This is a genomic window from Catenovulum sp. SX2 (assembly GCF_052056295.1).
Taxonomy (GTDB): domain Bacteria; phylum Pseudomonadota; class Gammaproteobacteria; order Enterobacterales; family Alteromonadaceae; genus Catenovulum.
This window is the reverse complement of record NZ_CP182493.1, coordinates 2,883,575-2,941,245: the sequence shown is the minus strand read 5'-3', so window position 1 is coordinate 2,941,245 and position 57,671 is coordinate 2,883,575. Positions and strand designations below refer to the sequence as shown.

The following is a 57,671-nucleotide window of genomic DNA, read 5'->3' as shown; positions in this document are numbered from 1 at the left end:
AAATCCAGCGCAAGGCATGTTAGGCGCAGGCGCTATGACCATGGCCATGCTAGATACACAAGACAATATGTATTTGTCATTAACAGCTATGTTATTGCCAACTAACGATGGTTTTGTTGGTTTAGATAGCTGGAAAATTCCATCAGAAGCTGGCACTTACACAGTTTGGTTAAATGCTTATGATGCAGGCACAGAAGCAAATGACGAAATTATTAACGGTGGTGGCGCTTCTGGCACACCTGGTATTCCAGTTGCTCCAAATAGTGATGGTGGCACAGGTGCATCGGGCGTTCGTAGCACTGAAAGCAACAACATGGTACACATTCACCCTGGTAACATTGGCGATACAGACGCTACAGGCGGTATTTCAGATGTGGATAGCCGAGTACACCGTTGGTTAAACCCAGTTGCAAAATTAGTGGTAACAGTTAAGTAAGGAGTCGGTTATGAAAACTCAATTTAAACCCGCTCATAGTCTTGTTTGGTTATCGTTAATTGCAGGTATGTCGGTATTAAGCGGCTGTAGCATAGACATTAACGGCGACGATGATGACGACAAAGATAAAGACATGCACGAAAGTTATCACTACCAAGTAACAGTGACTAACTTAACCCAAGCACAGCCTTTATCTCCGGTGAGTTTAACTTTGCACAATGCTTCAACCAAATTGTGGATGCCAGGTGAAATGGCCAGCAGCGCGATTGAAGTTATGGCTGAAGGTGGCGACAACAGCAAAATTGCCGAGTTATCTGCAGTAAAAATGGCCTACTCTGGTGATGGCATTTTAATGCCAGGCCATAGCCAAAGTTGGATGATAGAAAGCATGTATGAAAATTATATGCACCTGTCTGTTGCGACTATGCTGGTTAATACCAATGACGCCTTTACCGGTAAAACAGGTATTGATTTATCAAACCTTGAAGTTGGCATGAGTATGCATTACACCACTATGGCGTACGATGCAGGTACAGAAGCAAATGATGAAATTAATTTGCCTGGCCCAGCGGCAGGTGGTGAAGGTTATAACAGTACTCGTAACGACGTAGACCGAGTGCATATTCACCCTGGTGTATTGTCAAATGCAGAGCTAACTGGCTCAATGCTCAGCCCAGAGCACAAATTTGATAACCCTGTCACAAAAATAAGCATAACCCGCATGCAATAAATTTGTGGAAAACACGCTCTCTATCTAAACCTGCTTGGGTAGATGATAGGGAGCAACTATGTGTAAACATATTTTATTGGTGGAAGATAATCCAGATATCGCCAATATAGTGTCGATAAATTTGGGCATGTTAGATCATAAAATTACCGTATTTAGCGACGGTAATACTGCATATAAACAGCTAAATCAAAATTATGATCTGGCTATTTTTGACATTATGTTGCCCGGTACAGATGGGCTTAAGTTGTGTAAGCGTATGCGTCAATTACATCCAAATATTCCAATTATTATGCTAACGGCTAAATCGTCTGAGCTTGATTTAGTTGTCGGCCTTGAAAGTGGTGCGGACGATTATTTAACTAAACCTTTTTCTGTATTAGAGCTGCAAGCTAGAGTAAAAGCGCACTTACGCCGCTTGCAAAATTTAACTGGCGGCGATAACACTGAACATTTACAACAAGTGCTCACTTTTGAGCAGCTAGAAATAGACCCAAATCGCTATCAAATAAAACTCAATGGTGAATTTCAAGATATCAGCCATAAAGAGTTTGAACTGCTACATTTTTTAGCCCAACAGCCAAGCCGAGTATTTTCGCGCGAACACTTATTAGAACAAATTTGGGGTTATCAACATGCTAATTCAGCGCATACAGTTAACTCGACGGTTAATCGACTGCGCGCCAAATTAGAAGATGATCCAACTAATCCAAGATGGCTACAAACCGTATGGGGTGTCGGCTATAAATTTGTAGCGCCCAGCCAGCTGTCGCATTAGGACAAACTTATGTTTAACTCATTAGCCGCACGTTTAAGTTTATTATTTGGTTTATTATTTCTATTGTTTAGTGCTTTTGCTTTTAACTGGTATGTATCGAGCAGCCAGACCTTTAGCCACGAAGTTAAACAACAGCTACATCACGAACTAGCCCACCACCTGATTCATGACAGCCTAGATTTACAAAACGGCATAATTAACAAAGCTGATTTAAAACAAGTATTCCATACCCAAATGTTATTAGGGCCAGAATGGGAGTTCTATGCAACCGATGCAAACGGCAATATTCTTGCGTATTCAGCGCCTGACGATGTGGTTAAACTTAAGCAAATAGATTTAGCACCAATCAAGCTTTTTTTAGCTGGTCAGCAGTACCCTATTTATGGCAGTGATCCACGTACACCGGGGAAAAGCAAAATATTCTCAGCAGCACCAATATATACGCCTCAAGGTGACTTAACCGGCTATTTATATGTGGTTATTGGTGGGCAAAAATTCACAGGTTTAGTCGACATCTTGTCGGCCAGCCAAGTTTTACAGAATAGCTTAATTATTCTGCTGTTGAGCTTATTATTTGCAGCCATAGTATTAGCTCTAATTATTCATATTGTTAGCCGCCCTGTGCGCCAAGTTAGCCAACAATTACATAGTTTTGTTGATAGTCGCTTTAGCCAATTACCGCAACAGCAAAAACATTGGTTTAGCTCTGACGAAATTGTTTTGTTGCAACAAGATATTCAGCTTGCTGCGGCACATATTCAACAACAATTTAGCCAAATAAAATCAACTGAACAATTGCGTACAGAACTGCTTTCGCATATATCACATGATTTTAGAACGCCACTGACAGCACTCAATGGTTATTTAGAAACCTGGCTTATCGCCAAAGAGCAACAAAAAAGCCCACTACTTATTGAAAGTGCGCATAAAAATGCCCAACAGTTAGGTCAATTAGTTGAGGCATTATTTGAGCTAGCAAGGCTAGAAAATGGTGATATCAAAACCCATTTTGAAAACATTAATTTAGTAGAGTTGGCGTTAGATGTTGTGCAGCGTCTAAGCTTTCAAGCACAACAAGCTAAGGTAAAAATAAACGTTATAGCCGCGGATAATTCTTCACCTATGGTCATCGCTGACATAGCGAAACTTGAACGTATCTTGGTCAATTTAATCGAAAATGCCATTCGCCATACACCAGAAAACGGTAATATTGATGTGGTTATTCAGGTTAAATCAGAGCAATCCATTATTAAAATTATAGATTCTGGCGTGGGTATACCCGACCACGAGCTTGAGCATATTTTTCAAGCCAAATACAAAGCGAGCAATAGTAAAAGTCAGCAGCTTAATGCCGGATTAGGTTTAGCAATAGTCAATCATTTGCTTAAACTGCACAATAGCGAAATTAAAGTCGCATCTAAACCACAACACGGCAGCGAATTTAGTTTTGCGCTGCCGCTGGCTCAGTAATTAATTCGTCAATGGTGAAGATATATTTGCGATAGTTAGGATCTAACGTTTTGATAAAAGGATTTTCTAACTGAATAACTTTACGTTTCGCTAACTGTGCTTGCTCTAGGCTAGCTAAATGGTTTTGTCGCCACAAGGCAACAAAACTGCCATCTTGCCATGCTCTTTGTAAACCCAATTCAACTCGTCTGGCGTTGCTGATATTGTCTTTCGACGTCATAAAAAATCTTGGTAGTGGATAAACTAATAACAAGTTTGGTTCGATAACTAAATTCTTGTGGGACTGAGAAAAGTCAGTAAATTCATTGGCAATTTCATTAACCCCACGAAAAAATAAATCAACCCGTTTGCGCTCAACCATAGCAAACATACTTGTGTAGTTGCTCACTTGAAACACACTCAGCTTGTTGTATTGCATAATTGAAGTGTCTAACCAACCAATGCCTTGCACAATTGAATATTTAGCTAGCGAGCTTATGTCTGAAACTTGATTAAAAGCTTGGCTATTTTGCTGATGAACAAAAGCAACTCGATAACCAACTACACCACGATCTGCCGGTATTTGGATAGCTAAAAACTTTTCTAGCATCTCGTCGGTTGCGGAAAATTTGAAAAAGAAATTTGGATAATGTTTAGCTTCGGCGAGTTTAATTAAGCGACTTAAACTTAAACCCTCGCCACTTGGCTGCATGGTATAAGGGCCGTATTCAGCAACGGTTTTTTCTAAGGCTAATTCCAGCAGGCTTTTATCATATGAGTTGCGCTCATCCAACGACGACTCGTTGCCCATATAGGTAAATACTGTACCAAAAGCTAAAGCAGGAACCTGTATCCATACGGCTACAATTAATACGCCCAACTTATTTAACAAGCTTTTCATACCCGCCACTAAATAACTGAAGTTGCTATAAGCATAGCCAGCTATTAACTAAAACACAAAAAGCTATTTAAAGTTAGGCGACCTTTTGTTGGCTCTGAATTAAGGAGCTGTGGATTTATCACACCTGAATGCAATAAATTAGCGGGATAAATAACAGCGCGATTGTATTTATGTGATATTTGGCCTATTTGCTCAAACATTTGCCAATGCGGCGCGGACTTTGGCATAGCAGATATATAACCCGGTGTTTGATGTAGTTGTGCCTGTATCGCTTGTTGTTTTAACACTTTCGCATAATTGGCTAAATCGTTTTGCCTGATACGCTCTAAACCTGTACAGATATGTCGATAAAATGCTGTGCCACCTGGCTCGCTAGTTGGCGTATTTAAGCCACCAGCCGCTAGATAATGCACAACAGCAAATTGATTATTTGCGGCGTTGTCAAAATGCGGCAGCATTTGAATGGGTTTTAACTTATCAATTGGGGTGGTTGTTAGTGAATACGCCGAAAGCAAACAGCTGAGCTTATCACCCATATCAGCAAAGTGCGTCGATAACATTGGCTGAAGTAACTCAACTAAATTGTGCTGATATGCTTGAGGCGCAATGCAACGTTTACCTGGGTAATAATCGTTACCATGGTCCACAAATTGCCCTTGCTCAATAGCATATTGCTGTATGTCTTGTGGATTAGCAGCAAAGTCATCAATCACTAACACGGGCGTATTTAGCTGCCCCACCCGCATTAGCTGAACATTCGCCGAACCATTTAAGCCAAAATCAACCACTGCGGTTTCAGCCTAAATTGTCTGCTATGCTTTGGTTTTTCTTTTGAATCAAAGCGTAAATTTGCGCAACTGAATGAGCTATCGCAAAACAAGCCCCCAAATAGCCTTTGTCGTTCAACATAGCTAATTCAGTGGCTTTTAACATGCTTAAACGCTCATTCGAAATTGTATATAAACCATTCACTTGCAGTTTTTGTTGGTTATCCAATACTATATCTAAGCTCATAGGTTCAATTAAATCTAGCTCAACTAAACTCTGGACAAAATCTTGCGTAATTGGCTCGTCTTTTAAAATATCACTGATCACTTGATAACTTTGTTTAAAAACTTCAGTTTGTTCGCCGTTTTCATCAAACAAAGCTTCGCCTTGCTCAAAACTAAGCGCTGGGCTGTTTTCATCAATACACAAAACATATTTAGTTTTGCCCGGCTCATCTACTGACGGTTCTTGACCAACAAAAAATGGCTGGCGGCGCACTTGCATAGGTACATACACAGCTTGCCATTGTTTGTCTTGCCAAAAGAGGTTTTCATTTTTTTCTAAACCTAACAATACGCTAGTAGCAAATTGGCCTGTTTGTTCATTTTTGCTAACAACAATTGGGTAACACACAGCTAAACGAACATATTCTGAAAACATAGCAGGGACTAAATGCTGTGCAGCTGCGTGTTGTTCAATTTTGTCCTGCAGTAAACGCAATTCTCTGTGCTCTGCTGGATTTAGCGCAACAAGGTTTGGGGTTTGCTCTGAAGAAAACTCAATCATAATAACTCTCTTAAATTTTGTTTAAGCCGTATTGAGCAATTTTATTTAATAACTCACGGTTTTTCGGTAATTGCTGGCAGCTTTGTTTAATCATTTGCTGGTTACGTTGAAATAAATGTGCTGCTTGCTGCGATTGCTGATGTAAATAATCTGATTGACTAAAATCCGTTTTAAAACCCATACCATACAACACATACAAATAACTTGCTGCAGGAAATACTTCATTGTTGCTGGTAAAGTCGTAATCCGCTGGCGCGCGAGTTGCCCACAAAGACAATAAATCAACCAACTCTTGCGGGCAAGATGATAAGTCTTGGTTATCGCGCCAAAATTGACTGTCTTGACGTTTGCTCAGCACATAATGCAATTTTAAAAAGTCGATAATACGCGCCCAACGATACTGAAAAGTTTGATTAAAACGTTTGGCGACAATATCCATATTGCTGCGATTATGCGGCAGCTGCTCGGCAATCATAGTTGCCGACAACTCAACTAAAACAATCGCCGATGCTTCTAACGGCTCTAAAAAGCCTGCCGCTAAACCGACCGCAACACAGTTGTTGTGCCAAAAGCGTTGCCTGTGACCACTTTGAATTGGAATTTTTCTATAGTTGAAATCTTTCGCGGCCGCTGGATTGAGTTTTTGTACATATTGATACAACTCATCGGCAGCATTTTGTTCATTGGTATGTTTACTCGAATACACATGGCCAACACCACGGCGGCTCGGCAAACCTATATCCCAAATCCACCCAGCACTTTGTGCGGTAGAAACCGTATGCGAAACAATATCTTCATCTTCTGATTGATAAGGCACGTGCAGCGCCAACGCATTATCAATAAACAACACATCACTTTGATCAACAAAAGGCACTTGGTAATGTTGGCCAAGCAATAAAGATTGGAAACCAGAACAGTCGACAAATAAATCACCAGCAATTTCGCCATGCGCTTTAGTGGTTAAAGTTGCAATATCACCAGCAACTGAGTTATTAACCTTAACCACATGATCGACTATATGGCGCACACCTAATTTATTGATACTGTGTTTTTTCAACAAGCTGGCAAATTTACCTGCATCTAAGTGATAAGCGTAATTAGCCACATGAGAAAACTCAGCTGTGGTAATAAGTTTCGGCGCTAACCCTTGCTCGCATAAAGCTTCTTGAAAACACACTGCATTGGAATATGAAATATCCATTCCGTCATCATTGGCTTGTTGCCAATATGGCGTTAAATCGAATTTTGGAAAACCTTGCGGCAACATTAACGGATGATAATAAAAATCGACCTCTGCACCTGTTGTCCATTTAGCAAACTTGGCCCCTTGTTTAAAACTTGCATCACATTCGCGTAAAAACTCGGTTTCACTAATGCCAACCGCTTGCAACGTCGCGCGCATAGTTGGCCAAGTACCTTCGCCCACCCCAACAGGTGGTACGTCACTTGATTCAATCAAGGTCACTTGTACTTTAGCATTAGCTTGCTGGCATTTATGGTAAGCGGCTATACGGGCTGCAGTTAACCATCCGGCAGTACCACCACCAACAATGACCACTTGTGTGAGTGAATGTGACATTTTTCACCTCAATATTTTAAAACTTGCGTTGGTTAACCAACACCTCAAACCGCTGGAGACACATAGGCAATAAAACACAAACACGCATAAATCCATCCTTGGAGCTCCGCCGAGCCATCCATGGCTCAGAGGGTTTGTTTTTTTATTGCCTATGCATCTCCGCTATCAGAGTGGCTGAGAGATCCGGTGAACTGGAGTAAGTAGAGCAATATGTTTTAAGCAAAATGTACTTTTCATGGGCGAATCAAGACCGAAGCACCGCTTCGCAGCTTGATGAGGTGGAGCCATGGACGGCGACAGGGCCTGTCATTCATGGACGAATTCCAACTCTTAATTTCCCATAATGTACCGTTTTTGCGTAAACATATGCTCTGCTTGCTCCATCGACGACTCCGAACTAAAACCAACAACTCAGCTGGCTAATTAGAACGAACCTCGAACACCAACGGCAAAACGTCGACCACTATCTTCAACCAACAATAAATGGTTATCAAAACGACCGCGTTTGTGTACGTATGACTCAGTTAAATTAATCCCTTCAAAGAAGATAGAAATATCATCTGAGATATCATAACTACCACTGAGATCCCACTGGTCATAATCTTCAACTATCGTTGGGCCATTACCTTGAACCTGCGTTAGCGATTGAACGAACTGATCACGCCAGTTCCAGGCTAAACGAATTTGTAGCGGCCCGTCTTCGTAAAAACCAACTAAGTTTAACGAATCACTTAAACCAGTTAATGCAAATACTTGGCTTACATTGGTCGGATCAAGCTGTGCGTTACTATCCACTAAAGTTGCATTAGCCATAGCACCAAAACCAGAGTCAAAGGTGTGCTGGAAAGCAATTTCCCAACCATCAACAGTCGCATCTTCACCATTGATAGGTAAAGTGTTGGTAAAGCTTGCAATGCTGTCGCTAGCGTCAGGATTATTAGTATCAGAACCAGTAGAAGGATCGGTTAGTTGACCACCATCAGGCAAATCAAACGTGATAGTGTCTTTAGTATTAACAATAAAGTTAGCAACGTTTTTACGGAAATAACCAACCGACGCGTAACTTGCATCACCAAAATAATATTCGAGTGATAAATCAAAGTTATCTGACTCAAACGGCTCCAATTCAGGGTTACCTGAAGTTGAGGTTAAATTACCACCTTGACGAGTTGTAGTTATTACCGTTGCTGGCGACATACTCTGTAAAGTTGGACGAGTTAAGGTGCGTGATAAGCCCATACGAGCAACTAAGTCATCAGTAATTTCTAATTTAGCGCTGAAGTTAGGCAATATCGAATCATAAGATTTAGATTCACTGATAGGTTTTGCACTACCGTATTCTGCTAACATCTCTGTTTTATCGAGAATTTTTAAGTTAACAACCTGCTCCTGAGTTCCGTCAACGGTAATATCTGTTGACTCAACTCTAAGACCGGCGTTAGCAGTAAAGTACATACCTGAAAACTCAGTTTCTAAATCAACCTCTGCATAAGCAGAAACAGTTTCTTCTTCTACAGTGAAAGAGTTATTGCGACGCACAGCATCAAAATTAGAACCACTTTGTTGCTCTAAAAATGCAAAGTTTGCTTCACCATCATGCGCTAGCCAACTAGTTGGCATACGGCCACTACCGCTAACATCAGACAAAAAGTCACTACCGGCATCAAAAACATACTGAGCACTTTCTAAAATTACCGGATTATCAGGGTAACCACAGTAGGTACAATGAATACCAACACCTTCGTTATCCCAACGAACTAAATCTTTAGTTTCAGAAGAATGCTGCACACCAAATTTCACTGCAGTAATAAAGTCAGAAGCTAATTTATAATCACCATCAATTCTAAATTGCGTCACTTCATCTTCAACAGCCCAACCACGGCGCAACATTACGTGTGCACGGCTGTTACTTTTATCTAAATGATCAGATACACCCGCTGCAGCCCACTCAGGGTTATATGCAGGGAAGCCATCAGCATCAAAATAAGATTCATCACCTACATTGTCAGGAGTACCAGTATTTAACGCTCCATCCAACTCTTGCTGACCACTATAAATTCCGCTATCAGCGCTAGCAAACATGCTGGCTAATGGCAAAATATTGTCGTCTACTTGGAAACGCACACGGTTGGCATAGCCAATAAGCGATAATTGATTACCACGGCCATTGTTTGCAGCACGCTCAGCAGTTGAATGGCTAACATCAAATTCTAAATTTAAACTGTCAGTTACTTGCCAGTCTGCATTAAAACCAATTGCAACGGTTTCCGTTAAACGGTCGAATTTTTTCGCATGCATATCGGTCGCTAAACCAACTTCTTGGTACAAATCAATTACAGTACCGTTGGCATCAACTGTTGGACGAACGCGATCGCCGTTTGCATCAAACAAATCACCATCGTCTTCCACACCTTGAATATTTGGTGCAGTAAACCAGTGACCATAGGAAGTAGCATCAGTTTCAATGTCAAAATCTGAATACAAAACATCTGCGGTTAAAGTTAAATCACTCGATGGACGATACTGTAAAACTAAATTCGCATTGGTACGTTTGCGCTCTTCAAAAGTAACTTTATGGTCGTAATTACGCGGAGAAAAAATTGTTTGTCCGGTGAAATCAGCACCTGACTCGGTTTGTGGATTATGAATACCACCTTCTTGATCAACCGCAAACTCTAACCAACCATCCATTTGTGCTTGGTTTAAACGGGTTTTACGTTGTTGATGAGACAAGGCAAACAACACACCAACAGAATCATCTGCGAATGTATTGCTGATTAAGGCAGACACTTGTGGTGAAGTTTCTTCGCTATTTTCATCGTAAACCGCTTTAGCGCTGGCGGCTAACTTAAAGCCTGGATTATTTAACGGTCTAGCAGTATTAATATTAATAGTTGAACCTATACCGCCCGATTGCATAGTTGCAGTTGATGTTTTGTGTACATCCAAACCACTGACTAACTCAGAAGCAATGGTGTCAAAACTAAATGCACGCGTATCATTTTCCGAGGCCATTTGGCGGCCATTTACCAATACAGTATTAAATTGCGGACCAAAACCACGTACGGTAATTAATTGGCCTTCACCACCTGAACGGTCGATAGAAACACCGGTAATACGCTGGAGTGATTCAGCTAAGTTGGTGTCAGGAAACTTACCGATATCTTCGGCTGAAATTGCATCTACAACACCATCGGCGTCGCGTTTTACGTCCATAGCGCGAATTAAACTGCCACGGATACCTCGAACTTTAATGGTTTCGTCTACTGTTGCACCTGCTGATTCTTCAGCAATTGCTTGTTGTGCTATGACAGTGCCTAAAATTGCCGCGACTGCGCCTGCAACTTTGTTTTTGTTATGTGCCATGTCGTTATCTTGCTCCACATTTGTGTTTAGAGAAATAACGAGCTGGCCCTTGTCATTAAATTCGCCTCTCAGCCCAGTGCCAGTTAACAATAATTCAATTGCTTTGGCAGCTGGGTAGTGCCCCGTCAAGGCGTTTGCTTGAATTTGGTCGATTTGTTCTACCGGAAACAGCAGAGTGATATCGGCCTGTTCAGCAAACTCAATTAACGACAAGTCAGCTCGTTGCTGTGGGATTTCAAATTGATGCAACGAGTTTGAGTTTGCGAGCACAGGACCGGCTAAACTAATGCTTAATACCATGCTAGCAGCATTCAACTTGTTACATCTTCTCCCAATTTTTGAAGGCTCAAGCCCTTCATAGGTTGAAGACGAACAAGCTGGCAAATTCCACCATACATTTTTTAAATAATTTTTTAACACACCTGTTTTTGCCATGGTATTTAATTCAATTTACTCTTGTTAGCAGGTTATAAAAATCAATTTATAGATTGTTTTTATTAGCTTTATTTTGTTATTGAGTATAGTTCGCACTAATCACAAATATTTAACTATTTTAAAGTAATAGATTTTTTTAATAATTGATACTGTCCAATCAGCTATAAGTTGCAGCAAATTTAAAATTAATTGCATTTTAACTAGTGGAAATTTGCTCGCCGCTCGTCCTAGTAAATACAAGCTATACTGCTATTAACAAAAGCTTTGGTTTTAATTATGTCTAAAGACAGTAGCCTACAGAATCTGTTTATTTCGTCGCGCGACTTATTAACTCGAGTTGTCTCGAGAATAGTGCCGCCGAAAGAAATTGAAGATATAGTACAAGAAACGTACGTGCGTATTTGCCAAATAGATAATGCCGAACGCATTCAATCACCACGCTCTTTTATGCTAAAAACCGCAAAAAATTTGGCCTTTGATTATTTAAAAAGCGCCAATGTAAAGTGGATGGACGGCCAAGATGTGCACGAAGTTTTGGAACTAAATGCTGATTCGACAGATCAAATGTTTGAAGCAGCAGCTAGCAAGGAAGAATTTGCCGATTTTTGTGAAGCCGTTAGGTTGTTACCCTTGCAAAGCCGTAAGGCGTTTATTTTGAAGAAAGTGTATGGGCATTCACAAAAAGAAATCGCCCAGCAATTGAATATAAGTGAAAGTACAGTGGAAAAGCATATCGCGACGGGTATGAAAAAATGCATGCAGTTTATGCAACAGCGTCAACATCAGTTATCCGATAAACAATCATCTAAATTGGGAGGCCAGCATGAGTAATGTCTACCCATTCCCAAATAAAACTGCGATCAATAACGAGCAAGTTATGCAAACAGCTTGTGATTGGATTGCCAAAATTGATCGCCAATTAAACGAGCAAGAATCGGCCGATTTAAAAACTTGGTTAGCCGAGTCAAAAGCGCATTATCAAACTTTTATTGAAGTGGCGAAAATGTGGGACAAAATGGATGATTTATCTAGACTGTCAGCGCTATTTCCACATGCTGAATACAAAACACCGGTCGCAGCTAAAAAGCCAGCGCATTATTGGCTAACAGCTGCCAGTGTGTGTTTCGCAGCTATTTTAGGCTGGTTATTGGTATTTTCGCCTATGCAGTCGAACGATGATTATATTTTGGCTTTTAGTCAACATTATCAAACTCGCGTTGGCCAAAACAATACGATAGCCCTGCCTGATGGTAGCAAATTAACCCTCAACACCAATACTTTTGTCCAGGTTAGATATAGCCAATATGGGCGTATTATTGATTTACAACGCGGTGAAATTCACATTGAAGTGGCACATGATAAAGAGCGCCCACTCAGTGTATTAGCTGGCGGCAAAGTCATTCAAGCTGTTGGCACAGCCTTTAGTGTGCAAATGGATGTTGAGAAAGTGGAATTAATAGTGACTGACGGCAAAGTGGTGGTTGCGCCTAAACCAGAAAAAGCCGATGACAAAACACTTAAACAGTTACCGAAAAAATCGTTAGCTGTGGCTAAAGGGCAGAAAGTGGATTTAGACCCAAGTAATAAAGCGGTTGAAAAAGTAATGGCGATTGAGCCGATTGAAATCGCCAGTAACTTGTCATGGCGCAGCGGCAACCTGATTTTTAGAGGTGAATCGCTTGAGCAAGCTATGGCAGAAATTAGCCGCTACACTGAAACTAAATTTGTTATTAACGGCAATGACCAGCTCAAACAAACTAAAGTAGCTGGGGTATTTAAAACCGGCGATGTGAATGGTTTATTGAGTGTATTGGAATCGAACTTTGCGATTCAATACCAAAAACAAGCAGATGGCAGCATAGTATTGTCACCAGCAAGTTAACTGTAATTGACGCAATAATTTAGCTTGGTGTTATGGGCGTAAGGGCGTAATTTTCGCAAAACCGCCGACACCATAGTTAGGAATAGGATAAAGCTAGAGCGATAATTTAGATTGGAGTCGAGGGCGCAAGAGCATAATTTTCACAAAACCGCTGTGAATACATCCTTGTACGCTTCGCTTTTTCATCCATGAAAAAGAAATTTTGCTCTAAATTATCGCTCTTACACCCAATATAGAGAGCGGTTATCGCCGGCACTCTATAACAACAGAATTACTGATGTTGCCAACCGGCAATTTCAGTAGGAGTATAGACGCAGTCAAGGATGACATTTCCTCCACAATTCCAATTCGGCACAATATCTGCTTAAATCACCAACATTGAGCTAAATTTAACTTAACGACATTTTTTTGGCAGATAACTATGGCTAACCACAACTCTACTTTAAAACAAACTACGGCAGCATTTTCTACGCTAGTCACTTTGTTTAGCCTTTTAATAACCCCCAACAGCCAAGCCAATGAATTTGATAATTTAAAAGTTGTGCAAATTTATACTCAAGAAGAATTAATCGGTTGGATAAATAACAATACCCACCTCAGCCGAGTAAAAGAAGATAGGTGTCAGTTAGTTGAAGACATAGAAGCACGCGCACAAATAGTTAAAACGCCTGCCTATCAGTTTTTATGGGGCGACATGCTCGCTTGGGGTGTGTGCGTAGATAAAGATCCAGAACTAGGTTTGTATTATATGCAAGAAGCCGCTCACCAAGGTTTACCTGGAGCCCTTGAACAACTTGGCCGTTATTACGCCAACGGCATACTCGTGCAACAAGATGATAAACGCGCAATCAACTATTTGCGTGAAGCTTCAGCACTTGGCCATGTAAAAGCCAGAATTCAATTTGCCGAATGCCTTAACAAAGGCCTTGGAAGCCCACTTGATTTTGAAGATGCCTACCACTGGTTACACAACACAGTTATCGCCGACAATAAAATGCACAAGCGCGCGGAAATGGCGCTAGCCTCACTCGCAACCAAAATGCCAGCCAGATTAGTTGAAAAAGCAAAAAGGCCAGAGCAGAAATAGTTAATACCAAGCCAATTTGACAGTTTACCTAACCAACTTAAAATGACACCGGTAGCAAACAACTAAACGTTTAGTTAAATATATCAAGAGCACATTTTGACGAACCCATTTATCAATCCCCCTGAAGTGGCGCTATATGAGTATTACAAAGGCGTCGGCGTTAAGGGATTCCTATTCCAGCTATCGATTAGCTTGCTAGCTGCTGGAGACTACAGTTTTTTATGGTTCACCATCCCATTTGTAATATTGCTACTTTTATACTCACCTGAATATAAGTTAATAATGTTCGATGCTAACTTTCGCAAAAAAGCGCTCATCTTCTATTCAATAACAGGATTGTTGTCTTTTATGTTTGGTGCTTTCGAACTTTTCGGCATGCTCATGTTATTAATATTAGTTAATCTGCAATGGCTGTCATTTGGCTACAAAGAATATAAAAAGCAGTACGATATCGCTAACGACATCAATCACAAGGAAATAAGTAAATACGAATGAAAAATCTAAGTTTGCGCAAAGGTGTCTACAAATTATTACAATATTTACTAGTAAGCAGTGCTCTTGCTACAGGCGTGTATATGCTGACAACTAACATCTGGATCGCCTGCGCGGTTTGGATAGTTTCATTCCCCCTAGTCAGAAAGCTAATGAACAAAAAATCTAAAAAAAGGAAATTTGTCGAATATACACGCTTGTCGGAAAAGTTTACTGCAATAGAAAATATCTCATCAAAAGAAATGTATCTCAAAGCAGAAAAGCCGTTCTTTAGAGGGGGTATATTATCTGGCGAGATCGGCCAAATGGTATGGTTGAATGTAACAACAGATGGGATACTACTTCTATTTATATCACTGCAAGAAACTGCACCTATACTAATAAAATGGCACGACATAACACTATTTACCCAAAGTCTGCTCGATAAAGAAAATGTAAAAATAACCGTACCAGGACCAGAAAACATTTACTTGTCTTGGGAAGAAAGTTTTAGCAAAGAACTACCATCAGACTTAAAAACGATAACAATTAAAGATGATTCAGTCTTTTAAACCCCTTGTGCTATCATACCGCCAATTTGTATCTGAGTTTGAGTTAGGTGACTGATGTTTAAGTTTGAAGGCGCAAATATCCTATCGGTTAATCAATTTGACCGCGAAAGTATCGAATATCTTTTCCGCATTGCCGATATGATGCAACCCTACGCACATAGGCAAAAACAAACCAAAGTTTTAGACGGTGCCATTTTAGGCAACCTATTTTTTGAGCCAAGCACACGCACCCGCGTAAGTTTTGGTACAGCGTTTAATTTATTAGGTGGCCATGTTCGTGAAACCACAGGTTTAAGTTCTTCAGCTTTGGCTAAAGGTGAGTCTTTATACGACACAGCACGTGTATTAAGTAGCTACAGTGATGTTATTGCCATGCGCCACCCAGATGCGGGTTCTGTTGCTGAGTTTGCCGAAGGCAGCCGTGTACCTGTTATCAATGGCGGTGACGGTGCAAATGAACATCCAACTCAAGCTTTACTCGATTTATACACAATTCAAAAAGAACAGCACGCCCACCACGCAGGCATAGACGGTATGCATATCGCTATGATTGGTGATTTAAAACACGGCCGAACTGTGCACTCATTGTGTAAATTATTGTGTTTATATCAAAATATTAAACTAACACTGATTTCGCCAAAAGAGCTTGCTATGCCAGCTTACATTGTTGATGCTATTAATAATGCAGGCCATGAGTGTATTATTACCGAGCAGTTAGAAGGCCATTTGGATGCCGATATTGTTTATCAAACGCGTATTCAACAAGAGCGTTTTGCCAGCGAAGCCGAAGCCAATTTGTATCGTGGTAAATTCCGCTTAAACCAAGCGATTTATACCCAACACTGTAAGTCGAATACTGTGATTATGCATCCATTACCACGCGACTCACGTGCCGATGCTAACGAACTAGACAACGACTTAAACTTAAATCCAAACCTAGCCATATTCCGCCAAGCAGATAACGGCGTACTCGTGCGTATGGCGTTATTTGCCACCACTTTGGGCGTACAAGACATCATTCAAAAATACGAAGCACCTGTGTGCTGGTATAGCAATAAAAGGGATACAGTAAACTAATGACTACTCGTTCAGAACAATTATTTGAAAAAGCCCAACAACACATTCCAGGTGGTGTTAACTCACCCGTTCGTGCATTTAAAGGTGTTGGTGGCACGCCAGTATTTATTGAAAAAGCAGACGGCGCATATATTTATGACGCTGACGGCAAACAATATATTGATTATGTTGGCTCTTGGGGCCCAATGATTTTAGGCCACAACCACCCTAGTATTCGCGAAGCTGTGCACAAAGCGGTTGATAACGGTTTAAGCTACGGCGCACCAACCGAAAGCGAAATTACTATGGCTGAGTTGGTTAAACAAATTGTGCCTAGCATGGAAAAAGTGCGCATGGTTAACTCAGGCACAGAAGCAACCATGACAGCTATACGTTTAGCCCGTGGTTATACTGGCCGTAATAAACTAGTTAAATTTGAAGGTTGTTACCACGGCCATGCCGACAGCTTATTAGTAAAAGCTGGCTCTGGCGCACTCACTTTAGGTGTACCTAATTCGCCTGGTGTACCAGCTGATTTTGCCAAACACACACTAACAGTTGAATTTAATAACCTAGAATCAGTTAAACAAATTTTTGCTGATTGTGGGGATGACATAGCTTGTATCATAGTTGAACCAGTTGCTGGCAATATGAACTGCATTCCACCAACTCAAGGCTTTTTACAAGGGTTGCGTGAAATTTGCGACCAATACGGCGCTGTGCTGATTTTTGATGAAGTAATGACAGGTTTCCGCGTTTCTTTATCTGGCGCACAAGGTTATTACGACATCACCCCAGATTTAACCACTTTAGGTAAAGTGATAGGTGGTGGTATGCCAGTGGGCGCATTTGGTGGTAAAGCGGAAATTATGAACCACATAGCACCAGATGGCCCAGTTTACCAAGCAGGTACGTTATCGGGTAACCCAATTGCTATGGCAGCAGGCATTGCTGCTTTAACTATGTTAAAAGAGCAAGCTGACAGCATTTATCCAACTATCACAAAGCTTGCTGAAAAGTTATGTATTGGCTTTAAGCAAGCGGCTGAAAAAGCAGGTGTTGCATTAACCACCAACCAAGTAGGCGGCATGTTTGGTTTCTTCTTTACCGATAAAGAAACCGTTACTAGCTACCAACAAGCCACTGAGTGCGACCAAGCTAAATTCCGCAAGTTTTATCAATTAATGTTAGAACAAGGTGTTTATTTAGCCCCCTCTGCTTTTGAAGCGGGTTTCACTTCAACCGCACACACAGAAGAAGATATAGCAAAAACCATCGCAGCCGCTGAAGTAGCTTTTGCCAAACTATAAAGGTAGACAGAATTTTGATTGAACGTATCGAAACTGGCCAACGTATGAGCCGTATTGTTAAACACAATGGCACCATTTATTTATGTGGTCAGGTTTGTAAAGACGCCAACCAAGGCATTAAAGAACAAACAGCAAGTATGCTAGAAAAAGTAGATGATTTATTGCTACAAGCTGGTAGTGATCGCAAACATATCTTGTCTGCAACTATCTACATTAAAGACATGCAATACTTTAAAGAAATGAATGAAGTATGGGACAACTGGGTGCCTGAAGGTTATGCACCAGCACGCGCTTGTGTTGAAGCAAAAATGGCACGTGATGTGTTATTGGTGGAAATTTCAGTTGTAGCTGCAGAAATTCAGCCAGCATAAGCTAAATTAATTCTTAGCTTGTCTCAAATACAAGATCTCAGGCTTTAACATTAAAGATAAAACCAGTGTTAAAGCCTGTTGTATTTATATCTATCACAGCAAAAACCTCGTATATCCTTTAACCCCTTTCAAGGTTAACTTGAAACCCCGCACAAAAACTTACATTTATTTAACACTCAAGCAAGTTTAAAATTTTATACCTTTGCATACGTATTCATTTTCCTGAAAGCGCTTTTGCACCTAAATTTACTAAACATACGTATGCAGAAGATTGCTGAAATTTAACCTAACGGCATACTTAGCTATTAGCATTTATTAACAATCCATTTACTGAGGTGGTGTATTTAAATGGACAAATTGTCTCTGCAACAACAAGCACAACTGATAGCGGATGCCCAGCATCCAGACCCTTATGCATTTTTAGGTGCACATAAAATAAATAACAGCACAATTCGTATTTGTGCGTTTTGCCCTGATGCAAAATCAGTTGCGATTGTTGATGCCAACAGCGGCAAACAAATTCGCCGCTTGGCAGCTGTAAAAAAGACTGGCGTTTATTCAGCCGAGCTTAAACAAGCAGAGATCCCAGCTTACCAATTAAAAGCGGTTTATCCGTCTGGTGAACATGTTTTTTACGATCCCTACTCGTTTTCACCAATCTTAGGTGACACCGACTGCCATTTAATTGCCGAAGGCAATCATCAAAAGTTATACAACAAACTCGGTGCACATTTAGTTGACCACCAAGGTGTGCGCGGCGTGAGTTTTGCTGTGTGGGCACCTGCAGCGACAGCTGTTTCTGTAGTCGGTGATTTTAACCACTGGGATGGGCGCAAACATTTAATGCGCAAGCGTCATGAATGTGGAGTATGGGAGATTTTTGTTCCTGAATTACAAGCAGGTGAACATTACAAATACGAAATTAAAGATCAGCACGGCAACTTATTACCATTAAAAGCCGACCCCTTTGGCTTTTCCGCGCAATTTAGACCAGATACCGCCTCTATTGTCAGCCAGCTAGAAGGCTTTGATTGGCAAGATCACAACTGGCTTGAAAAGCGCGCAGATAAAAATGCTAAAGATGCGCCCATGAGTATTTATGAAGTGCATTTAGGCTCGTGGAAACGCACTGAACAAAATCATTATTTAAATTATCGCCAACTCGCCGACGAACTGATCCCTTACGCCAAAGAATTGGGTTTCACCCACATTCAGTTAATGCCAATCAATGAATACCCATTTGATGGCTCTTGGGGTTATCAACCTGTAGGTTTATTTGCCCCAACTAGCCGTTTTGGTAGCGTGCGCGACTTTCAATATTTTGTCGACCAATGTCATCAACAAGATATCGGCTTATTGATTGACTGGGTGCCGGGTCACTTCCCAACAGATGCACATGGTTTAGGCCAATTTGATGGCACTGCCTTATACGAGCACCAAGATCCACGCCAAGGATACCACCCAGACTGGAACACCTTAATTTATAACTATGGCCGCACCGAAGTGAGCAACTTTTTGCGTAACAATGCAGCATTTTGGCTAGAACACTATCATATAGACGGTTTGCGCGTTGATGCGGTTGCTTCGATGCTTTATCTAGATTACAGCCGTGAAGAAGGTGAATGGATAGCTAACCAATACGGTGGCCGCGAAAACTTAGAAGCAATCGAATTTTTAAAACGCACCAATTACGAAATTGGCATTAACTATGCTGGCACTATCACCATAGCGGAAGAATCAACCGCATTTCCAAAAGTATCACACCCAGTTAAACAAGATGGGTTAGGTTTTAACTACAAGTGGAATATGGGCTGGATGCACGACACTTTGCAATATATGAGTCGTGATCCTATTTACCGCCAATACCACAGCAGTGAAATGAGTTTTGGTTTGGTGTATGCCTTTAACGAAAACTTTGTGCTGCCACTGAGCCATGACGAAGTTGTACATGGTAAAGGCTCTATCTTAGCGCGTATGCCTGGCGACACTTGGCAGCAGTTTGCAAATTTGCGTGCCTATTACGCTTTTATGTGGGCCCATCCAGGGAAAAAATTGTTGTTTATGGGAGGAGAATTCGCACAAGGAAGAGAATGGAATTACGAGACAGGTTTAGATTGGCATTTGCTGGATATTCATTGGCACAAAGGTGTGCAGCAACTAATTAAAGATCTAAACCATACCTACCAAGATACGCCTGCGCTTCACCAAAAAGATTGTGATGGCAGCGGCTTTTGTTGGTTAGAACATGAAAATGCCGACGCGATATTTTCTTTTATTAGATATGGCGAATCAGGCACACCACCGGCTGTAGTTGTATGTAATTTTACCGCTAAGCCACATCAAAATTATCGAATTGGTTTACCCAAATTAGGCTTTTACGCTGAAAAAATTAATACAGATGGACAAATGTACGGCGGTAGCAACCAAGGTAACGGTGGTGGTTTACAAGCAGAACGAACGCCGTGGCAACAACAAAACTACTCTGCGGAAATTACCATTCCGCCAATGGCCACAGTTATTTTTGAATTTAAAGGTTAATCGTGAATCAGCTTTATGCTGACTGAGGATAAGTGAATGAGTGCAATTTTACAGCTAGCCGAATTTTTGGGCATTCAATCTAGCTATCATGATATTTGGGGCAATGAGGTTTTTGCCACAGACCAAACGCGAGCGGCGCTACTCAATGCTATGGGTTTTGATATTCAATCGGATTCAGATGCATCTACAGCACTCGACCAATTGCAGCTAGAACAATGGCAACAAGGGTTAGAGCCCGTTTATATCATTGCTGCTGAAGCACAAACAGGTCAAATTGAGTTTAGCGTGCCTAGCAGTTTAACTAGTGAAAAAATTCATTGGTTGTTATCTGAAGAAACCGGCAAACTGCACCAGAAACAAATTAACTTTGCGCAGTTACAGCAAGTTTCAGAGCAAAATGTTGCAGAACAAACATTTAAAAAATATCGGTTAGACATACCAAACAATCTAACTTTGGGATACCACATGTTAGATTTGCGCATAGGTGAACAAAAGTACCTAAGCACACTGATAGTCGCACCGCGCACCTGTTATGGCCCTGAACAGGCTAGCGCAAATAAAATGTGGGGCGTTGCCGCTCAATTATATAGCTTAAAATCAGCACGTAATTTTGGTATGGGGGATTTTTCTGATCTAGCTAAACTGACTCAGCTAGCCAGTGAACAAGGTGCAGCTAGTATAGGGTTAAATCCATTACACCCACTATTCCCGGCCAATCCTGCCCACATCAGCCCATATTCACCAACCAGTCGTTCGTTTTTAAATACACTGTACATAGACGTCACAGCTGTGGCTGAGCTAAATGATAACGCCGAAATACGCGCGCAATTAGAGTCAACAGACTTTAAACAACAAGTAGCCGAGTTACAGCAAAAAGAACTAATCGACTATGTGGGTGTAGCTAATTTAAAACGCCCTGTTTTAGAAAGTTTGTATCAAACCTTTGTTGAAAAACACCTAAATACCCAAAGCCGACGTGCCCAGCTATTTAATGATTTTTGTGATGAAATGGCTGAGTCACTTAAAAGTTTGTGTTTGTACGATGCTTTGTATGAACACTTCCATACACAAGACAATAATGTTTATGGCTGGAAACAATGGCCTCAAGCCTACCAAAATCCAAATAGTGCTGAAGTACATGCTTTTGCTGAAACCCATAAAGATAGAGTAAGCTTTTTTAAATATTGCCAATGGTTAGCCGACCAACAATTAGGTGCAGTTGCCAAATTAGCCAAACAAAAAGGTATGCCAATCGGTTTATATTTAGACCTAGCTGTAGGTTGTGATGGCAGCGGCGCAGAAGTTTGGGCGGAACAAGATATTTTTGTCTCTGGTGCAGGTGTTGGTTGCCCACCAGACCTATTAAACCAGTTAGGTCAAGATTGGGGCTTAACGCCAATTAACCCATTTGCGCTACGCCAAAAAGCCTTTAGACCTTTTGTTGAAGCCCTGCGCAACAATATGCGCCATGCGGGCGCTTTACGTATAGATCACGTATTTGGCTTAATGCGTCAATATTGGATAGCTCCGGGCCAAGATGCACGCTCAGGTGCATATGTTAAGTTTCCGCTAGATGACTTGTTACGTATCATAGCGCTAGAATCACGCCGCTGTAACTGTGTTGTTATTGGTGAAGACTTAGGTACAACCCCAGCTGGCTTTGGTGATATAGCTAGCCAAGCAAAAATGCTTTCGTACAAAGTTTTGTATTTCGAAAACCACGCGGATGCTAGCTACATAACTGCGGCTGATTACCCTCAACATTGTATGGTGACAGTATCAACGCATGATCTACCTACAATCAAAGGTTGGTGGGAAGGCAACGACTTAAAATGGCGCACTGAGTTAGATTTATACCCTAACGAAGAAATGCGCATTAAAGAAAAAGACGGTCGAGTAGTTGAACGCACTGAATTGCTAAAAACCTTAGCTCAAGCTGGTCTGTTTGAAGCAACTGATGTTGATGTAACGGATTCACCATCCATGACAGATGAGCTGGCAATTGCAATTCAAAGCTTTTTAGCCAGCACACCAGGTGCTTTGTTTATGATCCCACTAGAAGATTTATTGGGGTTAAAAGAGCAAGTGAATATTCCGGGTACCACTTGGCAACATCCAAACTGGTTGCGTAAAACCCCTGTTGAATTAGATGTTTTATTTAAACAAAGTTATTCAGAAAAATTGGTTGCGGCGGTAAAAAATAACCGCCCGAATAAATAAGCGCCACTGAATTAATCTTTCATGTGAAAAGTCGGGAGATATCCCGACTTTTTCTATTAACTACGCCTGCGGTATACACACAACACAATAGCCCACACTAATAAAATCACTAAACCACCCGATTCATTAGAGTTTTGGATCATAGTTTGCCCAGTCGCGTCCCAATAATTGGCTGGGTGCAACCGATCTAAATGCAAATTGCCTTGGTCGTCTTGTAGTCTAAATAATAAACTACCAGCACAAAAACCAGCCCAAGTTGTTACCACAGAACTCGGCAGGGTTTTAAATGCACTCGCTGCAGTTAACGCAGCTGCCGCAACATACATTATTGTCCAAATCCACGCGTCGTGATTACCATATTGGCTCAAATCATTTAGCTGCAAATAAGCAAACACTAAAAACAGTGCTGCCATTAAAATTTTAATCCACTTCATTATCAATTCTTCGAGTTGTTAGTTACTCTCTCATACTACTTAATTTTTGCCAGTAACCAAGTGACTTTTTCCAGCAATTCGAACCAAAGGGTATACACTTAAATTATACCTGTGTGAAATTTAGTTAGTGTGAATGCTTAACCATATTAAATACTTAATCTGCTGCCTATTGTTGCTCGGCCAGCATGCCAACGCTGAATTAGCCGCAGCTAAACAGTTAGTGCGTTACAACAACTATTTCACCTTCGATTCATCCAACGAATTGCCTTACTACCCAGCGCTTTTAGACATGGCTCTAACATTGACCGAAGCAGAATATGGTGAATATCAATTAATTCCCGTCAAACTATCCACCACTCAAGGGCGCAGCCTTAAATTATTAGAACAAAACCAATATATAGATGTGCATTGGAGTGTAAGTAATTTACAGCGAGAAGCCGATTTACAAGCTATCTATGTGCCAATTAAAAAGGGCTTGATGGGTTACCGCATTAGTTTAATTCGCAAAGGTGAACAAGCCAGATTTAACCAGATACGCAGCATAGACGACTTAAAAGGCTTTCGTTTAGGCCAAGGTTTTAGCTGGCCGGATAGTTTAATTTTAAAAGAAAACCAATTATTGGTGGTACATGCCAATACACAAAACTTGCACTCTATGCTGCAAAAACAGCGGATAGATTTATTTCCACGCTCCTTCACCGAAGCTTGGCGGGAAAGCGCTGCTTTTGAGGATTTAGCGGTCGAATCATCTTTTGTGATTAGTTACCTCTCCCCAATGTATTTTTTCGTAAATAAACAAAATCAACAGTTAGCCAAACGTCTGGAGCAAGGGTTAATTATTGGATTAAAAAACGGTCAATTTGATCAACTTTTTTATAAACATAGAGCCCCAGCACAATCTTTTATCGACCAAGAGCTCGCCAAACGCACTCATATCAAACTGGTTAATCCGCAACTTTCGGCAAGAAGTTTACAACTCAGAGATAATCCGCTGTTTTGGGCTGTAAAAGAAAACAACCACCGAAAAAACAATTGATAATCATTATCATTTACAAAGTTAAATATCCAAGTATAATAACCTCCATCTTCAGATAAGACATGGGATCAATCTAACTTGGTCGGTTATATCAAAATGCTCAGATTAAACTTTTTCTCAAATCACACTTCAGTTAATCCAGACAAATCTATGTGTTTGACTGTACCTGTATATTTTAATTGGCAACTAAAAGCAGGCGACTATGTCAGTGTTGATTGTATTATGAATAAAACTTGTCATGGTGTAGTCAAGAAAATTTGCCAAGACAATAACAAGCTAACTTTTGTGCAGGTAGAGTGCCGCCAGTCGCAGCACTGTGTTGGATGGTTTTTATTAAAAAAAGTCAAAAAACAATATTGGTTGTTTTAACTTTGTTGGGCTAACCAATCTTGCAAACTAGCTACTTTGTTTTCGACTAGTTTTTGATCTAATTTTTTCGATAATTGAGTAAATTCGTCTAACTGGGCTTCAGACATTTCATAACCATTGTTTTTGGCAATTGTCATCCAAGCTAACGCATCTAACTCAGATGCTTTCACCACTATACCTCTGGCATACCAAAGTGCTAGTTCATATTGAGCATCAGCTTCTTGCGCTTTCACTGCTGTATATAAATAATCCAAGGCTTTTTGTTCATCAACTTCTACCCCTAAACCTCGGCGATAGACTTGCGCCAAACTAATATAACCATAAAAACCACCCGCTTTGACTGAAGCTTCATATAACTCTAATGCACGCTGATAGTCTTTTTTAACACCTTGACCATTTTCGTATAAATCACCTAAGTTGTTCAGCGCAATAGGAACACCTTGAACTGCGGCTTGGCTATACCAGTATGCGGCTTCTTGGTAATCAACCGGCGAGCTAATAAAATGGTAATAAATGCCTAAAAAGCTTTGTGCTAACGCATGGCGTTTGTGCGCAGCGGTAAAAACGTGTTTTATCCCTCTAACTTCATCTTTAGTTGCCCCTTCACCATAAAATAAGCCCATGCCATAAAAGTAATGAGCATCGCTGTACCCTACTTCCGCTGCCCGGCCAAACCAATAAATTGATGAAGGTAAATCTTGGTTTAACAATTCACCATAATAATACAGTTTACCTAGTTCATGCATAGCAGGCGCATATTCCAATTCAGCCGCTTTGGTGATGAGCTCCACCCTTTGCTGAGCATAAGATTCACTATTCTCATCTAACACTTGTTCTGCGGTTAAGAACAAAGCGCGTGGATGCTCACCAGCTTTTTTTAACCAAGTGTTTGCGATAGCTAAATCCGCTTCAACACCTAAACCTTTTAAGTAGATATCTGCCAATAACACATATGCATCAATAACCTTTTGCTCTGCAGCTTTGTTGGCAAATATAAGCGCTTGCTGTTCATTTCGTTCGAGTACATCACCATTAAGGTATTCTTTTGCAACTTCGAGCTGAGCTTGTTTGTCACCCGATTCAGCCAACTGCAACTTTTGTTGCCAGCTAACTTTTACTTCTTGTATTTTTGGGTGTTGAGCTAAGGCTTTAGCCCATAAATATGAGGTTTGTCGATAAGCTTTAGACTGTTCGGTTTGGCGTAAATATTTAATGCTTTTGTTGTAGTCTTTTTTAATCAACGCATTAATCGCAACTAAATAATTTAAATCACTTTGAGAACAAGAATCTGCAACCTCGTTAAGAATTCTGTGTTCTCTTAATTCGGTTGGATACTCAACATAAGACAATATGCGTTTATTGTCAGGATAAACCGTTTTGCTGTAGTCAAAATTACCGGTTAACTCTAAAACATAATCCACCATCAAGGTGGTAAAAATATCTAGCGCTTGTGGCTGAACAATTTTCGACATTTCTTCAGCAATCGACTTCATCAATGGCTGATCGTTGGCCATCACAGCACCAATAAACTGCATTTTTAACCCTAATACATTGGAATATTCCAATTGCATAGTTTCACCCAGTTCAATTGTTTGTTGGGCGTTATCCGACAAAATACTGTTTTCGGCTAATAACAAGGTACTCCAATAACTCGGACTGCTCTGCTGAACTTGATTGGCTAAATGAGCAGACAAAGGCAATAAACCAAGTCTTTGATATTGCACGGCCGAATATTGTTTATAGCCAGGATTTTCTGGCTCTAATGCACTGGCTTTGGCTAAATGACCAGCTGACTGCTGAATAAACTCAGCATTATCATAAACACAACCTAACGACTCGGCTTTTTGGTTATAAGCTTCGGCCAATTGAAATGCAAATTCAGCCAAGTTTGGTTCCATATTTTGTGCTATCGCAGCGGCTGCAATCGCAAGCTCGTGTTCACCTCGTTTAACTTTAACTTCCGATAAGGCTTTCCAATTCATTGCAGAATATGGGTTTTGTTGCATTGATTGATACAACAAATTTTCAAGCTTTTGCAAATAAGCGGGTTGATTCGCTTGGGCTTTTGGTTGGGTTTCTTGGGCTATTAAAAACTTAAGATACGCTGGTGAGATTAATTCGTTGTATAAAGATTTATCCAGTTGCTTGAATAACTTTTCTACTTGAGTCAAATCTGTCGCTTTGTTTACCAAAGCAAGACTAATTAAAACTCGGTAGTAATAAAATTGCGCGCGCACATTGTTTGGTTCACGCTGATATAAATTAGCTAAATACGCCTCGGCTTGCTGCAAACTGCTGATATCTTGTTGGTCAATTAACCAAGCCTGATACAAGTTATAACCTTGGGAAAATAACTCAGATCCAGCTAAATTAGTTTGTTTATTGCTAGCGAATTTATTGCTGTTAGAGGTTGTACCACAAGCAACTAAAGCAGTTAATAACAGCCCTTGAATTATCAATCTTACCATAAAGAATTTCCTATTAATTTTGGCTGTTATTAAGGCTGATAACCAAGTTCTGCAGCTTTAGCAAACGACTGTTTCGACGCTTCGATTTGTGTAGCAAACCCTTGCGCCGTTGCCAGCACATACCAAGCTTCACCATTGTTATTGTCTAAATCAACCGCTTTTTTCGCAGGTACAATCGCGTCACTAAATTTACCTTGCTGCAATAATTTACGTGCTTCAACTAGATAGATTTGCACACTGTCGCTGCCAAACTGATCTTTTGTTTGTTGTTTAACAATTTGCTGCACTTTATTCGGCTCGGTACGTAAACTGACTAACCAAGCGTCCAAACGCGACATTTGTTGTACTTTGGCATGGTAGTCTTGGTATTGTTTTGCATTGATATTGATGTCTTTGTGGGTAAATTCAATTGAAACCACATAATCGTCACCTTGTTTTTCACCCGTTTGAATTAGGTCAAAATAGGCATTTTGCATAGATGGGCTTGATTGCACCAAACTCGCTACTTTTTCCGCGCCCCCAATAAATTTGGCATTCAACTTAAGTGTGTAGGCATATTTATCTATGTACGGATTCACCCGCTCTTCTGGTATAGGTAAATTATTAAAATCGGCAAACATACCTAACAATTGGTTTAAGTTAGCACCATGGATTGGATTCGGATCATCTTGTTTATCAAAGTTGAATTTGGCAGATAAGGTCACTGGCGTAAATAAAGCTTCGGTGTTTAATACTTTACCGTCTAAATCAAACTCTAACCCTTGGCTATATAAACCTTTAAAAAACTGTTGTGTCGCAGCATTTTGTTCAGAGCTATGTTTATACCAACTGCGAATATGTTGCTCAAACATGCCTGAAAGCTCAATATCAACTTGCGCTTGGCTCGCACCTTGTTTATCAAGTTGGTAAACCATATTCAAAGTAGCTAAGTTTTCCGCAAAACCATCTTCGCCTATATCCAATAAACGACCACCTTGGCCATTAACAATTAATGCGTTTTGTCCAACCATAAAGTTGGACATACCCGGAAATAACCCTCTATCGCCAGTTGTGTCTAACCATAATTCTTTATGACCATCTTGTGCTGGAATGTAAACTATCATGTGGTCAAATATCAATCTAACTAGCTCAGTATCACTGTCGCCATTTCTCGGTGTTTCAACCAATGCAGGATAACTTTCTATACCCAATTCACGTAACATAGCAACAGCCAAAACAGTTTGGTCTTTACAGTCACCATAGCCTGCTTTTATCACTTCATCTGGGTAATGCGGATCGTAACCACCTCGACCTAAGTGGGCAAAAACGTATCTGACTTTATCTTGTAAATGTTGATAAACAGCTTGTACTTTTTGCTGATAATTTGCGTCTTGTCCTAAGGCTAATTCAGCTACTGCAGCTTTAACATTAATACTTGCAGGAAGTTTGTCTGCAACCTTATTCCAAGTCCATTCATCGACTACAGCCCAATCTTTTTGGGTGGAAATCATCATTTCTGGACGGACTTTATGCCCTCTTGGCATACGGCGCTCTACGACAATTTCTGGCACCTTGGTCATCTGCCAAGTGCGGGTTAACCATTCACCAGTTTGCTGATCAACCGATTGTTCAGGATGCTTTTGAAATGACTTGTTATAAATAGTTTTGTCGGCCAGTGTGGTAAAACTAAATTGATAGTTATGCACATAGTCGGCGCGCCAACTATCTTTTGCGACTTTTTCTTGAAACCAAAACGGCGTAGAACGCTCATTGTATAACTCAGCAAAAGCTAAATTGCGGCTTTTTTGCGTGTATTGAAATTCAATCACACTGCCTGCATGTACCTCAGGTAAAGAAAAAACCAACTCGCTGCTATCTGAATAAAAATCTTGCCCACCACCTGTGACACGGCGTTGCAATGCATCTTCTGCCAATGGGTTCAGTTTACCTTGCGGCGATAAACTATTGGCAAAATCTAAATTCATGTCTGAATAATAATGATTAAATGGAATAACAATACGGCCATAATCGCGTGCAGCGGCTAGGTCATTAATCCGAATTGAATAGTATGAAGTACGTTGCCAATGGCCATCAGCTTGTAACTTGGTTTGGCTAATAGAATACAAAACTTCGGCAGAGGGAGCGGCTTGTTTAATGGAAACTTGCTCAGATAAAGCTGGTGCTAACCGAGCGTTTGTCTGTTCGGCAGTTGCTTGTGATGCTCTGGCTAAAAAAACGCTAAATAACCCTATAAGTAAATAAACATAAACAGATTTTTTCATACTATCCTTATCCTGCAATCGTCCTGAGCTATAGCTTATAGCCAAAGTGTTAACTATAAGCATAGCACAAGGTTTTAATCCACTAAGCTAAACTGAAATCGGCGCTTTAATATGTGGATGTGGGTCGTAACCAACCAACTCAAAGTCTTCAAACTTGAAGTCAAAAATAGATTTAACGTCAGGGTTAATTTTCATTTTTGGCAAAGCTCTTGGCTCACGACTAAGTTGTAATTTAGTTTGCTCTAAATGATTTAAATATAAATGCGCATCACCCAAAGTATGCACGAAATCACCTAAACCTAAATCACACACTTGCGCTATCATCATAGTAAACAGAGCATAGCTGGCAATATTGAATGGAACACCAAGGAAAATGTCTGCACTGCGTTGATACAACTGGCAGCTCAACTTGCCATCGGCCACATAAAATTGAAATAGTGTATGGCAAGGTGGTAAAGCTTGTTTGCCGTTAGCTGCATTTTCATCTGGTTTAACCCCAGCATCAGGTAATACAGCTGGATTCCATGCGCTGATAATTAAGCGACGCGAATCTGGATTATTTTTAATTTGTTCAATTAATTCGGCTAACTGATCTATGCTACCACCATCAGCTGTTGGCCAACTGCGCCATTGCGCGCCATATACTGGACCTAGTTCACCTTCTGCTGTTGCCCAGTCATCCCAAATTTTTACCCCATTGTCGTTTAAATATTTAATGTTGGTATCACCATCAATAAACCACAACAATTCATGAATGATAGAGCGCAAATGACACTTTTTCGTGGTCACAAGCGGAAAACCTTCAGCTAGGTTAAAACGCATTTGATAACCGAACACGCTGATGGTGCCCGTGCCAGTTCTGTCTGCTTTAGTTGTGCCTGTATCTAATACATGCTGCATTAGGTCTAAATACTGTTTCATGCTTGTTTTACCTGCTGTTGTGAATTCTGTTTATGATAGCTCCAAATAATCAAAGCTAATCCGGCAATTATCATTGGCATTGATAATAACTGACCCATGGTTATCCATCCACCCATAAAGTCTTGCAAGTGTGCGTCCGGCTCACGGAAATATTCTATGATAAAACGGAAAGATCCGTAACCTAATGAGAATAAACCCGCAACTGCGCCAGCCGGCGGCGACATTTTGCGATATAGGTTTACCAAAATAAATAACACCAAACCTTCTAAGAAAAATTCGTATAACTGCGACGGGTGACGAGCAACACCACCGGCATTTGGAAAAACAATCGCCCAAGGCACATCAGTTTGTCTGCCCCAAAGTTCGGCATTGATAAAATTACCAATACGGCCGGCACCTAAACCAATTGGCACCATAGGCGCGATAAAGTCAGCCACCTGCACAAATTTAGTGCCACTTTTATGCGCAAACCAAAACATAGCGGCAATCACACCTAAAAAGCCGCCGTGGAACGACATGCCACCAGTCCATATTTTAAAGAGATACGCTGGATCAGCCAAAAAGGTTTCAAATTGGTAGAAAAACACATATCCAATACGGCCACCCAAAATCACCCCAATAAAACCATAAAAGAGTAAATCACTTAGTTGCTCTTTACTCCAAAAACAGTCTCTATCATTGACACGTTTATTGGCTAAATACATAGCACCAACAAAACCAATTAGATACATAAGACCATACCAACGAAGTGCCAATGGGCCTATTTCTATGATCACAGGATCAATTTGTGGAAACTGCAAAAATTCTTGCACTGTGTTACTCCAAATAAATTAAAAACTAACAAACATCTTAATTGCAGACGCTGTTAATGCGAGCCCTAAACAACTGCGAATAACTCGCTCGGAAAAAAAGGTCGCCATTTTTGCCCCTAAAGGCGCAAAAACAACCGAAGTTGCAATAATGCCAAAAAACGCTGGTAAATAAATATAACCAACAGTGTAAGGTGGCATATCTGTTTCGTTTGCACCGGCAATAATGTAACTAAACGAACCAAATACGGCTATTAGTAAGCCACAAGTTGCAGAAGTTCCCACAGCTCTGCGAGCTTCTAAACCAAGCCAAATAAGTGCAGGCCCTAACATAGTGCCACCACCGATGCCGACCAAACTTGAGATTAACCCAGTAATAAAACCAATTAATGACAACCAAGAGCGGCTATGACCATAATCAGCAACCGGCCTAACATAGCGTTTACCAAAGGTGACATAAATAGCTAACGCGGCGCAAAATACCCCAAAGATCACAGATAAACCCGAGTTGTCCATTTGTGAACCAAGCGTAGCCCCTAACATAGCGCCAAACATTAAACCCGGAAACAAACTAAATACCGCAGGCCAAACCACGTTATTGTTTTTTCGATGAGAATAAGTTGAAGAAATAGCGGTAAAAACTATAGTTGCCAACGAAGTACCAACAGCGATAACCATAACTTTATCGGCTTGAATACCCACCCAAGGCAAGACTACAGATAACAAAGGTACAACAACTAAACCACCGCCGATACCTAAAAAACCAGCCAAAATCCCGGCTATTACGCCCGTTACCAGAAATATGGCGGCAAACATAAACTCCATTGATTAAAACTCCACGCGCACTATTTTTTACTCATTATGACTATTTACCGGCGCGGATGAAACCACCTAAGCCAAGTTGATCTAATTTTTCGCTGACAACTCGCTTGATGGCTTGAGGATCGGTTAAAAAGGCGATTTTATGCTGTAAATCTTGAATATCTGACAAGCTAATATGGCGCAAAATCCATTTAGCTTTTAATAAATTTTGTGCACTCATACTAAACTGTCGATAACCTAATGACATTAAAATAAGCAAACCTACAGGTTCACCAGCCATTTCGCCACATACACTAACGGGCGTTTTGAATTTATTACATTGCGCAGCAATAAACTTTAGTGCTTCCAATACACCAGGGTGATAATAAGTGTATAGATTAGCAACTCGCGCATTATTTCTATCAACAGCTAATAAATATTGGGTTAAATCGTTACTACCGACAGAGAAGAAATCTACTTTTTCCGACAATAAACCTATTTGGTAAATAGCAGCTGGTACTTCTAACATCACACCCACTTTGGGTTTAGCTAAACTTTGTTGTAACTCTTCTTCTAGTTCTGAGTGTGCTTGTTTTATTAAACGTAAACATTCATCCACTTCTTGCACTGAGGTGATCATAGGCAATAATATTTGTAAATTGCCACGACCAATATTGGCTTTGAGCATAGCCCTAACTTGCACAAGCAATATTTCAGGATGATCTAACGTCATACGAATGCCGCGCCAACCTAAAAATGGATTATCTTCTTTAATTGGGAAATAAGGTAAAGGTTTATCGCCACCAACATCCAATGTCCGCATGTTAATTGGTTTGCCCGGATAAGCATCTAGAGCTTTTTGGTAAAGCGCGCACTGTTCAGATTCTGACGGGAAACAATTGCGCACCATAAACGGAATTTCCGTGCGGTATAACCCTATACCGTCAGCATCTATGCCACGCACTACTTCAAAATCGGCGGCTAAACCTGTATTAATTGCTAAAGAAACTTGTGTGCCATCTAAAGTCTGCGCGGGTTTATCGGCAATGCTTTGAACTAAGTCATCAAGCTCTTGCTCTTCAACCATTAATACTTGGTATTCTTTTAAAATTACCGCATCTGGGTTGAAAAACACTTGGCCGCTATAACCATCAATTATGGTCTCACGTCCTTCTAAATGGGTTAAAGGTAAATCTTCTAAACCTAGTATCGCAGGTATCCCAAGTGCACGCGCTAAAATCGCAGCATGTGAATTATTTGACCCACGAACAGAGCAAATACCATGTAATTTTTCACGCGGAATTTCCGCTAGCATGGAGGCAGTCACCTCTTCGGCGACTAAAATAACTTGTTCAGGAAGCGGCCTATGTGCCAATTCTTTTTTGATAATATTGGTTAATACACGTTGGCCAATATCTCGGATATCCGTAACACGCTCACGAATATAGCTGTCTTCCATTTGGCTAAATTCGCTACACAATTCTTCAATAACTATTTTAAGTGCGGTTGCCGCATTCCAGCCACTATGAATTTGTCCTTGAACACGCTCACCTAAAGTATCGTCATTGAGCATGTAATGATAAACATCGAAGATAGCCGAGGTATCACTGGGTAATATTGACGACATTTTGCCGGATAAAATTTTCAGCTCTTGCTGGGTTTTTTTCACAGCTTGTTTAAAACGAACAATTTCACGGCCAATGTTATGCGTGCGTCGTGGCACAATATCGGCAAAACTAACATGCGGTTTAATTACATACGCATGACCTAGCGCAATACCGGACGAACCAGCAACCCCTTTCAGCGAGCGGGCGCGGGATTTTAACGCAGGATTTTCAGCTCTATCTAACGCTTCGCGTGCTTCGGCATGAGCAATTGCAGAACCAAGCTGTGCAGCCAAAGTAACCAAAAAAGCCACTTTGCTTTCGTCAAAATAACTTTGGGTAGAATGCTGAACACTGATAACCCCAACAACTTGGCGCTGATGGATAATAGGCGCACCCAAAAATGAGTTGTAGGCGTCTTCTTTAACTTGCGGTGTGATTAAAAATCTAGGGTGGAATCTTGCATTAGCAACGTTTACTGGCTCTTCTTTTTCGCCAACTAAACCAACTAATCCTTCGTCAAAACCAATCGCGACTGAACCAACCGAGTTGGGTGATAAACCATCGGTTGCCATTAATAAATAATGGCGGTTTTCATTATCAGCCAGATAAATTGAACAACACTCAGTTTGCATTGCTTGTTTTGCAAGTTGTGCAACGCGCTCCAGTGCTTTTTCAAGCACCGGCTGGCGATTAACTTCATCAACAATGCGTTTGAGCGTTGTTAACATCTGCGATTAAATCTCCGTTTTTTATTATCTTTTTGCTGTTTACGACTTGGCATAGCAATTGGTGCAAACTCTTTCATCACTTTGCGATAAACATCGCGTTTGAAAGAAACCACTTGGCGAACTGGATACCAGTAACTGACCCAACGCCATTCATCAAACTCAGGATGTGTTGAACGTAATAAATTCACTTCACTCTCTGGGCATCTTAACCTTAACAAAAACCACTTTTGTTTTTGACCGATGCACACAGGGCTAGAATCTTTACGAATGAGCCGTTTCGGTAATCTGTACTTATGCCAATTACGGGTAAAATACAAAATTTCAACATCTTGTTCGCGCAATCCCACTTCTTCATACAGTTCACGGTACATGGTTTGTTCTGGGCTTTCGCCTTTATCCATACCGCCTTGTGGAAACTGCCACGAGTGTTGACCGAAGCGTCTGGCCCAAAACACCTGACCTTGCCGGTTGCAAATTACTATGCCGATATTGGCACGATAGCCATCGGCATCAATCACAATCTTACTCACATATTCTTAATTTTTATATCACTTGATTCTTTCACAAACTTGTCACATGAGCAAACAAACTCATTTAGTTTTGCCGCTATTTTGTAATTTTTTTAGTTAATTAGTCTGTAATTTCTTCACTTGTGGTCAATTAAAAAACCGAGCGAGCACTTTAGCTAATTTATCCGGCTGAATAGGTTTACTAATAAAGCCATTCATTCCAACATCAAAACAGAGTTTTTCATCTGTTCTGTAGGTATGTGCGGTTAATGCAACTATAGGCACTAGGCTGCCAGACTCTCTAATTTTACGTGTCGCTTCAATGCCATCAAGTATCGGCATTTGTATGTCCATAAATATAAGATCAAAGTTCATTTTAAAAGCCGAATCAGTTGCGATTAATCCGTTTGCCGCAACTTGCACATCCAAATTATAGTTTTCTAACATACTGGTGATGACTTCTTGGTTTATTTCATTGTCTTCAGCAACCAATACGCGTTTGCCTGGCCAAGTACTGCGCATAGAAGTAATTGGCATTTTTTCGACTAAATACTGCAGCAACTGCTCAACATTAATAAATCGTGGTAAATACGGATATTTAACTTGAGAAAGTCCTGAACTAAATTGAATTTTCTGCCCATTCACTTGGTTAAGTTGTTCAGTGGAATCAAAATTGCTCGAATCAACCAATACAACAGAATAATTATCCTGTGCTAATAATTCAGCCGCGTTGGCATAACTGGCTAAATCCGCATGCAAACAGCGGAACACCGACTGATAATAATGAATAAACAGAGGGTCTTGGCTGACCACAGCATAAGACATTTTGCCAACCATCTGAATTTGACTGGTGGATGGTAAATATTCTGAACATTTGTCAGCTAACGGAATGGTAATATGGACATTTGTGCCTTGCCCTAAACGGCTGCTAATTTCTATATGTGCATTGAGTAGTTCTACCGCTCTATTAACAATGAGTAGGCCGATACCTATGCTGTTGTCCGCCGCTTTAAAACCTTTTTTGACTATGTTGTGCTGTTTGATTGCCTTAAGCTGAGCCTCGCTTATGCCAATACCGCTGTCGTGAATTTGTGCAACCAGTTCATTGTCTTCTTCAACATATCCTAAATGCAGTTGCACGCTGCCAACTTCAGTGTAATTGACTGCATTGGCAATTAACGGCTCAAATATATTGCGCAACACTTTTTCATCCGTAGATAAGTGTATTGGTACTGCTGGCGCTATACTTAAATTAAACTGTATATCTTTGGCTTCAGCTGCCTGCCTATAGGAATTTTGCAAATCAGATAAAAACTCATTTAAAACTATAGGTTTAGATTGAGCAGTAACTTTACTGTGGGTTAATTCTGCATAATTTGAGATGCCATCAATTATGGTCAACATATGGTTAGATGAGGTTTTGGCTTTTTGCGCAAGTGCCTGAGCTTCATTCGGTTGACGTTCAATAAGCGCCAACATACCGTCCACCCCATTAAGCCCTCCACGCAATGCTTGAGTGGCCCGAATGAGCAGCTCGGATTTAAGCCTGTTGGCATATTCAATTTTTTGCAAAGCTTTATTATTGGTTTCGCTATTTAAATAACCACCATGCAAAGCTAAATGCACACTTTTTTCCAGCGGCTTGATGCCTTTGCGTATACACAACCACAAACACAGCATAAAACCGAGCAAATAAATTAATAAGGAAAATTTAATTTCTGCAGCACGTCTTTGTGCTTGCTGCTCTATTAAGCTAACCGCCGACTCTAAATTGATTAATAACTCGGAGTGGATTTGTTTCAACTGGGCAAAATCAATTCCACTTTCAGCCCGTTTAACCGCTTCGAGTAAAATAAAATATCTATGTACTTGGGCGCTAATTCCCGAACCACTGTCAAAATAAAGTTTTTCAGCTATCGGCGTATAGTGGCTATCAAACAAATGCAAAGAATTAGGCTGAATGAGTATATTTAGCGCCGCATCAAAAGCAGTTTGCACATCCGACAATGCTTGTGATTCAGCAACAGTCAAAGGTTGAAAAGACGATTGTTGAGCAAAAGATTGAATTTGCTGTGACAGCATACGCTGACGTCCAGCTATATTTAGATAATATGCATATTCGTCTTGTTTATCCATCAACACGAAAATATACAATTGCCCAACTAGGGTATAAATAAAAGCGATTAATAAAAACAGCCAGTGCAGCTTTTTAAGCTTTTGAATAAGATGTTTGTAGTTTTGACTCAACTAAATTAACCATAAAGCAATCCATATCTATGTGATTTAGTTTAGGCAAAGGTATTTGATTATTCGAGTAAAAAATGAGTTTTTTCTGCGAAAGAGCTTTATCGCTAGTTTTAGTTATTGCCAGCGCAATTTAACAAGACTGACAGCTACGACACAAACGTATGTTGAGGATATGAGCCAAAATGATCAGCACAGCGCCTATAGTTACAATAACAGGTTCGTAAGTTTCACCTAATAAATCTTTACTAGCGTAAACAAAACCACCAAGCGCGAGCGAATAGAATGGATAAAGTTTTCTGTGGTAACGATGAAAACCACTGAATATAGCAATAAAACCCACTACCATAGAAGCGGCTAAAACAAAGTGTTCAAAGGCTTCTTCAGCAACAACACTTAAACCTAATAATGGTAAAACAGGCAGTAACACAGGTAAAAATATGCAATGCAAAGCGCACAACGAAGTTGCGGTAACACCTAACTTGTCTAACCAATTGTTGCGATTTAAATCTGATTGCATAACACTTCAACCTAATTAAGAGGTGTGACAATATAACATAGCAGCAAATGTAATGCTATAACATCTAGCGGTTCAAATTAAATTTTCTGATGCTAGATGTAGCAACACCGCTCAGCAAAGCGGTGTTCCTGGGGTCTTGAATCTTTGGGTACGTTATCAGGCTTTAAGCTTCAGCAATAACTTCAAGCTTGATAGTAGTAGTTACGTCAGCGTGTAGTTGTAAATCGATGTCGAATTCACCAACTTCACGTAAAGTGCCGTTAGGTAATTTAACTTCAGATTTTGCAACTGCAACACCAGCCGCTGTAATTGCATCAGCAATGTCACGAGTACCGATAGAACCGAATAATTTGCCTTCGTCACCCGCTTTAGAAGCGATAGTCACAGAAGCAAGTTCAGCTACTTTCTCAGCACGAGCTTGAGCTGCAGCTAAAACGTCAGCTAATTTAGCTTCTAACTCTGCGCGTTGTTGCTCAAAGTGTTCAACGTTTGCTTTAGTTGCAGGAACTGCTTTACCTTGTGGGAAAAGGAAGTTACGTGCGTAACCAGCTTTTACAGAAACTTGATCACCTAAAGTGCCCAAGTTTGCAATTTTGTCGAGAAGAATGATATCCATCTTGCTACCTTTAAATTTTAACTTGGGAATTAAGCGTGTAAATCAGTGTATGGCAACAATGACAAATAGCGAGCACGCTTGATTGCACGCGCTAATTGACGTTGATATTTCGCACTTGTACCAGTAATACGGCTAGGTACGATTTTGCCACTTTCAGTGATGTAGTTTTTTAATGTAGCGATATCTTTATAATCGATTTCGCTTACGCCGTCTGCCGTGAAACGACAAAACTTGCGACGTCTGAAATAACGAGCCATTGGCTTTCTCCTAATCTAATTTTTCTATCATCTGTGCATGCAGTACAAGTTGGGCTAAGCCGTTGGCAGTTTCTTGCCTTTGGATAAATCCTGTTACTCTTACTAAATGTCCAGACTGTAAAATTTGAGTTTGTTGCTGTATTGCTTGTCCGCTGGCAATGACCTTTATTCGACACCAAACTTTGCGTGGCATGTCCGCTTCGAACTGTTGTGAGCTATGTTCAACAACAAAATAACAATGCGGTATTCCAGCTGGGCTTGTTTTACGAACTGGCTCTTGCGTCAGTCGACCTGCAATAATCAGTTGATTATCAAACACGCTTATTCAGCGGCTTCTTCTTCAACCTTTTCAGCTCTTTCGCTACGACCACGACCGCTTTCTTCTTTCTTAGCCATTGGAGATGGCTCAGTAACAGCGGCTTTTGTGCGCATAATGATGTTACGTAATACTGCATCGTTAAAACGGAAAGCCGTTTCTAACTCTTCAATTGCAGCAGTAGGCGCTTCAACATTTAATAACACATAGTGTGCCTTATGTAGCTTTTCGATTGGATAAGCTAATTGACGACGACCCCAGTCTTCCAAACGATCAATTTTACCACCAGCTGATTCGATGATACCTTGGTAACGCTCGATCATGCCAGCAACTTGCTCGCTTTGGTCCGGGTGAACCATAAATACGATTTCGTAATGACGCATAATTGCTCCTTACGGTTAGTTAGCCCCGAGAACAGCTCAGTCAAACTGTCTATGGAGGCAAGGAACGTGAATTTTGACTGATAAGAGGGCGCGGATTTTACGCGACAATTGGTTATTTGACAAGCAATTTATCGCGTAGGCTAGCAGCTAGATTGAGCTTAACTTTGAGTTAGTTTTTTAGGTAATGAACTTTAATTAAGTGATAACCAAATTTGGTTTTAACCGGCCCTACAACTTCTCCCGGTTTTGCGGCAAAAACAGCTGCATCAAAGGCTGCAACCATAGTGCCGCGACGAAACTCACCTAAGTCGCCACCTTTTTTACCACTTGGACAATTTGAGTACTGGCGCGCTAAGCGGCCAAAGTCGACACCTTTGTCTAACTGCTTTTGTATTTCAGCAATTTTATCTGGATTACGAGTCAGAATATGCTGCGCCGATGCAACATTAAATTTGCCAGAAGGTTTTTTGCCTGCGTAAACAACCATTTGTTTTTATCCTACATAAATTAGAGTAAGTGAGTTCGAGATGTGTCTAACCTTAAGATACTCGCCAGTAGACAGTAATTTTCACAAAATCGCTGTAAATGCATCCTTGTACGCTCACAAACGTCATCCAAGACGTTTGAAGTTTTGTTCAAATCACTTGTCTACTGCCTCGCTGAAGTCTCAATCTAAGTGTGCTGATGATAAATTATGCTCTAACACTCGCCACACAAGGATCTGAACTCACGATCAATGTTGTGTATTCTCTCATTAGTTATGCAGCTTTTTCAAAGATTGTTTTGCAGTCTGATTTCCTTGCTTGGCGGCCATTTCAAACCAATATTGTGCTTTATCCAAGTTTTCATCGGTCCCCTCACCGTCTCGATACATCTCAGCTAGATTCACTTGGGCAAAAGTATGTCCCATTTCAGCGGCTTTAGTGAATAACTCAAATGCTTTCTTAAAATCTTGTACACCACTTTCACCACGGTAATAGTCAATAGCTAAATCATTAAGCTTTTTTCCATTATCTCGTGTACGCTGTTTAAGTTTCGAGCCATGCGGCAAAACGACAATGCCGCCATATAAATGCCGATTATCAATTGGTCTATCTATGGTATAGAGTAGTTGTTGCTGAAAATAATCGGCTAGTTCATTTCTTGGCAACCAGAACATTTGTGACGAGAAATACTGCTGCAGAATTAATTTATCACCACGAATCGCTTTAATAATATGCCGCTGAGTTGAATAAGTGTAACGACTGCGTACAACACCAAGGTTTTCAGGGGTGACAGCCACAACTTTAAGCAGACCATATTTATAATGGTCATCTAATAACTCATCTGGCCAATATTTAGCCTGCATCAAAGCGAAGTCGGCGTGATAAAAATCATTAACTTGAGGTTGAGCAAGCCAATTCATGGCTTGCTCCTTATCAATTTTCTGCGCGTACCAAGAGTAAGTAATACAGCTCAAGATTAACAACAAACCTACGACTATTTTGAACCAAATGCTCCGAGTAGATTTACTCATATCGCAAAACCAATGAAGGTCTACTACTTGCAACTTTTAACCCAATAACAGCAACAGTTAACCAAGTAATCATTAGAATGATTAACGCAGAGAATATATAAACCAAAGCCGCTTGTTCTATCCGCTCGTTGAAATTGGCTAACCATTTTGCAACTAACCAATAGGTCAATGGGCAAGCCAGAACTATGCTAATAACAGATAGCTGTAAAAACTCTTTGGCTAACAAATTCACTAAATTAAATCGACTTGCTCCTAGCACTTTGCGTATTGCTATTTCCTTTTGCCGCCGCAGTGTTGAAAAAGAAGCCAAACCGAAAGTCCCTAAACAAGTTAGAAAAATGGCAAGCACACTAAAAACGCTGACCATCTGCAAAGCTTGGTGTTCATTTTTGTGTGCGTTGGCATAATCGTCGATCACTGGAGATATAGTTACATCAGTAAAATGCAGTTGCTCACGCACAATTTGGCTAATTTGCTGGTTCAATGTTGCAACATCCCTATCTGAAGTTTTCACAACAATATTAGCTAACGAGCTGGGGTTAAAACCTAAGTTAAATGACATAGGTAAAACTTGCTGTCGAGCTGAACCTATCTTGACGTTTTCGACGACCCCAACAATAGTAGCCTTTATTGGTTTATTAACCACTTGCAGTTGTAAACCAAGGACAGCTGCAAAATCTTGATATCCAGCCAGTTCCAGCATGCGCCGCGTCACAATAATCCCAAGCGTTTTATTATTTTGCTCGTCACTTTGAAACCAATCACCAGCAAATTCCGGCGAAAAATCTCGCCCCGCAAGTAAAGTTAACCCTAAGGTTTCAACGGCGTAATAACCCGTGCTAACCGATGGCTGTACCCCGTCGACTTGAGCGCCATTCGGCCAAATAAACTCGAACATATAATCCATATCATTGGTTAAGTCTGTATTAGAGATAGTTACTTGTTCCACCCCAGATAACTGCTTGATTGAGTTCAATATGTTCTGCTGTTCGGGGTTAAACAGAACATCAGCCGGTAAGTGTTTTACCACCAATCTATTGTGTTTTTCGTAACCGACGTTTAATTGGTCAATCAAGCTCATCTGCTGGTATAAACAAATCGCCGCAATAATCAGCCCAACCGACAATGCACTTTGCAAACACAGGGTTAATTTGCGGACAAAAATTGCAGTACCACCACGGATAAGATCACCACTCAATACACGTTTGGCACTGAAGGATGCGATAAATAGCGCAGGATACAAACCAGCTACTAAACCAACTAACAAGATAACCCCCAACACACCAAACATAAACTCGGAGCCGTAATCTAGCGTCAATTGCCGATCCATCATTTGATTAAACGCAGGCAAAATTAGCTCAACTAGCACAAATGCCTGCAACGCAGCCAAGGCGGCTAGCAACAAATATTCAGACAAAAACTGCACAACCAATTGAAATTGAGTTGCACCTAATGCTTTGCGTACACCAACTTCTTTAGCGCGTTTGGCCGATTGAGCAACACTTATGTTGATGAAGTTAATACTGGCGATAATCACTAATATGATGCTTAGTGCAATACAGATTTGCAAAACAAGTAACGACCCACCCGCTTTCATCGCAACCGGCCCGAAACTGAACAAATGCAAATCGGTTAACTTGATCAATTTGCTAGAAATAGAGTTTTGCGCTGCCCAAGGGAATAGCTCGTTTCGCGCCCGTATGTGCTGTTGAGTAAATTCTTCAATATTAGTGTCTGGCAACAATTTGAAATAAGTATAACCACCACCTGTGGCTGCAAATTCTGCTGGCATAGCAATTAAGCTATCAAATTTAAAGTGAGTATTATTGGGTAAATCGTTAAAAACTGCGCCAATCGTATATAAGCCACCTTCATGAGCTAGTTTACGACCGACAACCTCTTCTGTACCAAATAAACGTATTGCCTCAGTTTTACTCAAAACCAGCTGGTCGGGCTTGGTTAGTGCTTGACGAATATCACCAGCGACTCGCTCTAAACGAATAAAATCAACAATATTACTGGTTGCCACATAAAAATTATTCAGTCTGTGGTGCATCCCATCGATTTGGACTTGAGTACTGACTGAAAGCCGCGAATCGCGTGCATCCATTATTTTGAAAATGTCTTCTACTTGACTATGGTTTTGTAATTTTCCTGCTATGGCAAACAGGCTTGTGCGGCTTGTTTGTAAGCCTACAGAAGTAAAATCTGCATGTGCCAAATAAGTGCGCTCACTATCTGGGTGTTGTTTATCATACGAAAGTTCGTGTTGAGCATATAAAGCCATTAATATCGCGGCAGCAAAACCTATGCTTAAACCGGCTAAGTTCAATAAGAAATGGCGTTTGTTTTTATCTATGCTTCGAAATGCTGTGAGTAAATAATTGCTCAACATTTATGCAACCTCAACTAACACTGATTTATCCACCATCAGCTGACCATCAAACAAACGAATGAGGCGATTTGCATACTTAGCGTCGTTTTCGGAATGGGTCACAACAATCACAGTGGTGCCTTGACGATTAAGATCCCGCAGCATAGTCATGACCTCTTCACCATTTTTTGAATCTAAATTCCCTGTTGGTTCATCAGCCAATATCAATTTTGGATCCCCCACCAATGCACGAGCCACAGCCACCCGCTGTTGCTGACCACCAGATAACTGTTGCGGAAAATGATCGGCACGATGGTCAATTTCCATTCGTTTTAATATGGCTTCAACCCTTATTTTACGTTGTTTTTTCGCGACATTTTGATATTGCAAGGGCAATTCAACGTTCTCAAATACAGTAAGCTCATCAATCAAATTGAAGCTTTGAAAAACAAAACCTAACGATGCTGTACGTAACTGGGCTAATTGTTTTTCACTGTAACCCTCAATGCGTTGACCGAAAAATTCAAAGCTGCCGTTTGTCGGCAAATCTAACATGCCCAAAATAGATAAAAGTGTAGATTTACCACAACCAGATGGTCCCATAATCGCGACAAACTCGCCTTCAGTAACGGTTAAATTGATATTGTTTAGCGCTGTAGTTTCAACTTGTTGCGTGCGAAACACCCTAGTTAGGTTAGTCAGTTTTATCATTATTAGTTTCCTTAAATTCCTTGAAGATCTTCAAAATAAATCGAGTTGCTGTGCTTGATCGAAATTGCTGTAGCTCGATGTGATCACTTTTTCGCCTACACTTAACCCAGCTAACACTTCGAAATAATCTTGGTTCTTTTTACCGAGCTGAATATTTCGGCGCAAAGCTTTGCTGTTATTGTCAGTGACGACATAAACCCAATGACCACCAGAACTGCTAAAAAAAGCTCCTCGGCTCAACAAAATGGTATTAGCTTGCTGTGCACCAAGCATGAGTTCAATATCAACACTCTGTCCGCGTTTGAACCCTGCTATATCTGTAGGTAAATTAATCTCAATTTCAAACTTGGCTTTTACCACTCTACTATCAATTTTACTGATCAAAGCATCGACAATACCGCTTTCCAATTCAACACGCGCACGCATATTGGGTTGAATTTTCGGCAAATAAAATTCATCTAAACGAGTGACCAGTTTGTATTCGTTGGCAATATCTATTTGGCCTAGTCTAGCGCCACGAGCCTTTGATTCACCAATTTCGGCATTAATTTCGGTTAAATAACCGCTAACTGGCGCTTTAATGATTAAGTTATCTAAATTGCTACGGGCAAATTGCAGATTTTTTTCGAGCATTTGTGCACTTTCTTGCAACTGACTTATTTGGATAGTTCGAATGCTTTGCTCTTGCTGTTGCCGCTCAATTGTTAACGCTCTGCGCGATTGATAATAGATAAGTTCATCCTCAATTTCTGCGACTTGCTCTTTGGCCAACAAGCCAGTTGTAACTAAAGGCTGAGATTGACGAAATTTCCTTTGCAACTGAGCAAGCTGAAAATCTATCTCCAACAAATCTCGACGCAAGTTAAGTCTATTGGTTTCCATATTCATTTGGGTATTGCGCAAAAAATTTAACTGCTCTGTGACTTGCGCTTCACGGCTCATAACATCTAGCTGCAAATTAATATTGGCTAAAACTAACAAAATTTGCCCCTTGCGAACAAACTCACCTTGCTCGACAAAACGTTGCTCAACCTGACCACCCGCAACACTATCCAGATAAATCGAAGTTCTAGGCATAACCTTGGCACGTGCTTTCAAGGCATCAACAAATACACCCTGTTTCACTGTATTTATCGAAAGGCTATTCAATGCAACATTTTGACTTCGACTCGCGGGCACAACTAAGCCACTGACATTTACTAGTGCTGCCAGTGCTAACAAGAGCAATAGAAATCCGCATGGCTTTAACAATTTCTGTAGTGGTGATCTGGCTATTCTCTGATCCATTAATCAATAATTACCCTGTAGCAAAACACCTATATCCGCTTAGTTATAATCAAATGCTGTACCAAAACAACAAGCCAAACAAAAACAATCACTTAGAAACAAAACCTATTCACACCACTTAAACAAGCGTCCGTTTTTAAAACACAACAATACAAAGGTGACCGTTATCGGACACAACAAATAGACTCTAGTAAGCAATTTGCGCTAAGCTTAGCGCTAAAATTAAATGGTAAAGGAACTAGCAGTGACACAAACAGGGTCGATATTAATAGTTGATGACAATTTAGATATTCTGATAGCAACAAAGCTTTGCCTTAAGCAGCACTACCAAAACATTATTACTACAGACAATCCTTTCGATATCGCCAGTATTATTAGTGACAATAATATTGATGTTGTTTTACTTGATATGAACTTTAATCAAGATGCAATTAGCGGCCAAGAAGGGTTTTATTGGTTAAAGAAAATCATCGCGCAAGATCCCACGATTGTGGTTATTCTGATGACAGCCTACGGTGATATTCAATTAGCAGTTGATGCAATTAAAGCCGGTGCTGCCGACTTTATCGCTAAACCTTGGCAAAATGATCAACTGCTAGCCAGCATAACCGCAGCATTTGCACATGCCAAAGACAAACAACAGTTAAATAAATTAACACGCCAAACACACAGCCTAAACCAAGCACTTAGCGGTCAAACCTTCAAGTTTTTAGGCCAAAGTGAGGTAATGCAGCAAGTATTTAAAACAATAAGCAAAGCAGCACAAACTGACGCCAATATATTAATTACAGGTGAAAGTGGTACAGGTAAAGAGTTGGCAGCTCACGCAATCCACCAAGCCAGTATGCGTTGCGGGCAAGCATTTATTAGTTTGGACATGGGCTCGGTTAGCGCAAATTTATTTGAAAGCGAATTATTTGGACATAAAAAAGGCGCATTTACCGATGCTAAACAAGATCACCTTGGCCGCTTTGAACTAGCACAAGATGGCACACTATTCTTAGATGAACTCGCTAATTTACCCCTCAATCAACAAGCTAGCCTGTTAGCAGCGTTACAGAATAGACAAATAACCCCTGTGGGTGGTAACAAACCTATCTCGGTTGATATTCGACTTATCTGCGCCAGCAACGAAAATTTGTATCAAGCAGTTAATTTGGGCCAGTTTAGACAAGACTTACTCTATCGTATAAATACAGTTGAGATACGCTTGCCGCCATTGCGTGAGCGCTTGGAGGATATTCCGCTACTAACCAATTATTACCTGAATCATTACAACCAAAAATACAAACGCTCGTTAAAAATTTCGCCTTCAATTATCCAAGCCTTGTGTCAATATTCATGGCCAGGCAATGTGCGTGAACTTGCTCACGCAATCGAGCGGGCGGTTATTTTAACCGAAGGAGACACTTTAGATGTCAACTCAGTTTTGGGCAGCCATGGACAAACATCCGAATATACAGCGGAGCAAACAAGTCACAACCAATACGATACGTTCAATTTAGAGGTGTTAGAAGAGCGCGCAATTCGTGCGGCACTCAAACATCACAAAGGTGTCGTTAGTCACGCAGCGAAAGCGCTTGGTCTGACGCGTGGTGCTATATATCGTCGGCTTGAAAAATACGGACTTTAACAAAAAAACCTATGCCTACAAGATTAAATCTAAAAGATAACCCGCAGATCCAGTTCATCATCTGCCTAGCCACATTGCTGTGTTGTACAGTGTTAATGACCCACTCATATATTCAAACAGGTCTGTCGGCAGTGTTATTTTGGTTGCTAGCTGTTGTCTGCTATTTACTAACAAATGTGTTTGTCCTATATAAGCGCCAACAAAATTATTCAATGCAAGCGTTCAAAGCCCTAGCCAGTAATGATAGCTGTTTTACTCTGCTGTCAACTCACCCTATGCATAGCTATGTTGATTATGTGCGAACACAAATCCAACAACAACGTTTGAAGCGTGAGCAGCAAGTACAATTCTTACAAGCTTTATTACTGCACATAGAATTGGCCGTATTTGTGTGCGATGAGTCTGGCAAGATTATTGAAGCAAACCCAGCTGTAGCTAAACTGCTTGGAATAACACCTCAACACCTTAACCAGCTACAAGACTTGGGTACACTCATTTTCTCCGCAGAGAAAAGTTGCCGCAGCATCACTAACTGGAAAAATGGCGAGTTAAAAGATACTTTGTCGATTCGCGTGAGTATTGCCGAAATACAAGGAAATACATACAAAATTATTACCCTAAGTTCAATTCATAACGAATTAATAAACAAAGAGCAGCAAGCCTATAAAAAATTAACTGAAGTGCTGACTCATGAAGTGGCAAATTCAGTTACGCCACTGAGTTCAATAGCACAGTCGAGTCAAACTCTGTTGCAGGGACAAAAATCACTTAACAGCGAGCAAATACAAGATTTATCCCTAGCACTCAATACAATAGTCTCTTGCACTCAAGTATTGGCAGAGTTTGTGCAAAGCTTTCGACAAGTCAGTCGCCTACCTAAACCGAATTTAGCAGTCAGCCAATTAAGTCCAATTGTGCAAAAGGTTGTCAACTTACATCAAGTGCAATTGGCTGAGTGCAATATCAAACTTGAGTTTAATGCCAAAACTCAGCAGCTAGTGATGCTAGACAAAATACAAATCGAACAAGTGCTCATCAACTTGTTAAAGAATGCAATCGAAGCTGTATGCACGCACAATAATCAAACTGGACAAAAATTTATCACGCTGTTTATAGGTCAAAATGAGCAACAACAGCTTTATCTTGAAATAGCCGACAATGGTGAAGGAGTAGCAGAGCATGTTGTGGACAACATTTTTGTGCCATTTTTTACTACTAAAAGGCAAGGCTCTGGCATTGGTTTGAGTCTATCTAAACAGATAATGATTAATCACGCTGGCGACTTGCAGTATATACCACGAGAAAAAGGCGCGTGTTTCCGATGTATTTTTGGTTAAAAAGCAAAAAACCGGCCTAGGCCGGTTTTTTAAATACTGCTTTTAGCTATGTACTATTTATGCAAATGGGTTTTGCAAAATCATAGTTTCGTTGCGGTCAGGGCCGGTAGAAACAATATGAATTGGTACTTCTAAAATCTCTTCAATACGTTTGATGTAGTTACGCGCTGCTTGTGGCAACTTGTCGAACTCTGTTACACCATAAGTATTGTCATCCCAACCTGGCATAGTTTCGTATACAGGCGTTACTTTTTCGTAGCCTTCTGCTGCCATAGGTGGAACATTGCTTACGTTACCATTTGTGTCTTGGTAACCAACACAAATTTTAATTTCTTTAAGACCGTCTAATACATCTAACTTGGTCATACAGAAACCAGTGATAGAGTTAATTTGCACTGCACGGCGCATCGCCACTGCATCAAACCAACCAGTACGACGTTTACGACCTGTAGTTGCACCAAACTCGTGACCTTTAACACCTAAGTGTTGACCAACTTCACAATCTAGTTCTGTTGGGAACGGGCCTGAACCTACACGTGTGGTGTAAGCTTTAACAATACCTAATACGTAATCTAAGTAACAAGGACCAAAACCACAACCAGTTGCAACACCACCAACTGTGGTATTAGAAGAAGTTACAAATGGGTATGTACCATGGTCAATGTCTAATAAAGTGCCTTGAGCACCTTCAAATAAAATTGATTCGCCGTTTTTACGAGCTTGATCTAATACTTCAGTTACATCAACTACCATTGAAGTTAATACTTCGCGATATTGCATAGCTGCTGCTAATACTTCGTCGTATGAAACAGCTTCTGCTTTGTAGTAGTTAACTAACGCAAAGTTGTGATATTCCATCACTTCTTTCAGTTTGGTAGCAAACTGCTCTGGGCAGAATAAATCGCCAACACGTAAACCACGACGCGCAACTTTATCTTCGTACGCAGGGCCAATGCCACGACCTGTTGTACCAATTTTGTTGTTACCACGTGCAGCTTCACGCGCCTGATCAAGCGCTACATGATATGGCAGAATTAACGGACAGGCTTCGCTGATCTTCAAACGTTCTTCTACTTTAACACCACGAGCTTTCAGCTCATTCATCTCTTTTAATAGAGCTTCTGGTGAAAGTACAACACCGTTACCGATAATACAGGTTACATTGTCGCGCAAAATACCTGATGGTATTAAATGCAATACGGTTTTTTCACCGTCGATAATTAAAGTATGACCAGCGTTGTGACCACCTTGATATCGAACAACATAACTCGCTTTGTCTGTGAGTAGGTCTACAACCTTACCCTTACCTTCGTCACCCCATTGAGTGCCAAGAACAACTACGTTTTTACCCATAATTCTGTATCATTTCATAAAAGCAGGGCGCGGATTCTACCAATTTGCGCCAGTAAAATCATTAATAAAAGGGAATAAATTATAAGTTTAATTTAACCACTAATTTAGCCACAGAATAATAGTACCAATTAGTAACAAAAAACCACCAATTATACGCATTTGCTGTGCAGGCATTTGTGCCATTTGAATTAAATAGTTACGCCATTTATTCGGAAATAAAAACGGTCCTATACCTTCAATTATTAACACTAACGCAATTAATTTTAACCAAGCCAATTCCATAAGCGCCCTTAGCAAAAAACTTTGGGCGCATTATCCTTTAATTGGCTAGATTTACCAAACTCGGCTTGAACCTGAAGCAAAATTAAATTGCTGAAGTTCAGTCCAAATAAAATCTATCGTGCTTTGATGGTTATCATGCACTAGTTGATGAATGCTATCTGGCACAACAAAATCGCTTGGTGCTTTTTGCTGATACATAGCCATATAAGTGACTAAACTGGCTAGATAGTAGATAGTTACCCGACCATGAGGTGAGTTGTCTTCGTACAAATCACCCACAGGAATATCTTTTAGTGCAGTTTGGGTAAGTAATTTGGCAATGACAGGCCCAACAGGGATCATTTTGACATTTGCATCAGGGCGCGATTGTACGAGTTGATCGTGATAATCCAACCACCAGCGATGGAAACCACCGGATTGATCATTTAATGTTTGTTGGTGATATTCAGCTAATCTTTGTTCTGATGGTGGGAAAGTGCCGCCCATATCAGGCCAATTTTCATAAATGTATACTTGAATACCTGGCTCTTGCGTGCGTAACCAATCAACAATTTCTGTTGTCGCAGACAGCGGTGATTTTTGCTCTGGGTTATCACCATCATAGGGTTCACTTGCTGCTTTATATTGGACAAAATTGGCTGCGGTTAATAACACAGTATTAAAATCTACATCCGCAAAAGTATCGCCGGTATCTTGATCCCACGCGCCTGGCACTTGGTCAAAACCCCATTGAGCATTGGGTGGCAAGTTAGCGTGTTGCAGTAAAAAGCCATATTGACCGCTCACGGAAAAAGTATCACCTGTGTGTACAGCCATTTGGTGCGTCCAATGCGGCACTGTCGTTTCGTCTGTTTCCGTTAAATGCAAAATTAAACTATGACCAAAAATATAGGTTTTTAAGTTTTTATCACCTGTTTGTGGCGGGTCGACCGGGTCTGGTGTTGGATCTACCGGATCTGGCGTAGGTTGCGCATCAGGTGTTGGCTGTGGATCTGGTGTTGGTACAAGATTAGGTACTTGCTCAAAATCCGGTTGTTGATAGCTGTAAGTGCTACTCGCGGTTTGTAAGGCACGTAATTTAGGTGTTTGATTAATATCTTGGCCATAATATTCCATTGTCCCCCAAGCACCGAACTTACTATCTGCTGGGCCTATATGACTGAAAGCAGCAAATATAGAACCACCGGCGGCAAACCAAACTTTGTAGTATTCATCATAAATATTTTGCATCACCTGATGGCGTTGAAAATCAGCCAACTTAGTCATTAACGCTTGGTCATCACAAAATTCTGCACCACATAAAAAGTGCTGACCGCCTTCGTAGGCAATCAGTTCCATTTTGTATTGATTGGCAAGTTGTTTATGCTGCTCTATCCCACCTTTAACTTCATCCGAGTGAATTTGTTCAATAGCAAAATCTTCTAGCTCATCAAAAGAGGAATTAACGATATAATCACGTGATGTTTGGTCGGCTATATGAAAGTCGCCACCAAAATAAGGCGCTATCGCCAAGGCATCAAAACTTTGGTTATGTGGATTAATTGCCGGATCATTTAACGCTTGTAGTGACATTTCGGTACGCGCAGCCCATGAGCCTTGCCCTGCTAATACAGTGATCACTCGATGCGACTCGTCCCCAAACACTTGTTTAAAGGCATTAAAAATTTCTAATGAGCGTTTGGTTTGATAACGTCTTGATGAGGTTTCACCATCACATTCGCCATTGTCTAGTTCAACTCTAGCAACAGAGTCAGCACAAGCGGTTTGGCTTAACCAATGGGTTTGTTCGAACAACCAATTCCACAGTTCGTTGGAATACTCCAAAATAACGTATTTATCATCGTCCAAGGTATCCAATACGATTTGTGCATAAGCTCGAATGTAGTCATCGTCAACTTTATGACCAAAAGTTAACCATGGATGCACATCTAAATGATTGACCATTTGCATCAGTACTTGTGGTGGATGACCAGCAAAATGACTGCCATCACACACATTGCCTGGGCAATCATTGTTGGTGTAATAATTGATTGGCGTGATGTTTTCATCACTTTCGGCAGCATTTCCGTTGGTAAACATCATATCCATTAAACGCACAAACGAAACATCGGCTAAACTCGGCTTAAGCTCATCGTTAAAAGCTTGTGTTTGATAACTAGCTAAGTCGTCTTCATGGATGATTTGTATAGCATGAATTGGATCGTTTATATCAGATTGGCTAATGCGTAAAATTTTGTCTGCACCAGCCTGAGTACCAAAATCATAAACTCTATGACCATCAGCAGGTGTTTGCTGCAAGCTTGCGCCTAAAATTTCGAACTCGCCCGAGCCTGCAAAAAATACATGGTACAAACCTGTGTTGTCACGGCTACCTGCACTAATAGGGGTTTCAACTCTTTGTAATTCATTGGTGCCATTTACTGCAAAAGGTACATGTGTTGGGTAACCATCAGCTCTTTTAGGTATTTGACTGAAATAAATATCGTTTTCCCAGCGAGTACCTGTGCTATCGGCGGTTTTCCACGGATCGGCCGCACGCATTAAATCTTTGTAATATTGACTGGCAGAATAATAAACATCACCACCTAAATTCATACCCATTAAAGATTTGCCAGCAAAAGCTGCAGCAAATTTACCTGCACCAGCATCCACTGGTGGAACAGTTGGATTATCAACCGGCGGGTTATCGCTTGGTGGGGTGTTTGGATCTGGTTGTTGTGTTGTATCCTGCTCGTCAATTTCTACCGAAACGTTACAAGCTGTGAGTCCTAAGCATACTGCTAAAAATGCTGACCTGAATTTCATTGTTTTTTCCTTTACCACTAATTGGAAGCTATTGTGTGTAATTCACCGCCATAAAATGTCTGGCGGCACAATAACTTTGGTAAAAAACAATGATTACAACAAGCTATGATATAAGTTAATGCGAGCTAGCTCACATTAACCCTTTACCTGAAATATTTTTAGTTAACTAGCTCACACTTTATGTCTGTGCTGACGCTGCAACAATTTTGACTGAGCAACTTGTTTATCAGAATCAAGCTCATTCGCCACTGGCATAGACAAAGTCAAGGTAGAGAAATGGCTCTTTAACTTAGACGCAGCATAGTCTTGCTCAATAGCTGCTACAACAGCTTGGTGTTTTTCAGGAAATAACACCTCAGTTGCTTGAGCAAATAACTCATATAAACGTTTTAAGTTTATTTGATGCGTTTGCCCTGTTTGCTCAAATAACCAGTTGGTTAGTGCCATAAATTCATCAAATGGATTCGAGTCCATTAATATAGGCAGCGCATGTTTAAAACGGCCAGAGTTACCGATCATGTCCCAATAACGGGCAAATCGATTAACCAACTGCATAGTTGCAAAGTCAACTCGGTCGGTACTTAAAATATTAAATGGTGGCAATGGGCTAAAACGCAAATCAAAGGTTTCAGTATGGCGAATAATCGGGCTGCCTTTTAAGCGTTTTAAAATACCTAATTGAATTTCTTGTGGGTTACAGGCATATAGTTCATTAAAACTGTCGCGGAAGGATTCAAGCGTTTCGCCCGGCAAACCAAAGATCAAGTCAGCATGAATATGTGCACTGGTATTTTCACGCAACCACTTAAGGTTGTCTTTCGACTTATCATTGTTTTGTTTACGGCTAATATTAGCTTGCACTTGCGGTTCAAAAGTTTGAATACCCACTTCAAATTGCAAACTATCTTCAGGGAATTGCGCTAGAAATTCTTTTAACTTACGCGGCAAGTGATCTGGCACCACTTCAAAATGCAGATATAAATCATCCGTCATTCTATCCAAGAAAAACTGCATAATTTTAATTGAAGTGTTTATGTTCAGATTAAAAGTTCGGTCAATAAACTTAAAATTACGCGCGCCACGTTGATAGAGAATATCCATTTGTTCAAGGAAAGTTTCTAACTCAAAAGGATTGGATGCAGTGTCTAATGACGATAAACAAAACTCACATTTAAATGGACAACCGCGCGAAGCTTCAACATATAACAAACGATTTTTTAAATCTTCATCTGTGTAGTATTGATAAGGCAATTGCAAATCTGCTAACGCGACGGGTTTAGATTTAAGCACTTTTTGCGCAGGTTCAGTGTTATTAATAATGTCTAAACACAATTGATAAAAACTGATATCTGCCGCACCCGTCAAAACATAATCAGCTGATTGAGCAATCACTTGCTGCTCAGTTTCATAACTAACTTCAGGGCCACCTAACACCACTTTAACTTCTGGTGCGATAACTTTAAGCAAACTCACGACATTAGTGGTTTCAACTATGTTCCAAATATAAACACCAAAACCAACTATGTTAGGTTTAGCCGCTAAAATTTGTTCAACAATGTCTATAGGTCTGGTTTGAATAACAAACTCTTGAATTTCGGTATTTGGCTGTAGCTCTTGCATATTGGCATACAAATAGCGCAAACCTAAACTTGCATGAATATATTTAGCATTAATGGTCGCTAAAATAATCTTAGCTTGACTAGGCTGATTGGCTTTAGCTAGAGGACTAGCTTGGTTGCTATCGGCTAAATTTATTTGGCTAATAGCCATTGCTGAGTCGGCGGCTTGCTCGGTCATATCTGTTCTTAACTACACAAAAATCAGCGCGCATTTTAGCCTAAATCGGTCGGAAATAAGAGTATAAAAACAAAAAAGCTGCACAAGGCAGCTTTTTAGAATTAAATCAGTTAACTAAGGTTAGCTGATTATTTAGCGTTGTTCATGTATTTAAAGAAGTCGCCGTCAGGCTTAACCAACATAACATCGTTTTTGCTGTTAAAGCTCTGTTTGTAAGCATCTAAGCTACGTAAGAATGAGAAAAACTCAGGGTTTTGGTTATAAGCATTTGCGTAAATACGCGCTGCTTCTGCATCCCCTTCACCTTTCACCGCACGTAAATTACGCTCAGCGTCTGCAACCATAATGGTAATACGCGCATCAATGTCAGCTTTGATAAACTCAGCTTGTTCTTTACCTTGTGATCTATGCTCAGCTGCAACCGCGTTACGTTCAGCACGCATACGATCATAAATAAAGCTACTCACTTCATCTGGTAGGTTGATTTTCTTAACACGTACGTCAACCACTTCAATACCTAACTCAGCAGCACTTTCTTGCATACCAGTTAAAGCTTTATCCATTAGTTCATCACGCTCACCAGAAACAATTTCCGCAATAGTGCGCGAACCTATTTGGCTACGTAAACCATTACTGAATTTACGATCTAATAAACCTTCAGCATTCGATTTAATACCACTGGTTTTAAGATAATAAGTTTCAAAGTCTTTAATGCGCCACTTCACATAAGAATCAACAATTAAGTCTTTTTTCTCTGAAGTTACAAAACGGTCTGCTTCGCCATCCAAAGTTTGAATACGCGCATCTAAAATACGAACTTTTTCAATTAATGGAATTTTGAAGTGTAAACCTGGCGCGTAAATTACTGTAGTATTTTGGCTATCACGTTTTACTTTACCAAACTGAATAACAATACCACGTTCACCTTCGCCAATAACAAATAGCGACGAATAAACCAATACAAATAAAACAACAATTGTACCGATAATTAAATTTTTCATATTAACGGCCTCCTGCAAAACGGTTGCTATCACGCAAGCCTGATGATTGGCTTGAACTACGTGAAGATGAGGTCACCGGTGGTGAATATTGGCCAGAGTCTAAGCCTGACTGATTATTTTGCTCTTGGTTACGATTTTGCTGTTGTTGCAAAATTTTATCCAAAGGCAAATAAATCATATTGCCGCTGCCTTCTGAATCCAAAACGATTTTGGTGGTATTTGAATATACTTGTTCCATCGTTTCTAGATATAAGCGATCACGCGTTACTTTTGGCGCAGCTTCAAATTCAGGTAAAAGCTTCTCGAATCGAGCAACTTCACCGCGCGCTTCTAAAATGACCCGCTCTTTATAAGCTTTGGCTTCTTCTTCCATACGACGCACTACACCACGAGCTTGTGGCTCACGAGCTTTGGCATATGCTTGTGCTTCTTGGATATAACGATTTTCATCTTCTTGGGCAGCAATTGCATCATCAAAAGCAGGTTTAACTTGCTCTGGTGGACGTGCTGGCAAGAAGTTGACGTCAACAACTTGAATACCTAAGTTGTAACGTTCAATTGTTTCTTCAAGCAATTGCCAAGTTTGTTGGCGAACTTCTTCACGACCTGTGGTTAATACGTTGTCCATAGTTGAATGACCAACAACATAACGCAATGCTGAATCAGTTGCTTGACGTAAACTATATACAGGCTCTGTCACGCTGAATAAGAAGTGACGTGGATTTTCAATACGATATTGAACCTCCATCTCAACAATTACGACGTTTTCATCTTTCGTTAGCATTTTGCCGCTAGACGTTAACGAGGCAACACTTTCAACATTGACCGCAATTACTTTATCAATAAAGGCTGGCTGCCATTGTAGGCCTGGCTCGATAATGCTGTGGAATTGACCAAAACGTAGAACCACGCCTCGCTCAGCTTCTTTAATTGTGGATAAACCTAAATATCCCCAAACAAAGAACAAGATAACCGCCACTAAAATTAACCCTGAGCTGCTAATACCGCCACCCGAGTTATTATTGTTAGAAGCGCTACCACCACCTTTGCCGCCAAAAGATTTTTTTAGCTTGTTCATGGTGTCTTTATATATTTCATCGAGATCTGGTGGTCCTTGATCTTTGCCACCTTTGTTTCCCCACGGGTCTTTGTTGTTACTATTACCCGGTTCATTCCAGGCCATAATGCCACTCCAACTTAATCAATAATAAAATTCTCTAACTGGCCCTGATGTGTTTTGTTCAAACGATTCCAATCTTCGCTCGACATTTTTACATCAACCAGCCAATCACCTAATTCGCTATAAGATTCTTCGACAATACAATCTAGCTGGAAAAACACCCCACGCCATTGCTGTTGAGCCGGCGGAATTGCTAGTTTGTATTCAACCATACTGCGCGCTAAATGTTCAGTTAGCGCTTGTAATAACAGTTCGCAGCCTTCACCTGTACGTGCGGACAACCATACACGTACAATTCGGCCTTCATCATCTCTGTCAATATGCGGCCGCACGTCCTCAAGTTGGTCTATTTTGTTGTAAACCAATATTTGGGTAATGTCGTCAGCTTCAATTTCTTCAAGAACCTTATTAACCGCACCAATATTTTCCGCTCTACGCTCGTCCGCCGCATCTATTACATGCAGCTGAATATCCGCATCTCGCGTTTCTTGTAAAGTTGCTTTAAAAGCTGCAACTAGATCATGGGGGAGATGCCTAATAAAACCAACCGTATCGGCTAAAATACTATCGCCAACTTCTTCTAACGTTATTTTACGTAAAGTTGGATCAAGTGTTGCGAACAATTGATCCGCCGCATACACGTCAGATTCAGTTAAACGATTAAACAGGGTAGATTTTCCGGCGTTGGTATATCCAACCAAAGAAATAGTTGGTAATGCGGAACGTTTACGCGCTCGTCGCCCCTGATCACGTTGCTTAGCTACTTTTTCGAGACGTCTCTCAATGTTTTTGATACGTCCACGAATTAAGCGTCGGTCGGTTTCTAACTGGGTTTCACCCGGCCCACGTAAACCTATACCACCTTTTTGCCGCTCTAAGTGAGTCCAACCGCGTATTAGCCTAGTCGAAATATGTTTCAACTGTGCCAATTCAACTTGCAAATTACCTTCGTGGGTACGAGCTCGTTGGGCAAAAATATCTAGGATTAACGTAGTGCGATCTAAAACGCGGCACTTCACCAGAGCTTCAACATTTTTCTCTTGTGAGGGGCTTAATGCATGATTAAAAATCACCACATTAGCTTCTAATGCCACAACAGCTTGCTGAATTTCTTCAGCTTTGCCACTACCAACAAAAAATTTGGGATCAGGTTTAGAACGGGCAGCAGTCACCACTGCCAAAGTATTTACTCCAGCAGAGGAGGCTAACAACTTGAGTTCTTCTAAATCTTCTCTTGCGACTTCGTCGTCTAAATCAACATGAACTAAGATGGCCTGGTCGCCTGCTTTATATCTATCAAACAAGCAGAAACCCTCTTAATTTAAAAATGTTATTCAACTTCTGATTCGTTAAAATTCGCTTGTGCATTTGGATTAGTCTGGAA

The 57,671-nt window shown here is 40.6% G+C and carries 51 protein-coding genes (2 of these 51 running past the window's edge); 19 read left to right on the top strand and 32 right to left on the bottom strand.

Annotated features, from left to right (window positions below; translation table 11 throughout):
* The 4 genes in view from ACMZOO_RS12285 to ACMZOO_RS12270 are tightly spaced (at most 58 nt apart) and all read left to right on the top strand, a layout consistent with a single transcriptional unit that may run on beyond the window.
* Positions 1–436 carry the 3' portion of a spondin domain-containing protein gene (locus ACMZOO_RS12285; protein ID WP_440903618.1) on the top strand. It extends 278 nt beyond the left edge of the window, so the window shows 436 of its 714 coding nt (coding positions 279–714); the start codon falls outside the window, past its left edge; the stop codon is at positions 434–436.
* 10 nt (positions 437–446) lie between these two features.
* The gene (locus ACMZOO_RS12280; protein ID WP_440903617.1) at positions 447–1,166 is read left to right on the top strand and encodes a spondin domain-containing protein; all 720 of its coding nucleotides are present in this window, start codon (positions 447–449) and stop codon (positions 1,164–1,166) included.
* Positions 1,167–1,224: 58 nt separating this feature from the next.
* On the top strand, positions 1,225–1,941 hold the full coding sequence (locus ACMZOO_RS12275; protein ID WP_440903616.1) for a response regulator transcription factor: 717 nt from the start codon (positions 1,225–1,227) through the stop codon (positions 1,939–1,941).
* Between the two features lie 9 nt (positions 1,942–1,950).
* Entirely contained in the window at positions 1,951–3,411 is a 1,461-nt protein-coding gene (locus ACMZOO_RS12270; RefSeq protein ID WP_440903615.1) for a sensor histidine kinase, read from the top strand.
* Here the strand turns inward: ACMZOO_RS12270 and ACMZOO_RS12265 are convergent.
* The 5 genes from ACMZOO_RS12265 to ACMZOO_RS12245 form a co-directional block, all read right to left on the bottom strand.
* Positions 3,383–4,291, bottom strand: coding sequence for a hypothetical protein (locus tag ACMZOO_RS12265; protein ID WP_440903614.1), 909 nt, complete (start codon positions 4,289–4,291; stop codon positions 3,383–3,385). The two genes, ACMZOO_RS12270 and ACMZOO_RS12265, sit on opposite strands and share 29 nt — an antisense overlap.
* A gap of 44 nt (positions 4,292–4,335) precedes the next feature.
* Positions 4,336–5,079 carry a DUF6445 family protein gene (locus ACMZOO_RS12260; RefSeq protein WP_440903613.1) on the bottom strand — a complete coding sequence of 248 codons (744 nt, stop codon included), beginning with the start codon at positions 5,077–5,079 and terminating at the stop codon, positions 4,336–4,338.
* A gap of 7 nt (positions 5,080–5,086) precedes the next feature.
* Complete coding sequence (locus ACMZOO_RS12255) at positions 5,087–5,845, bottom strand: SapC family protein (protein ID WP_440903612.1); 759 nt, start codon at positions 5,843–5,845, stop codon at positions 5,087–5,089.
* Positions 5,846–5,855: 10 nt separating this feature from the next.
* A complete protein-coding gene (locus ACMZOO_RS12250; protein WP_440903611.1) occupies positions 5,856–7,424 on the bottom strand; it encodes a tryptophan halogenase family protein in 1,569 nt (522 codons plus the stop codon).
* Positions 7,425–7,847: 423 nt separating this feature from the next.
* Positions 7,848–10,790: a TonB-dependent receptor gene (locus tag ACMZOO_RS12245; RefSeq protein ID WP_440906304.1), complete on the bottom strand. Its 2,943-nt coding sequence runs from the start codon at positions 10,788–10,790 to the stop codon at positions 7,848–7,850.
* A 711-nt stretch (positions 10,791–11,501) separates the two neighbouring features.
* Here ACMZOO_RS12245 and ACMZOO_RS12240 point away from each other — a divergent pair.
* From ACMZOO_RS12240 to malQ, 10 genes are all read left to right on the top strand, one after another.
* Positions 11,502–12,056: an RNA polymerase sigma factor gene (locus ACMZOO_RS12240; protein ID WP_440903610.1), complete on the top strand. Its 555-nt coding sequence runs from the start codon at positions 11,502–11,504 to the stop codon at positions 12,054–12,056.
* Positions 12,049–13,107: a FecR family protein gene (locus ACMZOO_RS12235; RefSeq protein WP_440903609.1), complete on the top strand. Its 1,059-nt coding sequence runs from the start codon at positions 12,049–12,051 to the stop codon at positions 13,105–13,107. Before ACMZOO_RS12240 ends, ACMZOO_RS12235 begins: the two co-directional genes overlap by 8 nt.
* 421 nt (positions 13,108–13,528) lie before the next feature.
* A complete protein-coding gene (locus ACMZOO_RS12230) occupies positions 13,529–14,194 on the top strand; it encodes a tetratricopeptide repeat protein (protein WP_440903608.1) in 666 nt (221 codons plus the stop codon).
* A 96-nt stretch (positions 14,195–14,290) separates the two neighbouring features.
* Positions 14,291–14,689, top strand: coding sequence for a hypothetical protein (locus tag ACMZOO_RS12225; RefSeq protein WP_440903607.1), 399 nt, complete (start codon positions 14,291–14,293; stop codon positions 14,687–14,689).
* Positions 14,686–15,237, top strand: coding sequence for a hypothetical protein (locus ACMZOO_RS12220; protein WP_440903606.1), 552 nt, complete (start codon positions 14,686–14,688; stop codon positions 15,235–15,237). The genes ACMZOO_RS12225 and ACMZOO_RS12220 overlap by 4 nt, the downstream gene beginning before the upstream one ends.
* A gap of 54 nt (positions 15,238–15,291) precedes the next feature.
* On the top strand, positions 15,292–16,314 hold the full coding sequence (locus tag ACMZOO_RS12215) for an aspartate carbamoyltransferase (protein WP_016955249.1): 1,023 nt from the start codon (positions 15,292–15,294) through the stop codon (positions 16,312–16,314).
* The gene (gene hemL / locus ACMZOO_RS12210) at positions 16,314–17,603 is read left to right on the top strand and encodes a glutamate-1-semialdehyde 2,1-aminomutase (protein ID WP_440903605.1); all 1,290 of its coding nucleotides are present in this window, start codon (positions 16,314–16,316) and stop codon (positions 17,601–17,603) included. The genes ACMZOO_RS12215 and hemL overlap by 1 nt, the downstream gene beginning before the upstream one ends.
* Before the next feature lie 11 nt (positions 17,604–17,614).
* Positions 17,615–17,974, top strand: a complete 360-nt coding sequence (locus ACMZOO_RS12205) for a RidA family protein (protein WP_440906303.1) — start codon at positions 17,615–17,617, stop codon at positions 17,972–17,974.
* Between the two features lie 348 nt (positions 17,975–18,322).
* On the top strand, positions 18,323–20,512 hold the full coding sequence (glgB, locus tag ACMZOO_RS12200) for a 1,4-alpha-glucan branching protein GlgB (RefSeq protein ID WP_440903604.1): 2,190 nt from the start codon (positions 18,323–18,325) through the stop codon (positions 20,510–20,512).
* Positions 20,513–20,548: 36 nt separating this feature from the next.
* Complete coding sequence (malQ, locus tag ACMZOO_RS12195; RefSeq protein WP_440903603.1) at positions 20,549–22,732, top strand: 4-alpha-glucanotransferase; 2,184 nt, start codon at positions 20,549–20,551, stop codon at positions 22,730–22,732.
* Positions 22,733–22,788: 56 nt separating this feature from the next.
* On the opposite strand, the gene ACMZOO_RS12190 is transcribed toward malQ, so the two are convergent.
* On the bottom strand, positions 22,789–23,166 hold the full coding sequence (locus ACMZOO_RS12190; RefSeq protein WP_440903602.1) for a transmembrane 220 family protein: 378 nt from the start codon (positions 23,164–23,166) through the stop codon (positions 22,789–22,791).
* Positions 23,167–23,299: 133 nt separating this feature from the next.
* Between ACMZOO_RS12190 and ACMZOO_RS12185 the strand changes: the two genes are divergently transcribed.
* Together ACMZOO_RS12185 and ACMZOO_RS12180 are read left to right on the top strand one after the other, a co-directional pair.
* A complete protein-coding gene (locus tag ACMZOO_RS12185) occupies positions 23,300–24,202 on the top strand; it encodes a hypothetical protein (protein ID WP_440903601.1) in 903 nt (300 codons plus the stop codon).
* Between the two features lie 96 nt (positions 24,203–24,298).
* Positions 24,299–24,571, top strand: a complete 273-nt coding sequence (locus tag ACMZOO_RS12180) for a hypothetical protein (protein ID WP_440903600.1) — start codon at positions 24,299–24,301, stop codon at positions 24,569–24,571.
* On the opposite strand, the gene ACMZOO_RS12175 is transcribed toward ACMZOO_RS12180, so the two are convergent.
* The 18 genes from ACMZOO_RS12175 to ACMZOO_RS12090 all read right to left on the bottom strand — a co-directional run bounded on the left by ACMZOO_RS12175 (position 24,568) and on the right by ACMZOO_RS12090 (position 44,839).
* Positions 24,568–27,039: a tetratricopeptide repeat protein gene (locus ACMZOO_RS12175; RefSeq protein ID WP_440903599.1), complete on the bottom strand. Its 2,472-nt coding sequence runs from the start codon at positions 27,037–27,039 to the stop codon at positions 24,568–24,570. The genes ACMZOO_RS12180 and ACMZOO_RS12175 overlap by 4 nt on opposite strands.
* Before the next feature lie 29 nt (positions 27,040–27,068).
* Positions 27,069–29,300 (bottom strand): DUF3857 domain-containing protein, encoded by a 2,232-nt coding sequence (locus ACMZOO_RS12170; RefSeq protein ID WP_440903598.1) that lies wholly within the window; start codon positions 29,298–29,300, stop codon positions 27,069–27,071.
* Between the two features lie 87 nt (positions 29,301–29,387).
* Positions 29,388–30,221 (bottom strand): thymidylate synthase, encoded by an 834-nt coding sequence (locus tag ACMZOO_RS12165; RefSeq protein WP_440903597.1) that lies wholly within the window; start codon positions 30,219–30,221, stop codon positions 29,388–29,390.
* A complete protein-coding gene (gene lgt, locus ACMZOO_RS12160) occupies positions 30,218–31,033 on the bottom strand; it encodes a prolipoprotein diacylglyceryl transferase (RefSeq protein ID WP_440903596.1) in 816 nt (271 codons plus the stop codon). Before lgt ends, ACMZOO_RS12165 begins: the two co-directional genes overlap by 4 nt.
* A gap of 18 nt (positions 31,034–31,051) precedes the next feature.
* The gene (locus ACMZOO_RS12155; RefSeq protein ID WP_440903595.1) at positions 31,052–31,855 is read right to left on the bottom strand and encodes a sulfite exporter TauE/SafE family protein; all 804 of its coding nucleotides are present in this window, start codon (positions 31,853–31,855) and stop codon (positions 31,052–31,054) included.
* A 40-nt stretch (positions 31,856–31,895) separates the two neighbouring features.
* Complete coding sequence (gene ptsP, locus ACMZOO_RS12150; RefSeq protein ID WP_440903594.1) at positions 31,896–34,166, bottom strand: phosphoenolpyruvate--protein phosphotransferase; 2,271 nt, start codon at positions 34,164–34,166, stop codon at positions 31,896–31,898.
* The gene (gene rppH, locus ACMZOO_RS12145) at positions 34,160–34,684 is read right to left on the bottom strand and encodes an RNA pyrophosphohydrolase (protein ID WP_016955262.1); all 525 of its coding nucleotides are present in this window, start codon (positions 34,682–34,684) and stop codon (positions 34,160–34,162) included. Before rppH ends, ptsP begins: the two co-directional genes overlap by 7 nt.
* Before the next feature lie 138 nt (positions 34,685–34,822).
* Positions 34,823–36,922 (bottom strand): response regulator, encoded by a 2,100-nt coding sequence (locus ACMZOO_RS12140; protein ID WP_440903593.1) that lies wholly within the window; start codon positions 36,920–36,922, stop codon positions 34,823–34,825.
* Positions 36,923–37,052: 130 nt separating this feature from the next.
* Positions 37,053–37,439: a MerC domain-containing protein gene (locus ACMZOO_RS12135; protein WP_440903592.1), complete on the bottom strand. Its 387-nt coding sequence runs from the start codon at positions 37,437–37,439 to the stop codon at positions 37,053–37,055.
* A gap of 163 nt (positions 37,440–37,602) precedes the next feature.
* Positions 37,603–38,055 (bottom strand): 50S ribosomal protein L9, encoded by a 453-nt coding sequence (rplI, locus tag ACMZOO_RS12130; RefSeq protein WP_440903591.1) that lies wholly within the window; start codon positions 38,053–38,055, stop codon positions 37,603–37,605.
* A 29-nt stretch (positions 38,056–38,084) separates the two neighbouring features.
* A complete protein-coding gene (rpsR, locus tag ACMZOO_RS12125; RefSeq protein ID WP_016955267.1) occupies positions 38,085–38,312 on the bottom strand; it encodes a 30S ribosomal protein S18 in 228 nt (75 codons plus the stop codon).
* 10 nt (positions 38,313–38,322) lie between these two features.
* Complete coding sequence (gene priB, locus ACMZOO_RS12120) at positions 38,323–38,631, bottom strand: primosomal replication protein N (RefSeq protein ID WP_440903590.1); 309 nt, start codon at positions 38,629–38,631, stop codon at positions 38,323–38,325.
* Between the two features lie 2 nt (positions 38,632–38,633).
* Positions 38,634–39,011: a 30S ribosomal protein S6 gene (rpsF, locus tag ACMZOO_RS12115; protein WP_016955269.1), complete on the bottom strand. Its 378-nt coding sequence runs from the start codon at positions 39,009–39,011 to the stop codon at positions 38,634–38,636.
* 169 nt (positions 39,012–39,180) lie between these two features.
* Positions 39,181–39,498, bottom strand: coding sequence for a peptidylprolyl isomerase (locus ACMZOO_RS12110; RefSeq protein WP_440903589.1), 318 nt, complete (start codon positions 39,496–39,498; stop codon positions 39,181–39,183).
* A gap of 267 nt (positions 39,499–39,765) precedes the next feature.
* Entirely contained in the window at positions 39,766–40,527 is a 762-nt protein-coding gene (locus ACMZOO_RS12105) for a tetratricopeptide repeat protein (protein WP_440903588.1), read from the bottom strand.
* The gene (locus ACMZOO_RS12100; RefSeq protein ID WP_440903587.1) at positions 40,520–42,922 is read right to left on the bottom strand and encodes an FtsX-like permease family protein; all 2,403 of its coding nucleotides are present in this window, start codon (positions 42,920–42,922) and stop codon (positions 40,520–40,522) included. The genes ACMZOO_RS12105 and ACMZOO_RS12100 overlap by 8 nt, the downstream gene beginning before the upstream one ends.
* Positions 42,923–43,612, bottom strand: coding sequence for an ABC transporter ATP-binding protein (locus tag ACMZOO_RS12095; RefSeq protein ID WP_440903586.1), 690 nt, complete (start codon positions 43,610–43,612; stop codon positions 42,923–42,925). It abuts the gene before it with no gap.
* A 30-nt stretch (positions 43,613–43,642) separates the two neighbouring features.
* Positions 43,643–44,839 carry an efflux RND transporter periplasmic adaptor subunit gene (locus ACMZOO_RS12090; RefSeq protein WP_440903585.1) on the bottom strand — a complete coding sequence of 399 codons (1,197 nt, stop codon included), beginning with the start codon at positions 44,837–44,839 and terminating at the stop codon, positions 43,643–43,645.
* A gap of 11 nt (positions 44,840–44,850) precedes the next feature.
* Between ACMZOO_RS12090 and ACMZOO_RS12085 the strand changes: the two genes are divergently transcribed.
* From ACMZOO_RS12085 to ACMZOO_RS12075, 3 genes are all read left to right on the top strand, one after another.
* Entirely contained in the window at positions 44,851–45,021 is a 171-nt protein-coding gene (locus tag ACMZOO_RS12085; protein ID WP_440903584.1) for a hypothetical protein, read from the top strand.
* Between the two features lie 122 nt (positions 45,022–45,143).
* Positions 45,144–46,532 (top strand): sigma-54-dependent transcriptional regulator, encoded by a 1,389-nt coding sequence (locus tag ACMZOO_RS12080; protein WP_440903583.1) that lies wholly within the window; start codon positions 45,144–45,146, stop codon positions 46,530–46,532.
* 212 nt (positions 46,533–46,744) lie between these two features.
* The gene (locus ACMZOO_RS12075) at positions 46,745–47,869 is read left to right on the top strand and encodes a sensor histidine kinase (RefSeq protein WP_440903582.1); all 1,125 of its coding nucleotides are present in this window, start codon (positions 46,745–46,747) and stop codon (positions 47,867–47,869) included.
* A gap of 57 nt (positions 47,870–47,926) precedes the next feature.
* Here ACMZOO_RS12075 and ACMZOO_RS12070 read toward each other — a convergent pair whose 3' ends face one another.
* The 8 genes from ACMZOO_RS12070 to hfq form a co-directional block, all read right to left on the bottom strand.
* Complete coding sequence (locus tag ACMZOO_RS12070) at positions 47,927–49,222, bottom strand: adenylosuccinate synthase (protein WP_440903581.1); 1,296 nt, start codon at positions 49,220–49,222, stop codon at positions 47,927–47,929.
* Between the two features lie 99 nt (positions 49,223–49,321).
* Complete coding sequence (locus ACMZOO_RS12065; RefSeq protein WP_440903580.1) at positions 49,322–49,504, bottom strand: DUF2065 domain-containing protein; 183 nt, start codon at positions 49,502–49,504, stop codon at positions 49,322–49,324.
* Positions 49,505–49,555: 51 nt separating this feature from the next.
* Positions 49,556–52,309, bottom strand: a complete 2,754-nt coding sequence (locus ACMZOO_RS12060) for a hypothetical protein (RefSeq protein ID WP_440903579.1) — start codon at positions 52,307–52,309, stop codon at positions 49,556–49,558.
* A gap of 171 nt (positions 52,310–52,480) precedes the next feature.
* Positions 52,481–54,106, bottom strand: a complete 1,626-nt coding sequence (locus tag ACMZOO_RS12055) for a DUF4080 domain-containing protein (RefSeq protein WP_440903578.1) — start codon at positions 54,104–54,106, stop codon at positions 52,481–52,483.
* 128 nt (positions 54,107–54,234) lie between these two features.
* A complete protein-coding gene (gene hflC / locus ACMZOO_RS12050; protein ID WP_016955276.1) occupies positions 54,235–55,107 on the bottom strand; it encodes a protease modulator HflC in 873 nt (290 codons plus the stop codon).
* A 1-nt stretch (position 55,108) separates the two neighbouring features.
* On the bottom strand, positions 55,109–56,290 hold the full coding sequence (hflK, locus tag ACMZOO_RS12045; RefSeq protein ID WP_016955277.1) for an FtsH protease activity modulator HflK: 1,182 nt from the start codon (positions 56,288–56,290) through the stop codon (positions 55,109–55,111).
* A gap of 14 nt (positions 56,291–56,304) precedes the next feature.
* Positions 56,305–57,591, bottom strand: coding sequence for a ribosome rescue GTPase HflX (gene hflX, locus ACMZOO_RS12040; RefSeq protein WP_440903577.1), 1,287 nt, complete (start codon positions 57,589–57,591; stop codon positions 56,305–56,307).
* A 26-nt stretch (positions 57,592–57,617) separates the two neighbouring features.
* Positions 57,618–57,671 carry the 3' end of an RNA chaperone Hfq gene (gene hfq / locus ACMZOO_RS12035; RefSeq protein WP_016955279.1) on the bottom strand. Its footprint extends 201 nt past the window's final position, so only the last 54 of its 255 coding nucleotides appear in the window; its start codon lies off the right edge, out of view; the stop codon is at positions 57,618–57,620.

Bases quoted from the DNA above. Each gene is read 5' to 3' on its own strand.
- ACMZOO_RS12280 (WP_440903617.1), top strand. From the start codon at position 447: ATGAAAACTCAATTTAAACCCGCTCATAGTCTTGTTTGGTTATCGTTA.
- ACMZOO_RS12275 (WP_440903616.1), top strand. From the start codon at position 1,225: ATGTGTAAACATATTTTATTGGTGGAAGATAATCCAGATATCGCCAAT.
- ACMZOO_RS12270 (WP_440903615.1), top strand. From the start codon at position 1,951: ATGTTTAACTCATTAGCCGCACGTTTAAGTTTATTATTTGGTTTATTA.
- ACMZOO_RS12265 (WP_440903614.1), bottom strand. From the start codon at position 4,291: ATGAAAAGCTTGTTAAATAAGTTGGGCGTATTAATTGTAGCCGTATGG.
- ACMZOO_RS12255 (WP_440903612.1), bottom strand. From the start codon at position 5,845: ATGATTGAGTTTTCTTCAGAGCAAACCCCAAACCTTGTTGCGCTAAAT.
- ACMZOO_RS12250 (WP_440903611.1), bottom strand. From the start codon at position 7,424: ATGTCACATTCACTCACACAAGTGGTCATTGTTGGTGGTGGTACTGCC.
- ACMZOO_RS12245 (WP_440906304.1), bottom strand. From the start codon at position 10,790: ATGGCACATAACAAAAACAAAGTTGCAGGCGCAGTCGCGGCAATTTTA.
- ACMZOO_RS12240 (WP_440903610.1), top strand. From the start codon at position 11,502: ATGTCTAAAGACAGTAGCCTACAGAATCTGTTTATTTCGTCGCGCGAC.
- ACMZOO_RS12235 (WP_440903609.1), top strand. From the start codon at position 12,049: ATGAGTAATGTCTACCCATTCCCAAATAAAACTGCGATCAATAACGAG.
- ACMZOO_RS12230 (WP_440903608.1), top strand. From the start codon at position 13,529: ATGGCTAACCACAACTCTACTTTAAAACAAACTACGGCAGCATTTTCT.
- ACMZOO_RS12220 (WP_440903606.1), top strand. From the start codon at position 14,686: ATGAAAAATCTAAGTTTGCGCAAAGGTGTCTACAAATTATTACAATAT.
- ACMZOO_RS12215 (WP_016955249.1), top strand. From the start codon at position 15,292: ATGTTTAAGTTTGAAGGCGCAAATATCCTATCGGTTAATCAATTTGAC.
- hemL (WP_440903605.1), top strand. From the start codon at position 16,314: ATGACTACTCGTTCAGAACAATTATTTGAAAAAGCCCAACAACACATT.
- glgB (WP_440903604.1), top strand. From the start codon at position 18,323: ATGGACAAATTGTCTCTGCAACAACAAGCACAACTGATAGCGGATGCC.
- malQ (WP_440903603.1), top strand. From the start codon at position 20,549: ATGAGTGCAATTTTACAGCTAGCCGAATTTTTGGGCATTCAATCTAGC.
- ACMZOO_RS12190 (WP_440903602.1), bottom strand. From the start codon at position 23,166: ATGAAGTGGATTAAAATTTTAATGGCAGCACTGTTTTTAGTGTTTGCT.
- ACMZOO_RS12185 (WP_440903601.1), top strand. From the start codon at position 23,300: ATGCTTAACCATATTAAATACTTAATCTGCTGCCTATTGTTGCTCGGC.
- ACMZOO_RS12180 (WP_440903600.1), top strand. From the start codon at position 24,299: ATGCTCAGATTAAACTTTTTCTCAAATCACACTTCAGTTAATCCAGAC.
- ACMZOO_RS12175 (WP_440903599.1), bottom strand. From the start codon at position 27,039: ATGGTAAGATTGATAATTCAAGGGCTGTTATTAACTGCTTTAGTTGCT.
- ACMZOO_RS12170 (WP_440903598.1), bottom strand. From the start codon at position 29,300: ATGAAAAAATCTGTTTATGTTTATTTACTTATAGGGTTATTTAGCGTT.
- ACMZOO_RS12165 (WP_440903597.1), bottom strand. From the start codon at position 30,221: ATGAAACAGTATTTAGACCTAATGCAGCATGTATTAGATACAGGCACA.
- ACMZOO_RS12155 (WP_440903595.1), bottom strand. From the start codon at position 31,855: ATGGAGTTTATGTTTGCCGCCATATTTCTGGTAACGGGCGTAATAGCC.
- ptsP (WP_440903594.1), bottom strand. From the start codon at position 34,166: ATGTTAACAACGCTCAAACGCATTGTTGATGAAGTTAATCGCCAGCCG.
- ACMZOO_RS12135 (WP_440903592.1), bottom strand. From the start codon at position 37,439: ATGCAATCAGATTTAAATCGCAACAATTGGTTAGACAAGTTAGGTGTT.
- rplI (WP_440903591.1), bottom strand. From the start codon at position 38,055: ATGGATATCATTCTTCTCGACAAAATTGCAAACTTGGGCACTTTAGGT.
- rpsR (WP_016955267.1), bottom strand. From the start codon at position 38,312: ATGGCTCGTTATTTCAGACGTCGCAAGTTTTGTCGTTTCACGGCAGAC.
- rpsF (WP_016955269.1), bottom strand. From the start codon at position 39,011: ATGCGTCATTACGAAATCGTATTTATGGTTCACCCGGACCAAAGCGAG.
- ACMZOO_RS12110 (WP_440903589.1), bottom strand. From the start codon at position 39,498: ATGGTTGTTTACGCAGGCAAAAAACCTTCTGGCAAATTTAATGTTGCA.
- ACMZOO_RS12105 (WP_440903588.1), bottom strand. From the start codon at position 40,527: ATGAGTAAATCTACTCGGAGCATTTGGTTCAAAATAGTCGTAGGTTTG.
- ACMZOO_RS12100 (WP_440903587.1), bottom strand. From the start codon at position 42,922: ATGTTGAGCAATTATTTACTCACAGCATTTCGAAGCATAGATAAAAAC.
- ACMZOO_RS12095 (WP_440903586.1), bottom strand. From the start codon at position 43,612: ATGATAAAACTGACTAACCTAACTAGGGTGTTTCGCACGCAACAAGTT.
- ACMZOO_RS12085 (WP_440903584.1), top strand. From the start codon at position 44,851: ATGGCTTTAACAATTTCTGTAGTGGTGATCTGGCTATTCTCTGATCCA.
- ACMZOO_RS12075 (WP_440903582.1), top strand. From the start codon at position 46,745: ATGCAAGCGTTCAAAGCCCTAGCCAGTAATGATAGCTGTTTTACTCTG.
- ACMZOO_RS12070 (WP_440903581.1), bottom strand. From the start codon at position 49,222: ATGGGTAAAAACGTAGTTGTTCTTGGCACTCAATGGGGTGACGAAGGT.
- ACMZOO_RS12065 (WP_440903580.1), bottom strand. From the start codon at position 49,504: ATGGAATTGGCTTGGTTAAAATTAATTGCGTTAGTGTTAATAATTGAA.
- ACMZOO_RS12060 (WP_440903579.1), bottom strand. From the start codon at position 52,309: ATGAAATTCAGGTCAGCATTTTTAGCAGTATGCTTAGGACTCACAGCT.
- ACMZOO_RS12055 (WP_440903578.1), bottom strand. From the start codon at position 54,106: ATGACCGAGCAAGCCGCCGACTCAGCAATGGCTATTAGCCAAATAAAT.
- hflC (WP_016955276.1), bottom strand. From the start codon at position 55,107: ATGAAAAATTTAATTATCGGTACAATTGTTGTTTTATTTGTATTGGTT.
- hflK (WP_016955277.1), bottom strand. From the start codon at position 56,290: ATGGCCTGGAATGAACCGGGTAATAGTAACAACAAAGACCCGTGGGGA.